Here is a 55,493-nt window from a genome sequence, read left to right as displayed (position 1 = left end):
TGCGGTGGTCGTAGAACCAGCCGGTTTTCTGACCCTGAATGACCGGGGCTTCGAACTTCACGCCGTTCTCTTCCAGCGCCACCCACTCCGGCACCAGGCCGAACACGGTTTCGACGTAGCGGTTGAGGCCTTCGGCATCACGGGCTGCGGAGTCGTTCTTGAACAGGATGCCGCTTGGCTTGAGCACTTGGGTCAGGGCCGCGATCACGTCATCTTTGTGCGCTTCCATGGTCGCCGAGGCGATCTGCACCACAAGAATGTCACCGAAACGGTCAACGACCAGGCCTGGCAACAGGTCGGAGTCGCCGTAGACCAGACGGTAGAACGGTTTGTCGAACAGGCGCTCGCGCAGTGACAGGGCCACGTTCAGACGGTGCACCAGCAGCGATTTGTCCAGCGCAACTTTAATATCGCGCGACAGCAGGCGGGCGCAGATCAGGTTGTTCGGGCTCATCGCCACGATGCCCAACGGCTTGCCGCCAGCGGCTTCGAGGATGGCCTGGTCGCCGGCATTGAAGCCGTGCAGCGGGGTGGCGGCTACATCGATTTCGTTGCTGTAGACCCACAGGTGACCGGCGCGCAGGCGACGGTCGGCGTTGGCTTTGAGGCGCAAGCTAGGCAGGGACATGACGTCGCTCCGGAAAAAAGAGCGGGAGTATAGCGTGTTGCGACTTGTGCCGGGTTTGATGAGCGATGAAACGCTGATGGCCTCTTCGCGAGCAGGCCCGCTCCCACAGGGGATTTGTGACTGACACAAGATCAATGTGGGAGCGACGATTCGACTTGCTTGCGAAGGCAGTTGTGAATGCTACGCAGACAGTGCGTTGATCAACTCCTTGCTGAACGCCGGAATATCATCCGGCTGACGGCTGCTGATCAGGTGACCATCCTTGACCACTTCTTTATCGACCCAGTTGGCCCCGGCATTCACCAGGTCATCCTTGAGTGTCTTGTAGCTGGTCATGGTCTTGCCGTTGACCAGCCCGGCGGAAATCAGCAGCCATCCGCCATGGCAGATCACCGCAATCGGTTTGCCGGCAGAGGCGCCGGTCTTGACCAGATGCTGGGCATCCTGATCGATGCGGATGGTATCGGAGTTCTGTACGCCGCCCGGCAGGACGATCGCGTCGTACTGCTCGCTGCTGGCACCCTGGAAGGTCTGGTCGACCTTGAAGTCATCCGCCGGTTTATCGTGGTTCCAGCCTCTGACCTTGCCGGCCTCGGCGGAAAGGATGTCGACTTGCGCGCCGGCTTGCTCCAGTGCCTGCTTGGGACCGGTCAGTTCGACCTGTTCGAAACCGTCTGTTACCAAAATGGCGACGCGTTTGCCGTTGAGGGAAGTGGCCATCGATAAGCTCCTGAGTCTGTGGGAGTTTGCCGCCGCAATGGGCCGGTGTGACCCGTTGGGCATTACAGATTCCGAAGCCTGGGCGTTAATGAAAGTTCCTGACAATTGCCCACTGGTGTGTCGTCTCGCGGTTTTTAGAGGTTAGAATCGCCGCCTGTCCCAGAGTGTGTACTTATGTCCCAAGAGCTGACCACCGAACAGATTCAACAATCGCTGCAAGGCATCAGCGTGCCGGCGCAACCGCAGATCATGGTGGATCTGCAAATGGAGCAGTACATGCCCGACCCGGACCTGGAGGTGATCGCCAAGCTGATCGCCCAGGATCCTGGCCTGTCCGGCTCGTTGCTGAAGATCGTCAACTCGCCGTATTACGGCCTGAGCAACAAGATCACCTCGATCCAGCGCGCGGTGAACTTGCTGGGTAGCCGCTCGATCATCAACCTGATCAACGCGCAGTCGATCAAGGGCGAGATGAACGACGACACCATCGTCACCCTCAACCGTTTCTGGGACACTGCCCAGGATGTGGCCATGACCTGCCTGACGCTGGCCAAGCGTATCGGCACTCAGGCCGGCGATGAGGCGTATGCCTTGGGTCTGTTCCACGACTGTGGCGTGCCGCTGATGCTGCAGCGCTTTCCTAACTACATGTCGGTGCTGGAAACGGCCTACGCCAATGCCAGCGCCGAATGTCGTGTCGTCGACACCGAGAACAGCGAGTTCAACACCAACCACGCCGTGGTCGGTTACTACACCGCCAAGTCGTGGCGCCTGCCGGAACACGTCAGTGCGGCCATCGCCAATCACCACAACGCCCTGGCGATCTTCAGCGATGAATCGTCGCGCAACAGTCAGCTGAAAAACCTCCTGGCGATCCTGAAGATGGCCGAGCATATTTGTGCGTCATACCGCGTGCTGGGCAACCAGACCGAAGATTCCGAATGGAACGCCGTCGGCCCGCTGGTACTCGATTATGTAGGACTGTCGGATTACGACTTCGAAACTCTCAAACAAACAATCCGCGACCTCGGCGCGCATTGATCCGAGAACGCCATGCCTGAACTGCCAGAAGTCGAAACCACCCGTCGCGGGATTGCCCCGCACCTGGAAGGCCAGCGCGTCAGCCGGGTGATCGTGCGTGACCGGCGGTTGCGCTGGCCGATCCCCGAAGACCTCGATGTGCGCCTGTCGGGGCAGCGCATTGTGCTGGTCGAGCGTCGCGCCAAGTATCTGCTGATCAACGCCGAAGTCGGCACGCTGATCAGCCACTTGGGCATGTCGGGTAATTTGCGTCTGGTTGAAGCCGGATTGCCGGCGCTTAAGCACGAACACGTCGATATCGAGCTGGAGTCGGGGCTGGCGCTGCGCTACACCGATCCGCGCCGGTTCGGCGCGATGTTGTGGAGCAACGACCCGCTCAATCATGAACTGCTGATTCGCTTGGGGCCTGAGCCACTGACCGATCTGTTCGATGGCGAGCGCTTGTTTCAGCTATCACGCGGGCGGTCGATGGCGGTCAAGCCGTTCATCATGGACAACGCAGTGGTGGTCGGGGTCGGCAATATCTACGCGACCGAAGCGCTGTTCGCCGCCGGGATCGATCCGCGCCGCGAGGCCGGAGGCATTTCCCGGGGGCGCTATCTGAAGCTGGCGATCGAGATCAAACGCATTCTGGCCGCTGCCATCGAGCGCGGAGGTACGACGCTGCGCGATTTCATTGGCGGCGACGGCCAACCGGGGTATTTCCAGCAGGAACTGTTTGTCTACGGCCGTGGCGGTGAACACTGCAAGGTCTGCGGTACCGGTTTGCGTGAGGTGAAGCTCGGCCAGCGTGCCAGTGTGTTCTGCCCGCGCTGCCAGACCTGAGGCAACAGGCTGAAAAAGTCCTACGGTCTATAGTGAGTGGTCTCACTGTTTAGCCCGAAGGATCGTGCCATGAAATCCTTGCAAACCCTCGTTATTACGCTGCTGCTGTGTTCCAGTCTGGCGGTTCAGGCCACGGAAAGCGGCAGCGGCGATCCGCGTTACACCATCCAGAATCCACCGGCCTACGCGATGATCGGCGACTTGCTGATTGCCCGACCTTTATTGGTGGTGGCGACGGTGATCGGTGCGGGGGCGTTCGTCGTGTCGTTGCCGTTTACCGCACTGGGCGGCGGGGTGGGCGATGCCGGGCAGGCGCTGGTAGTTGATCCGGCTAAAGCCGCTTTTGTGCGGTGCCTGGGGTGTATCGGGGAGGGTTTTGAGCAGCGCGAGTAAGCTGATCAGGGATTTGCGGAGCAGCTAATGGCCCTTTCGCGAGCAGGCTCGCTCCCACAGGGGATTTGTGAGCGACGCAAATCCAATGTGGGAGCGAGCCTGCTCGCGAAGAGGCCCGAAAGATCGCTATAAAACTATCGAATCAGGCCTTGCCGGTAATCTTGCGGTATTTCTCCATCAACTGTTCTTCAGTCTCCGGATGCGCCTCGTCCAGCGGAATGCAATCCACCGGACAGACCTGCTGGCATTGTGGTTCGTCGTAGTGGCCGACGCACTGGGTGCACAGGTTCGGGTCGATCACGTAGATCTCTTCGCCTTGGGAGATGGCGGCGTTCGGGCACTCGGGTTCGCAGACGTCGCAGTTGATGCAATCGTCGGTGATGATCAGGGACATGCTAACTCCAGCCGGGGCGGCAGGCCCGGGCGCTATAAATCAATGCGCGCAATTGTGCCGCATTGGCGAGCGCAGTGCACGCGGCTGCGATCAAGGGCACGAGACTGCAATCTTTTAAAAGCAAAAGATCACAGCCTTCGGCAGCTCCTACTTCTTGAAGCGTAGGGTCAACGCATCAGCCACGGCCGGGTGGACGAACTTGCTGATATCGCCGCCCAGCGCGGCAATTTCCCGCACGAGCGTCGAGGAAATGAACGAATAACGCTCGGACGGCGTGAGAAACAGGCTCTCCACATCCGGGGCCAACTGACGGTTCATGTTGGCCAGCTGGAATTCGTATTCGAAGTCCGACACCGCACGCAGACCGCGCAGGAACACGTTGGCGTTCTGCTCTTTGGCGAAATGCGCCAGCAGTGTCGAGAAACCGACCACTTCCACGTTCGGCAGGTGTTTGGTGACTTCGCGAGCCAGTTCTACCCGTTGTTCCAGCGGGAACAGCGGGTTTTTCTTCGGGCTGGCAGCGACTGCAATAATCACGTGGTCGAACAGGCGCGAGGCGCGTTCGACCAGATCGCCATGGCCCTTGGTAATAGGGTCGAAGGTACCTGGGTACAACACTCGGTTCATCGCGTCGTCCTGGCGGGAGTCCGTTGGGGAGTCGGATGGTATCGCAGCCGTCCCGGTCGGCCAAGTCGCCTGTTGGGTAAGAAAGCACTATAGACGAGGCAATTAATTGGTTTTTTCACGGATTTCTCAGCCGATCGGCGAGGGAAGTCGCCAGTTGCGCGGTCAGGCCATACACCGATAGCTGCGGGTTGGCGCCGATGCTGGTAGGGAACAGCGAGCCGTCGTGAATCGACAGATTAGCCAGTTGATGATGCCGGCCGAGACTGTCGGTGACTGCGCTTTTCGGCTCTTCGCCCATCGCGCAACCGCCCATGACATGCGCGCTGCCCAGACGCGTGCGGTACAGCTCAAGGCTCAAACCATCGATCAGCGTGCGGGCCTCGGCCAGGGTTTTCACGTAACGGGCGTCGGCGTGCATCGGCATCACCGCATTTGCACCGCCGGCAAACTGGATTTCGGCCATGACGTGAAAGGCCCGGCGCAGGCCTTCCCAGGCGTAAGGTGAAACCTGATAGTCGAGCACCGGCGAACCATCGCCACGCAACTCGACGGTGCCGCCCGTGCTGTCCGGGTGAAAACCGTCACGCAGCAAGGCCAGCATGGCGTGGGTGTGCGGCAGGTCTGCCATATGTTGCGCGCTCTCTGCGCCAAAACCTCCGAGCAAGGTGGCAGCCAAGGCCGGGTGCAACGGCGGCACTTCGAGTTTGAAGGCCATCGGCCCGCTGGTGCCGTCCTTCCACTGGAAATGGTCGGAGTAGATCGACTGCGGTGCCCCGTAAAACGGGTTGATGACTTCGTCGAAGCGCGCTGCGGACATGTTCACCGGGTGCAGGAAGGTACGTTTTCCCAGGGTTTTATGTGGGTCCGCAGCATCCGAACGCAGCAGCAGCGCCGGGCTGTTGATGCCGCCGCCGGCCAGCACGTAATGCCGCGCCTTGACCGTGATTTTGCGTCCGGTCGGCGCGACGCAACGTTCGTCCATCGCCACGCATTGCAGGCCAGTGACCTTGTCGCCGTTGATCAGCAGCTTCTCCGCGCGGGCCAGATAAAGCAGTTCGCCGCCCATTTCCAATGTCGCCGGAATGGTCGTGACCATCATCGATTGTTTGGCATTGGTCGGACAGCCCATGCCGCAATAGCCGAGGTTCCAGCAGCCGCGCACGTTACGTGGGATCACGTGCCAGCTATAGCCCAGTTGCTCGCAGCCTTTACGGATCACGTCGTTGTTGGCGTTGGGTGGCACCATCCACGGGGCGACGCCGAGGCGCTGCTCCATTTTCTCGAACCACGGCGCCATCTCGGCAGGGCTGTGACCTTTGACGTTGTGTTCCTTGGCCCAGTGCTCGAGGGTCGGCTCCGGGGTGCGAAAGCTCGAGGTCCAGTTGATCAGCGTTGTGCCGCCGACAGCGCGGCCCTGAAGAATGGTGATCGCGCCGTCCTTGCTCATGCGCCCGATGCCTTCCTGATAAAGGCTGCTGTAGGCCTTGTCTTCGAGCATTTTGAAGTCGGAGCTGGTTTTCAGCGGGCCTTCTTCGATCAGCAGCACTTTGTAGCCGGCGGCGCTGAGGATTTCTGCCGTGGTGCCGCCACCGGCGCCGCTGCCGATGATAGCGACGTCGGCTTCAAGGGTGAGGTCGTCGGTCAGTTGTGCGCCGTTGTAGGTTTTCCAGCCTCGGGCGAGGCCTTCGCGGAACGGGTCGGGTACGGGCATCGATCAGGTTCTCTTTATTATTTTTGGATGCGGCGGTGTGGCGGCCGCCCCCTGTGGGAGCGAGCCTGCTCGCGAAGGGAGGACACGGTTTCAGACGCTAGGCGGCCCTGGATAACCGCAATGCGCCCACGACTCCGCGCGGGTATACCAGGCCATCATCACCATCTGCTGCAACGAGCTATGCCCCATGCGCAGTAGGTTCAGCGAACTGTTTTCCCAGCGATCAAGGAAATGCCGCATGGCCTCGGCACTGGCGTTCTCCCAACTGCCCCAGATCCCGGTGAGTGGTCCGCGCGTCACGGCCATGCCGAGTACATCGAACAGTTGTCGTGTGAGCTTGAGCATTTCCGGCGACAGGTGGTCGAGGCTGTAGTCCAGCGACTTGAGCGTGCCATCAACCGCGCTCGGCATCTTCTCGGCTGCCACGGCGCCGTCGAGCATCACCGGAATCAGCGCGCGCAGAAAAAGCAGGTCGCCGTCACGCAACGAGACAAAACCGTTGGCCGCGACGCTCGACGAACAGCCGCTGAGGCTGGCGCCGAGTCCGGCGGTGGCGAGAAACACCGTGGCGCCGAGGCTGAATTTCAGCAGGCCACGGCGCGACAGTGCAGGTGTTTCGGTCAGGCTTGGGTGCATTATTTTTATTACCCGGCGGTGACGAAGGTTTAGCGAATGAACAGCTTCTGGATCAGTTTCTGAATCGATTTGCCGTAGGGCGGATAAATTAGCCTGGCCGCGTTGAAGCGCTGTTTAATCAACACGCCTTTGGCTTTGCTGAAGGTCAGGAAGCCTTCGTGACCGTGGTAGTGGCCCATGCCGGAAGCGCCGATGCCGCCGAACGGCATATCGTCCTGAGCCACATGCAGCAGCGTGTCGTTCAGGCACACGCCGCCGGAATGGGTTTCGTGCAGCACCCGGTTCTGTTCGCGTTTGTCGTAGCCAAAGTAGTAAAGAGCCAGAGGACGTGGCCGCTGATTGATGTAAGCAAATGCCTGCTCCAGGTCCTGATACGGCACGATCGGCAGCAGCGGGCCGAAGATTTCGTCCTGCATCACCGTCATCTCATCGCTGACATTCAGCAGCACACTGTGCGGCATGCGTCGGCCCTGGCCCTGCTCGAACAGCGGAATCAACAGCGCGCCCTTGCTGGTGGCGTCGCTTACATAGCCGTTGAGCCGCGCCAGTTGGCGTTCGTTGATGATCGCCGTGTAGTCCGGATTGTCGGTGAGTGTCGGGTAAAAACCCTGCACCGCCTGGCGATAGGCTTCGACAAAAGCACCGACCCGGTCTTCCGGCACCAGCACGTAATCCGGGGCAACGCAGGTCTGGCCGGCGTTGAGGGTTTTGCCGAAGGCGATGCGCTCGGCGGCATCCTTGAGCGGTACGTCGCGGGAGACGATGGCCGGCGATTTGCCGCCCAGTTCCAGTGTCACCGGGGTGAGGTTTTCGGCGGCGGCGCGCATCACGTGTTTGCCGATGCTGGTGGCGCCGGTGAACAGCAAGTGATCGAAGCGCAAACGGGAAAACGCCACGCCGATGTCGGCTTCACCGAGCACCACGCAGACCAGGTCTTCGGGGAAAATTCGCGCCAGCAACTCTTTCATCAGCAAGCCGGTGGCTGGGGTTGATTCACTGAGTTTGAGCATCACCCGGTTACCCGCCGCCAAGGCGCCGACCAGTGGGCCGACGGCCAGATACAACGGGTAGTTCCACGGCACGATGACGCCGACCACGCCCAATGGTTGATAGACCACTTTCGCCGAGGCCGGCTGGAACGCCACACCAACCTTGCGCCGCGAGGCTTTCATCCAGCCCTTGAGGTGGCGGCTGGCGTAATGAATGCCGTGCAGGCTCGGCATCAGTTCGGCGAGCAAGGTTTCGTCGGCACTGCGATGGCTGAAATCGGAGCTGATCGCCTCGATCAAGGCCTTACGCTCGTTGCTGAGCAAATCACTCAGGGCCTTGAGCCATTGCTGGCGCTGGGCGGCGGGCGGCATCGGAGTGGCGGCATACGCAGCCCGCTGCGCCTCGAACAACCGGTCCAGTTCGGCCAGCGGTTGTTGCAGCGTTTGCAGGTAAGCAACGTCGGCAGTCATGGTCTGCTCCGGATTTATTGTAGTAATGAACTTTTTAGAGTCTATGCTCTATAAAGTCAAATGACTTCCTTGCACGGCAGTGTTTTATCCATTTCCGGTTAGGTCGTAAGATGCTCCCCAACGCACTCTGAATTAAAGCTCAAGCCATGGCCCCACGAATAAAAACCAGCGAGCGTATCGTGCTGAACAGCCTTGAACTGTTCAATCAGCAGGGCGAGCGCAGCATCAGCACCAATCATATTGCCGCCCACATGGAGATTTCTCCGGGCAACCTGTACTACCACTTCCCCAACAAGCAGGCGATCATCGCCGTGTTGTTCAGTGAGTACGAAAGCCTCGTGGACAGCTTTCTGCGCCCGCCGCAGGGGCGCGCGGCGACGGTCGAGGACAAGCGTTTCTATCTCAAGGAATTGCTCTCGGCGATGTGGCGCTACCGCTTTCTGCACCGCGATCTGGAGCATCTGCTCGACAGCGATCCGGAACTGGCCGCCCGCTATCGGCGCTTTTCCCAGCGCTGCGTGATTCAAGGCGCGGCGATTTACGAAGGTTTTGTTGCCGCCGGGATCCTTGATATGGATCGCGTGCAGATCGAATCCCTGACCCTCAATGCCTGGATCATCCTGACGTCCTGGGTGCGCTTCCTGTGCACCACCCGCGAAAACTCCAACCACCTCAGTGAGCAAGCCATTAAACGTGGCGTGTATCAGGTGCTGGTGCTGGAAGCCGGGTTTGTCACCGAGCAGGCGCGTGACGAGGTCAATGCGTTGTTCGAGGAGTTCTACGTGCCGCTGGCCCAGGCCCTCGAAGACGTGAAATAAACCGTTCTGTTGAAATCCCCCAGGAGCCTGTTATGCCGATTGCGCAACTGATCAGCCCCGAAGCACTGGATGCCCGCAAGGGGCAGCCAGGGCTGGTGATTCTCGATTGTCGTTTTGCCCTCGAAGACTCGGTCTACGGTCAGCGCAGCTATGCCGAGGGGCACATTGCCGGGGCGAGCTTTGCCGATCTTGAGCGTGACCTCAGCGGTAAAGTGGTCAAAGGCGTGACTGGCCGTCACCCGTTGCCCGAGCCGCCGGCGTTTATCGAGCGGCTGCAGGCTTGGGGCATCAACAACGACAGCGACGTGGTTTTGTACGACGACGGTCCCGGTGCCTACGCGGCGCGGGCGTGGTGGTTGCTGGCGTGGCTGGGCAAGCGCGATGGCGTGTTCATTCTCGATGGTGGGCTCAAGGCGTGGCATGCGGCGGGGCTGCCGCTGAGCCTGGATGCGCCGACGGATACCCGTGGCAATTTCATTGGCCAGCCGGACACCCGCCTGCTGCTCAGCGCCGAGCAACTGCAACAGCGGCTTGGTCAACCGGCGCTGACGTTGATCGATGCCCGGGCTTTGCCGCGTTTCAAAGGTGAGGTCGAGCCGATTGATCCGGTTGCCGGGCATATTCCCGGTGCGCAATGCGCGGTGTTCACCGACAACCTCGGCAGCGATGGGCGATTCCTGCCGGCGGATCAACTCAAGCAGCGTTTTGCCGCGAAGCTGGGTGAGCGTTCGCCAGCGGATCTGGTTGCGTATTGCGGATCCGGCGTGACGGCGTGTCACAACCTGTTTGCGTTGTGTCTGGCGGGTTATCCGTTGGCGGCGTTGTACGCCGGGTCGTGGAGTGAGTGGATCAACGAGCCGGCTCGCGGCATCGCCACCGGAGAATAACCAACACCTGTGGGAGCGAGCTTGCTCGCGAAGGCGTCGGATCAGTCGACATTAATGTTGAATGAACAACCGCTTTCGCGAGCAGGCTCGCTCCCACATTGGTTATTCGTTGTCTGAAGGAAGCTGTCGGGCGCTACGGTAAGCGGCGGGCCCGACACCATAAGCCTGCTTGAACTGCCGGCTCAAATGGCTCTGATCGGCAAATCCCAGTTGCGTGGCGACTTCCACCGGCAAGCAGCCGTGTTGCAGAAGTGCGCGAGCCTGGGCGATGCGTTGCTGCATCAGCCATGTGTGCGGCGGCATGCCGGTGGCGCGACGGAATACTCGGGCGAAATGGAAGGGCGACAGATTCACCGCCGCTGCGAGCTCTTCCAGCGATGGCGGCGCCGCCAGTTGCGCGTGCAGCAGTTCTTTGCCCAACAGCACCGCGCGGTGTTCTTTACCCGCTCGACCGGGCACCGGCACTGCCGCATGGCGCTGCAACAGCCGCAACATCATCTCGCGCCACACCGTCTGCTGTTGCAACGCGGTGGTCGGGCTTTCGAGCAAGCGGTGCAACTGCGCAAAGCCGTTGACCAGATCCGCATCGCGATACAACGTGGCGCCGAACGCCGGCAGGTTGCTGGTGGACAGCTCCAGCTCATCCAGCAGCGAAACGATTTGCGCGGTATCGGGATAAAACGCCCGGTACAGCCAGCCGTCCTCGGTGCCCTTGTGCCCGGTGTGCAGCTCGTCCGGATTGATCAGTACCAGCGTGCCGCTGCCCGCCAGGTGCTCGGCGCCGCGATAGCGATAACGCTGGGCGCCGGCCATGATCATGCCGATCACATAGCCGTCATGCACATGCGGGGCGAAGCGATGCTCGATGTAGCGCGCCGACAGCAACTCGACCCCGGCCAGCGGCGCGGTTTGCCAGAAGCGGATCGACTCGCCCTGATCGCTCATGCGGGCACGCGCGCCAGCCACTGCGGGATGCGTCGTTCCAGGTAGTAACCGGGCTGACGCAGCGAGCCGTCGACAAAGCCGACATGCCCACCACGCGCCTGCAGTTCGAAAGCGGTCGACGGCGACAGCTCATTGACCTGCGGCAAACTGTGGGGGAACACGAACGGATCGTCCGCCGCCTGAATGATCAGGGTCGGCGTGCGAATCTCGCCGAGGAAATAGCGGCTTGAGGCGCGACGATAGTAATCCTCGGCATCCTCGAACCCGTGCAACGGCGCGGTTACCCGGCCATCGAAATCCCAAAAGGTGCGCATGTTTTCCAGCGAGCCGAGGGCGGCCAGCGCGGCGAGTCCTTCTTCACGCCCGTCGTGTTGAAACTGCCGCTGCTTGTTCTTGATGTAGGCGACCATCTCGCGCATGAAGTGCGCCTGATAGACCTTGGAAAATCCCTGGCCGATGCGGTCGGCGCATTGATCGAGGCGAAACGGCACTGATACCGCTACGGCGCCGAGCACGCCGCTGGCGCTGCCGGTTTCCCCGAGGTGTTTGAGCAGCACGTTGCCGCCCAGGGAGTAGCCGACGGCATACAGCGGTGCCAGCGGTCGTTTGGCGCGCAGATGTCTGATGGTTTCGGCGAGGTCTTCGCTGGCGCCGGAGTGATAGCTGCGCGGCAGCAAATTCGGTTCGCCAGAGCAGCCGCGCCAGTTCAACGCAACACTGGCCCAGCCTTGATCAGCCAGTGACTTCTGGATGCCCGCTACATAAGGCGAATTGGAGGACCCGGTCAGACCGTGCAATACCAGCACCAGTGGTGCATCGGCGGTGTGCGGGCCGTGCCAGTCGAGATCGAGAAAGTCGCCATCCTCAAGCCACAGGCGTTCGCGTTCACGCTCGATATGTACGGTTTTGCGCCACAGCGGCCCCCACAAGGTTTGCAGGTGCGGATTGCCGAGGCCGAAGGCGGGGTTGAAGCGTTCTGAAGAGGTGGACACGATGGTTCTCGATGCAGAGCGGCGACCCTGTTGGAAGGGGCGCCGCTTATTCAGACCGGTCGGTTAACCGGCGATCTCTGCCGTACGTTGCCACAGCGCGTAGTAAACCCGGCCGGATTTCTGCTCGCGATGCAGGCGCCAGTTGCCCGGCAGGCCCAGCGTCGATGGCGCCGTTTCGCTTTCAGTGTAGATCCACGAGTCCGGCGCCAGCCACTGGCGCTCTTCGAGCAAGGTGCAGACGGCAGGCAGCAGGTTCTGGTTGAACGGCGGGTCGAGGAATACCAGGTCGAACGGAGTTGCGGTCTGGGTTTCCAGATAACGCAGGGCGTCGGCGGTCTGCACCTGGCCGTTGGTGCAGCGCAGGGTGCCAAGGTGTTCTTTCAGGCTGGACACGGCAATGTTGCTGGCATCCAGCGCCTGACCCATGGCCGCGCCACGGGACAGCGCTTCGAGAAACAGCGCGCCACTGCCGGCGAACGGATCAAGCACCTTGGCCCCTTCAACGTACGGTGCGAGCCAGTTGAACAAGGTTTCACGCACGCGATCCGGCGTCGGGCGCAGGCCCGGTGCGTCGGGGAAGCTCAGCTTGCGGCTGCGCCATTGGCCGCCAATGATGCGCAACTGGTTCACACCGTTATGGACGTTTTGCGCAGGTTTTTTAGGCGATCGGGTAGCCATTAGTGCTCCGGAACCCCGAGCGGTTGCTCGGCAGGTTTATCAGATGGGGCCGGTAACGGCTTTTGCGGCACGGTCGGGCCAGCGGTGACGATGACCATTTTGTCCGTGCTCAGGTGTTTGTTCAGGGCGTCGCGGACTTGTTCCACGGTCAGGCTTTGCGACTGACGCATGAAGTCGTCCAGATAGCTCAGCGGCAGATTATAGAAGCCCATCGCGCCGAGTTGGCCGACGATATCGGCGTTGCTCGCGGTGGACAGCGGGAAACTGCCGGCCAGTTCGCGTTTGGCGTCGTCGAGTTCTTTCTGCGTCGGCCCGGTTTTCAGGTAGTCGGCGAGCACGTCCTGCACCAGTTTCAGGGTGCCTTCACTCATTTCCGCGCGGGTCTGCAGGTTGATCATGAACGGGCCGCGTGCCTGCATCGGGCTGAACGCCGAGTACACGCCGTAGGTTAGGCCGCGCTTCTCGCGCACTTCACTCATCAGGCGCGTGCCGAAACCGCCGCCACCGAGGATCTGGTTGCCCATCGACAGCGCCGCGTAATCGGGGTCGTCACGGTCGATGCCCAACTGCGCGAGCATCAGGTTGGTCTGCTTCGACGGGAACTCGATGTGGTTGATGCTGGCCTTCGGTTCCTGCGGCTGAGCGATTTTCGCCAGCGCTGGGCCTTTGGGCAGGGCAGAGGAGACCTGATTGGCAATCGCCTCGGCATCCGCCCGCGACAGGTCGCCGACCAGCGCGATCACCACGTTGCCAGCGGCGTAGGCCTTGGCGTGGAACTCACGCAACTGCGCGAGGGTGATCTTCGGCACGCTCTGCGGGTTACCGTCACTCGAATGCGCGTACGGGTGATCGCCGTACAAGCGCTTCATCAGCTCAAGGCTGGCGAGTTTGCCGGGGTTCTGTTTCTGGTATTCGAAACCGGCGAGCAGCTGGTTCTTGATGCGTGCGAACGAATCGGCCGGGAAGGTCGGTTTGCCGACCACCTCCGCGAACAGCTTCAGCGCCGGTTCACGCTTGTCGGTGGCACTCAAGCTGCGTAGAGAAGCCAACCCCATGTCCTTGAAAGCACCGTTGCCGAAATCCGCACCGAGGCCTTCGAAGCCTTGCGCGATGGCGCCGACGTCTTTGCCGGCGACACCTTCGTTGAGCATCGCGTTGGTCAGCACTGCCAAGCCCGAAGCGCTGCCGTCCTGGCTGCTGCCAGCGGCGAAGATCAGGCGCATGTCGAACATCGGCAGCTCATGGGCTTCGACGAACAATACTTTGGCGCCTTCGGCGGTGTTCCAGGTTTGCACGTCGAGTTTGCGGCTGGCCGGGGCCTTGCCGTCGAGTTCGGTCAGTGATTGCAGCTTCTGGCTGGTCTTGGCTTTGTCGAGGGCTTCGCTGGCATTGCTGTCAGCGCCAGGCGACAGGTAGAGCGCGGCAGAGCCGATCACCGCCACGGCAATCAGGCCGAGTAGCAGGCGTGGGGATTTGCGCTTACTCATGAGTCGTCTCCAGTGGCAGGACGTGGGCGACGCTGAGACGTTCGCGGGTGAAATACAGCTTGGCGGCGTTCTGAATGTCTTGCGGGGTCACGCTTTCCAGATCGGCCAGTTCGGTGTCCATCAGTTTCCACGACAGACCGACGGTCTCGAGTTGACCGATGGCGGTGGCCTGACTGGTGATCGAGTCACGTTCGAAGACCAGACCGGCAATCACTTGTGCTCGCACGCGCTCCAGTTCTTCAGCGGACGGCGCGGTGGTTTTCAGCTGTTCCAGCAGTTTCCACAGACCGGCCTCGGCTTGCGCGATAGTCTTTTTCTTCTGGGTGTTCGGGGTTGCCGACAGAGTGAACAGACTGTCGCCACGGGTATAGGCGTCGTAGCTCGACGAACCGCCGGAGACCAGCTCTTCGCCGCGCTCCAGTTGCGTCGGGATGCGCCCGCTGTAACCGCCGTCGAGCAACGCCGAGATCAGGCGCAAGGCGTTGACCGAGCGTTTGTCTTCAGCCGTGGCAATGCTTGGTACGTTGAAACCGAGCATCAGGCTAGGCAATTGCGTCTGCACGTGCAGGGTGATCTGGCGTTCGCCGGGTTCGGCCAGCTCCAGCGGTTTTTTCGCGGGCGGCACGTCGCGTTTGGCGATTGGGCCGAAGTAGCGTTGGGCGAGGGTTTTCACTTCGTCCGGGGTCACGTCGCCGACTACGACGAGTGTGGCGTTGTTCGGCACGTACCAGGATTGGTACCAGTGGCGCAGTTCTTCGACTTTCATGCGGTCGAGGTCGGCCATCCAGCCAATGGTTGGCGTGTGGTAGCCGCTGGCCGGGTAAGCCATGGCCTTGTAGCGCTCGTAGGCCTTGGACATCGGCTTGTCATCGGTGCGCAAGCGGCGCTCTTCCTTGATGACTTCGATCTCCTTGGCGAACTCGTCGGCCGGCAGGCGCAGATTGGCCATGCGGTCGGCTTCCAGTTCGAAGGCGACGCCCAGACGGTCGCGGGCCAGTACCTGGTAATAAGCGGTGAAATCGTCGCTGGTGAAGGCGTTCTCTTCGGCGCCGAGGTCACGCAGGATCAGCGACGCTTCGCCGGGACCGACTTTTTCACTGCCCTTGAACATCATGTGCTCAAGCGCGTGGGACAGACCGGTCTGGCCCGGGGTTTCGTAGCTGGAGCCGACCTTGTACCAGACCTGCGACACCACCACCGGTGCGCGATGGTCTTCGCGCACGACGACCTTGAGGCCGTTGTCGAGGGTGAATTCGTGGGTCGGTTGCGGGTCGGCCGCCAGGGCCGAAAGGGGCAGGCAGACTGTGCTGAGCAGCAGGCCTGCAGCGCGGCGGGCTAGAGCATTCATTCGTTTTTTAACCTGTTGGGCTGCCCGCTTGGTCTTAGCGTCGGCGGGCGAGAGGGTGCTAGGATACTGATCCGTTTTACCGGCGACCACGCCTATCAGGTTTTCAGACCTGATCTGGCTGAATGGGTTTGCGGCAGAAAGCTACAGTTTATCGACTAAACTTCGCTTTTTCGCCGAATTTGCCGGTTTAGTCCTTCGTTTATACGATTCTTTGAGGTGCCGCTGGCGCCTCGACAAAATGTTGCGCGTGAACAAGCTGGATGAAACACAGTCTGTTCTGCATCGAATATTTATTTGCCGGGGCGCCCTTATGGCGCGTCGCTACCGTGAGATAGCCGTCCTCCATGTTTGGTTCCAACGACGACAAGAAGACCCCAGCTGCGGCTGGCGAGAAGAAAAGCCTGTTCGGATGGCTGCGTAAGAAACCGCAGGAACCCGTCGTCGAACAGCCGCCGGTGATTCCTGAGCCAGCGCCTGCGCCGGCGCCGGCTCCAGTCATAGAAGAAGAGCCGGCACCGATTGTGCTGCCGATTGCCGAGCCGGTGTTGCAACCGGTTGAGCCTGAGCCAGAGCCTGAAGCGCCTGTGGCGGCTGAACTACCGCTGACTCCTGCGGCTGAACCGTGGCTGACCTTGCCGGTGGCGGAAGAGCCGGTGGCGTTGGTTGAAGAAGCTGCGCCACACATCACCCCGGACATTCCAGCGCCTGCTGCGTTGGTGCCCGAGGTGGCTCGGGCGCCTGTGGTTGAGCCGGTTGTCGAGCCTGCGCCGGTTGTTGCTGAGCCTGTTGCGCCGGCGTTTATCGCTCCTGTCGTTCAACAGCCCGAGCCTGCACCTGCACCTGCACCGGTCGTCGCTGCGCCAGTTGTGCCGGTTGAAGTGGTTACCGAGGCCCCAGTCGAAGCCCCGCGCACCGAAGAAACCAAAGCCGGTTTCTTCGCCCGTCTCAAGCAAGGCCTGTCGAAAACCAGCGCCAGCATCGGCGAGGGCATGGCCAGCTTGTTCCTCGGCCGCAAAACCATTGATGACGACCTGCTCGATGACCTCGAAACCCGTCTGCTCACCGCCGACGTCGGCGTCGAAGCTACCACGCAAATCATCCAGCGCCTGACCCAGAAGGTCGCCCGCAAAGAGCTGGCCGACGCCGACGCGCTGTACAAATCCCTGCAGGCCGAACTGGCAGCGATGCTCAAGCCGGTCGAACAACCGCTGAAAATCGTTTCGCAGAACAAGCCGTTCGTGATTCTGGTGGTTGGCGTCAACGGCGCCGGCAAAACCACCACCATCGGCAAACTGGCGAAGAAGCTGCAACTGGAAGGCAAGAAAGTCATGCTCGCCGCCGGTGACACCTTCCGCGCCGCTGCCGTGGAGCAATTGCAGGTCTGGGGCGAGCGCAACAAGATTCCGGTCATCGCCCAGCACACCGGCGCCGACTCGGCCTCGGTGATTTTCGACGCCGTGCAGGCTGCCAAGGCCCGTGGCATTGACGTATTGATCGCCGACACCGCCGGTCGTCTGCACACCAAAGACAACCTGATGGAAGAACTGAAAAAGGTTCGCCGCGTCATCGGCAAGCTCGACGCCGACGCGCCGCACGAAGTGCTGCTGGTGCTCGACGCCGGTACTGGCCAGAACGCGATCAACCAGGCCAAGCAATTCAACCAGACCGTCGAACTGACCGGTCTGGCGCTGACCAAGCTCGACGGCACTGCCAAGGGCGGCGTGATTTTCGCCCTGGCCAAGCAGTTCGGCTTGCCGATCCGCTACATCGGCGTCGGTGAAGGCATCGACGACTTGCGCACTTTTGAAGCCGAACCCTTTGTCCAGGCACTGTTTGCCGAGCGGGAGCGTTCATGATTCGTTTCGAACAGGTCGGTAAACGCTACCCGAACGGTCACGTCGGCTTGCATGAGCTGAGCTTTCGAGTCCGTCGTGGCGAGTTCTTGTTTGTCACCGGTCACTCCGGCGCCGGTAAATCCACGTTGTTGCGCCTGTTGCTGGCGATGGAGCGTCCGACCAGCGGCAAACTGCTGCTGGCTGGGCAAGACCTGAGCACCATCAGCAACGCGCAGATTCCGTTCCTGCGTCGGCAGATCGGCGTGGTGTTCCAGAACCACCAGTTGCTGTTTGATCGCACGGTGTTCAACAACGTCGCCTTGCCGCTGCAGATTCTTGGCTTGTCCAAGGTCGAAATCGCCAAGCGTGTCGATTCGGCGCTGGAGCGCGTGGCGCTGTCGGATAAAACCGATCTGTATCCGGGCGACCTGTCCACCGGTCAGCAACAGCGTGTCGGCATTGCTCGCGCCATCGTGCACCGTCCGGCCTTGCTGCTGGCGGACGAACCCACCGGTAACCTCGACCCGCGTCTGGCGGCTGAAATCATGGGCGTGTTCGAAGACATCAATCGTCTGGGCACCAGTGTGCTGATCGCCAGTCACGACCTGGCGCTGATCGCGCGCATGCGTCACCGCATGCTGACCCTGCAACGCGGCCGATTGATCGGCGACGGGGAGGCCGGAGAATGAGTGCGACACGCAGTCCGAAGGTTTCCGAACGTGTGGCGCCGAAAGCCGCCGATCCGCAACCACCGAAGAAGAAAAAACACGACGAAGACGATGGCCCGGACTTCGCCACGCTGTTCCGTGCCTGGGTCGAAAGCCATCGCGCCAGTCTGCTCGACAGCCTGCGTCGTCTCGGCAAGCAGCCGATCGGCAGCTTCTTCACCTGCATGGTGATGGCGGTCGCGCTGAGTCTGCCAATGGGCTTGTCCCTGTTGCTCAACAACGTCGAGCGTCTTGGCGGTTCGTGGCAGCGTGCAGCGCAGATTTCGCTGTATCTGCAACTCGACGCCAGTCCGCAGCAGGGCGAGTCGTTGCGCGAGCAGATCAAAGGCATGCCCGGCGTAGCGGATGCTGAATATGTCGGCCGCGATCAGGCGCTGGAAGAGTTTCAGCAGCAATCCGGGTTGGGTGAAGCCCTACGCGAGCTGCCGGAGAACCCGTTGCCGGGCGTGGTGCTGGTCACCCCGAATGAGGTCGACAAGCCGACGCTGGAAGCATTAAGACAAAAACTTTCCGAATTGCCCAAGGTACAACAGGCGCAACTTGATCTAGTCTGGGTCGAGCGTCTGGCCGCCATCCTCAAGCTTGGCGATCGTTTTGTCTTCGGTCTGACGGTGCTTTTGGTTTCTGCATTACTTTTGGTGATAGGCAATACCATTCGTCTTCATATTGAAAACCGCCGCACCGAGATAGAAGTGATTAAACTCGTCGGCGGCACTGACAGTTATGTGCGTCGCCCTTTCCTTTATATGGGGGCGTTGTATGGCTTCGGTGCGGGGCTATTGTCCTGGGGCGTCTTGGCGTTCGGCCTGAACTGGCTGAACGATGCGGTGGTTGGGCTGGCCGGTTTGTACGGCAGTGATTTCGCTCTGGCCGGAGTGCCAGTTGCCGACGGTCTGTCGCTCTTGCTTGGCGCGGTGCTGTTGGGTTATATCGGTGCATGGATTGCAGTCGCACGCCATCTCAGGGAGCTGGCGCCGAAGTAGAATCTTTTTTGCGCGTGATTGACCTCGCGGTTTTTTGGGAACTTGTATTTGAGTTCCCGGTCAATTTTTCGCAGTGCTGAGAAGCACGAGTATGTAAGTGGGAGGTTTTTTCGCATGACCAATTCTTTGCAACCTGCGTATGCGTTGGTTCCGGGTGCGAACCTGGAAGCCTACGTGCACACCGTCAACAGCATTCCATTGCTGACGCCGGAGCAGGAGCGTGAACTGGCCGAGAGTCTCTACTATGAGCAGGATTTGGGGGCGGCTCGGCAGATGGTGCTCGCCCACCTGCGTTTTGTTGTACATATCGCCCGTAGTTATTCCGGCTACGGTCTGGCTCAGGCTGACCTGATTCAGGAAGGTAACGTCGGCCTGATGAAGGCCGTGAAGCGCTTCAACCCGGAAATGGGTGTGCGTCTGGTGTCGTTCGCTGTGCACTGGATCAAGGCGGAAATTCACGAGTTCATCCTGCGCAACTGGCGCATTGTGAAAGTCGCGACCACCAAGGCCCAGCGCAAGCTGTTCTTCAACCTGCGCAGCCAGAAGAAACGTCTGGCGTGGCTGAACAACGAGGAAGTCCACCGTGTGGCGGAAAGCCTCGGCGTTGAACCGCGTGAAGTGCGCGAGATGGAAAGTCGCCTGACCGGCCACGACATGGCCTTCGACCCGGCTGCTGAAGCCGACGATGACAGCGCTTTTCAATCGCCGGCCAACTACCTGGAAGACCACCGGTACGACCCGGCGCGTCAACTGGAAGATGCCGATTGGAGCGACAACTCCAACCACAACCTGCACGAAGCGCTGGAAGTGCTGGACGAACGTAGCCGCGACATCCTCTACCAGCGCTGGCTGGCAGAAGAGAAAGCCACGCTGCATGATCTGGCGCAGAAGTACAACGTGTCGGCCGAGCGGATCCGTCAACTCGAGAAGAGCGCGATGAACAAGCTCAAGTTGTCGATCGCCGCATAACCGGCGAGCAGGCAATAAAAAACGCCCCGATCAGCGATGATCGGGGCGTTTTCATTTCTGGCTTCACACAAAACCAATGTAGGAGTGAGCCTGCTCGCGATAGCGGTGTGACAGTCAGCATTGCCGTCACTGATGTACCGCTATCGCGAGCAGGCTCACTCCTACATTTAGATCCTCGGTGTTATCGCGACCACGGTGCCCGGCGCGAATCGTTGAGCCCCAACAGATAACTATCCCCACCCAACTGACTCATCTGCTGCCGAATCCACCCGGCCCGCCGCGAGACATAAGCGGTCGGATGGCTGGCACTCCAGACACGCGGATTGGGCAGAACAGCCGCCAGATAACTCGCCTGCTGCCGTGACAACGACTTCGCGCTAACACCAAAGTGATGGCGGGCTGCGGCTTCGGCGCCAAACACCCCGTCATCCCACTCGACGCTGTTGAGATACACCTCAAGAATCCGCTGCTTGGGCCAGAACACCTCGATCAGCGCAGTAAACCACGCCTCCAGGCCTTTACGCAGATAGCTGCGACCGGCCCACAGAAACAGGTTTTTCGACACCTGCTGGCTCAAAGTGCTCGCGCCGCGAATCGAGCCGCCAAGCTCGTTGTGGGCCAATGCAGCCTGGATCGCACTGAAATCAAAACCCCAATGCTCGGGAAACTTCTGATCCTCACCGGCCATGACCGCGACTTTGAGGTCGTCGGAGATCTCGTCCCACGGCTTCCACGTGCGTTGCAGGTCAATTGGCTCACCGTCGACCCAGGACTCGATCTTGCGTTCGACCATCAACGCCGTACCCGGCGGCGGCACGAAGCGAAACACCAGCACCAGCAAGACGCTGCCGCCGGCGAACCAGAGCAGGGCCTTCGTGAGACGACGGAAAATAGTACGCAGCATAGAGATGGCTTGGCCGAACCGGTGGAGCGGGCCATTATACAGACCCTGCCGATCACGTCTGACTGGAGTTCCCAATGCTGCGTGGCTTTTTGATGCTGGCCGCTTTTTTCGGTTTCACCGGGGTCGCCTTGGGTGCATTCGCCGCCCATGGCCTGAAAAACCGTCTGACACCCGAGTATCTGGCGATCTTCCATACCGGCGTCACCTATCAATTGGTGCACACCTTGGCGCTGTTTGGTGTGGCGCTGCTGGCCACACAGATTCAGGGTCGACTGGTCACTTGGGCCGGCGTGTCATTCACCATTGGCATCCTGCTGTTCTCCGGCAGCCTGTACGTGCTGACCACCACCGGCATCAGCAAGCTCGGCATCATCACCCCGTTTGGTGGCCTGGCGTTCCTGATTGGCTGGCTATGCCTGGGCCTCGCCGCCTGGCGCTTGCAACCAACCGCTTGACGCTTGGTGCTGACCTTTAGGTCATGATCGGGCTAGAATGCCAGCCCCTAAAAATGATGGTGGCGTTACGCATGCGCATTCAGTTGAACGGTGAATCCCTTGAACTGCCCGACGGTGAAACCGTTGCGGGCCTGATCACCCGTCTGGAACTGACCGGACGCCGGGTGGCAGTCGAACTCAATCTGGATATCGTCCCGCGCAGCCAGCATGCCGACACCACGCTCAACGACGGCGACAACGTTGAAGTGGTGCACGCCATCGGCGGCGGCTGATCGCCCGCCCCGCAAGGGCACAGAATTCTGCAAGACCCTCACTCCTAAAGAGGATTCCCCATGAGCATCGTTCGTAGCGACAAGCCTTTTGTGCTGGCCGGTCGTACTTACCAGTCGCGTTTGCTGGTCGGTACCGGCAAGTACCGTGACATGGAAGAAACCCGTCAGGCCATCGAAGCCTCGGGTGCCGAGATCGTCACCTTCGCCGTGCGCCGCACCAACCTGGGCCAGATCGAAGGCGAGCCGAACCTGCTCGACGTGCTGTCGCCGGAGCGCTACACCTTCCTGCCGAACACCGCCGGTTGTTACGACGCCATCGAAGCTGTGCGCACCTGCCGCCTGGCCCGTGAGCTGCTCGATGGCCACAACCTGGTGAAGCTGGAAGTACTGGCCGACCAGAAGACCCTGTTCCCTAACGTCATCGAAACCCTCAAGGCCGCGGAAACGCTGGTCAAGGAAGGCTTCGACGTGATGGTGTACACCAGCGATGACCCGATCATCGCCCGCCAACTGGCGGAAATCGGCTGCATCGCGGTCATGCCGCTGGCCGGTCTGATCGGTTCCGGTCTGGGGATCTGCAACCCGTACAACCTGCAGATCATCCTCGAAGAAGCCAAAATCCCTGTGCTGGTCGATGCCGGTGTCGGCACTGCGTCCGATGCGACCATCGCCATGGAACTGGGTTGCGATGCGGTGCTGATGAACTCGGCCATCGCCCACGCCCAGCAGCCGGTGATGATGGCTGAAGCCATGAAACACGCCATCGTTGCAGGCCGTCTGGCCTACCTCGCTGGCCGTATGCCGAAAAAACTCTATGCCAGCGCCTCTTCGCCGCTGGATGGTCTGATCAAGTAAGAGCCATTGATGACTGAATCGAACGACACGCCTGTCCAGACGGAAGAGGGCGACGAGCGCCAACACCGCCGCATCAAGAGCTTCGTGATGCGCGCCGGGCGCATGACCGAAGGCCAGCAACGCGGCCTGGATCAGGGCGCGCCGCTTTACGTGCTGCCGCTGGCCGACACCCCGGTGGATTACGATCAAGTGTTCGGCCGTTCGGCACCGCGCTCGCTGGAGATCGGTTTCGGCATGGGCCACTCGCTGCTGGAAATGGCTGCGGCCGCGCCGGATCAGGACTTCATCGGCGTTGAGGTTCACCGTCCGGGTGTTGGCGCGCTGCTCAATGGCGTGCTGACTCAGGGCCTGACCAACCTGCGGGTCTATGATTGCGACGCGATCGAAGTGCTCAACCGCTGCATCGCCGACAACAGTCTCGATCGCCTGATGCTGTTCTTCCCGGATCCGTGGCACAAGAGCCGTCACCACAAGCGCCGTATCGTTCAGGCCTCGTTCGCTGAGCTAGTGCGCAGCAAGTTGAAGGTTGGCGGCATTCTGCACATGGCCACCGACTGGGAACCGTACGCCGAGTACATGCTGGAAGTGATGAACGTCGCCCCGGGCTACCGCAACCTCGCCGAAGACGGCAAGTGCGTACCACGCCCGGCCGAACGCCCGATCACCAAGTTCGAACGCCGCGGCGAACGACTGGGCCATGGCGTGTGGGACCTGAAGTTCGAAAAACTCGCTTAAGCATCACGCAACACCCCTGTAGGAGCTGCGGCACGCTGCGATCTTTGATCTTGATTTTGAAGATCAAAGATCGCAGCGTGCCGCAGCTCAGTTGTTTCTGGAGTTTGCTCAAGTTTGGCTATGATCCGCCGAAAGCTCGAGGCCCCCATTTGTAAAGGAAGACAAATCTTGAAAGCCATTTTTGCCTGCACGCTGGTTCTGGGTCTCATTTGTTGCGCAGCGTGCGAACGGGTAGTCAGTCCCGAGGAATACTTCGCGAGTGCGCAGAGAACGGCGGCAAAGATCGAGCGCGACGCCAATGACCGGATCAAGCGTGAGGCCGCCGGGGAAAGCGTGCAATACACCCCTGAACAGTTGCGCGTTGCCGAAGGTGATCTCGAGGCTCTTGTGGACAACCTCAAGCATGCGTCGGACGGCGGGCACACGCTGGCCACCTATTTTTTGGCCAGCCTGCAGGACAACCCGATGTTTTCCGAGCAGACGCGCTTACAGACCTGTGGTCTTTATCAGCAGGCCATGGATGATGGGGTGTTAGCGGCTGCGGTGGGCTATTACCATTTGTGCGACAAAGCGTATGAACGATTTGATGCGCAAAATCCTGATCATTTGAAATTCTTGCAGTCTCTCGAGCAGTTGCTGCTCAAGCCTGATGCGCATGCTGACGACTATCCGTTGCAGGCCAAACGTTCGCTGTGTTTCGAAGAAAACGGGGCGCCTGCCGGCAAGGTCGGGCCGATGGCCGCCATGCGAGCCCGCGCAGCTGGCTTGGTATTGTCCGAAGACCAGTTTCGGGCTGAGGCCTACTACATACTCGCGTTGACTCGTGTGAACGGCAGCGATATGCGCGACAGCGGCAATATCGAACACTTCGATAAAGCGATAGCGCTGGGCTGCAAGGATTCCGTTGGCCTCAAGGCGATCCTTCAGGCGCAGAGCCGCTTATCGAAGAATCATTGAACCAAGGCCCAATAGTGGGAGCGAGCCTGCTCGCGAAAGCGGTCTGACAATCAACGATGTTGTTGGATGTTAAGACGCCTTCGCGAGCAGGCTCGCTCCCACAGTTGTTTTGGGGCGTTTGCGGAGTCAGCGGCGGTCGGCGACTACGCCGATGAGGACGAGGACTACCAGCAACACAGGCGCCAGGCTGTAGTTGTTGAACTGGCTCAAACCCTTGATCACCCACGGCGTGGCGTAGATCAGCGCGGCGCCGCTGCCGATCACGCACAGTAGGGCCATCAGTGGCACGCGCAGGGCGCCGGCGATGCTGCCCAGGCGTTGTTCGACCCAGCCTTTGAAGTCGGCGCCGAACAGCACCAGCAGGCAGCCCACCAGGGCCAGAGCGATTTCCGAGAGGTTGCTGCGGCTCCAGCGGGAGACGGTGGCGAGCAGGTCGAGTATCAAATCCATGCGTTTTCCCTTAGCACTGAAGTCAGTTCAGAAATTGTTGCAGCAAGTCGTTGAGGAACAACTGTCCGCGCTCGGTGGCCGCCAGACGTGACGGTTCGACCTGCAACAGACCGCTTTGTTCTGCCGCGGCCCGGCCTTCAGCGAGGCTTTCCAGCGACAGCCCGGTGCGCTCAGGATACAGGTGCGATTCGACGCCTGCGGTCAGGCGCAAAGCGTTCATCAGAAACTCGAACGGCATCTCGTCGTTGGTCAGCGCTTTCTCGCCGGCTTGAAAGCTTTTTGCCGGGTTGAGATAGTCCTTCGGCAAACGGGTTTTCCAGGTGCGAACGATGCGTCCGTCCGGGTGGCTGAGCTTGCCATGCGCACCCGCGCCAATGCCGATGAAGTCGCCAAAACTCCAGTAATTGAGGTTGTGCCGCGCCGGCCGGCCCGCCTGGGCATAAGCCGACACTTCGTATTGCGCATAACCGTGTTCCGCCAGCAGCGCTTGCCCGGCCTCTTGAATGTCCCACAGCGTGTCATCTTCCGGCAGCACCGGCGGCTGGTTCCAGAACACGGTGTTCGGTTCCAGCGTCAGTTGATACCAGGAAATGTGCGTCGGATTCAGTGCGATGGCCTGGCGCAGGTCGCTCAAGGCATCGTCCAGCGACTGGTCGGGCAAACCGTGCATCAAGTCGAGATTGAAGTTATCGAACCCGGCCTGACGTGCCATGCCGGCCGCACGCACCGCTTCGTCACCGTTGTGAATCCGCCCCAGCGCCTTGAGCTTTTCTTGCTGGAAGCTCTGGATGCCGATCGACAGGCGATTGATCCCCAGCTTGCGGTAGGCGACGAACTTCTCTTGCTCGAAGGTCCCGGGGTTGGCTTCCAGAGTGATTTCGATGTCGTGGGCAAACGGAATGCGCTGTTCGACGCCTTCCAGCAGCCGCCCGAGGGCTTCGGCGCTGAACAGGCTCGGCGTGCCGCCACCAAAGAAGATCGAACTGATTTCACGACCGTACACGGCGTGCAGGTCCTGATCGAGATCGGCCAACAGCGCATCAACGTATTCCTGCTCCGGCAAAACCGGGCTGGCGGTGTGTGAGTTGAAATCGCAATACGGACATTTGCGCACACACCACGGGATGTGGATGTACAGCGCCAGGGGCGGCAGCGTCGGCAACGGCGCCCGAGGCGAAGAGGCGGGGCCGCCGACAATCAGCGACGACGCAGAAGAATCACCGGTCATTTCAGGCCCAGACGCTGGCGCAGCAGATCCATTGCACGGGCGCGGTGGCTGATCTGGTTCTTGTCGGCCGGACTCAGTTCGGCGCTGGACACATCACGCTCCGGCACCCAGAACAGCGGGTCATAACCGAAACCGTGCTCGCCGCTGGCAGCGCTCAGTATCCGTCCGTGCCACAGGCCTTCGCAGAGAATCGGCAACGGATCGTCAGCGTGACGCACCAGCGCCAGCACGCAAACGAACTGCGCACCGCGCTCGGCTTCCGGCACATCTTTCAGTGCATCGAGCAATTTGGCATTGTTCGCCGCATCGCCCTTGCCGTCGGCATAGCGCGCCGAATAGATGCCTGGCGCACCGCCAAGGAAATCCACCGCCAGACCGGAATCGTCGGCCAGCGCCGGCAACCCGGAAATGCGTGCGGCGTTGCGTGCCTTGAGGATCGCGTTCTCGACGAACGACAGACCGGTTTCTTCCGGCTCGACCTTGCTCCACTCGCCAATCGAGCGCAGTTGCACCGATTCGCCGAGCATGGCCTGGAGTTCTTTGAGTTTGCCGGCGTTATGGCTGGCCAGTACGAGCTGCTTGATGTTCATCATTCGCCGGGAAAGAGTTCTTGGTTGAAATTGATGGTGTTGATCTTGTCGCCGTTCTGCACCTTGATTTCAAAGGTGCGGGTTTCCTGCTGAGGCACCGGGTACTGGGCGATGTAGTAGATCGCACCCTGCTCGGTGACTTGCTTGAAATTCAGCGGCACGCTCTGGCTGGTCAGGTCTTTGACCGTGCCGGTGACATTGGCGACCAGCGGTTTGCCGTCCTTGATCACCGAGACATTGATCACGCCCTGATTTTTGCTGCGAATCAGTTCAGCCGCCTTGGCGATGTCCGGCGTCAGAAACGTCGAGTTGAAAGTGTTGTAGTGCACCGTGACATCGCCGAAGGTTTCCTTGCGTTCGCCCTTGATGACGTCGGCCGCCATGGCGCTGGCGCTCAGGCAGGCAGTCAATAACAACAACGCTAAACGACCCATGATCGTGCTCCTCGAAATGACGGGATTCAGACCGCGACTTTGTGGTCTGCAAGCTGCGGGCTGCTGACGCGGTAGATACCGATCTCACCTAACAGATTAGGCCATAGCTTACTGGCCCACCCGTGGCGGTGCTGTTGATCCACGGCAAGCCGATCAATGACCTTCGCATCACGTTCGCGGCAAAGTTCTTCAAAGTCTTCGAAGGTGCAGAAGTGAATGTTCGGTGTGTTGTACCAGGTGTACGGCAGAAACTCGGACACCGGCATGCGGCCTTTGCTTGCCAGGTACCAGCGGCAGCGCCAGTGCCCGAAGTTCGGGAAGGTGATGATGCACTGACGGCCGACCCGGAGCATTTCGTCGAGGATCTTGTCCGGGTAATGCACGGCTTGCAGGGCCTGGGTCATGACGACGATGTCGAAACTGTTGCTGGCGAAGTTGCCCAGCCCCTTGTCCAGATCCTGTTCGATGACGTTGACGCCTTTGGCCACGCACTGGGCGATGTTGTCGGCGTCGTTTTCCAGGCCATAACCGGTGACGTTCTTGTTGTCGCGCAGCCAGGTCAGCAGCTCGCCGTCACCGCAACCGAGGTCGAGGACGCGGCTGCCGGCGGGGATCCATTCCTGGATGATTTCCAGATCAGCTCTCATGGCTTTCTCACAGCGTGATGCGGTTCATGTAATTGCCGAACGCCTGCAAGTAGCGCGGGATCGGAATCAGGAAGGCGTCGTGGCCCTGCGGTGCGTCGATTTCCAGATAGCTGACGTCTTTGCGCGCCGCCATCAGTGCATCCACCAGTTCCCGCGAGCGGGCAGGGGAGAAGCGCCAGTCGGTGGTGAACGACATCACGCAGAACTTGGCCGTGGCGTTTTCAAAGGTTTTCGCCAGGTTATCGTCGAAGTTCGCTGCCGGATCGAAGTAGTCCAGCGCCTTGGTCATCAACAGATAGGTGTTGGCGTCGAAGCGTCCGGAGAACTCTTCGCCCTGATAACGCAGGTAGCTTTCGACCTGGAACTCGACGCTGTGGAAGTCGTAGTTGAGCTTCTCGCTCTTGAGGCCACGGCCGAATTTCTCGCCCATGGAATCGTCGGACAGATAAGTGATGTGCCCGACCATGCGCGCCAGCATCAAGCCGCGTTTGGGGATCACGCCGGCTTCCTGGAACGAACCGCCGTGGAATTCCGGGTCGGTGAGGATCGCCTGACGCGCAACTTCGTTGAAGGCGATGTTCTGCGCCGACAGTTTTGGCGCCGAGGCGATAGCCAGACAATGGCGCACGCGGTCCGGGTAAGTGATGGTCCATTGCAATGCCTGCATGCCGCCGAGGCTACCGCCGATGACGGCCGCCCACTGGCCGATGCCGAGCAGGTCGGCCAGGCGCGCCTGGCTGTGTACCCAGTCCTCCACGGTCAGCACCGGGAAGTCGGCACCGAATGGCTTGCCGGTCTCCGGGTTAATGCTGCTGGGGCCGGTGGAGCCGTTGCAGCCGCCCAGATTATTCAGACTAACCACGAAGAACTTGCTGGTGTCGATCGGTTTGCCGGGGCCGATGCAGCTGTCCCACCAACCGGGTTTGCGGTCGTCGGGGCTATGGTAGCCGGCGGCGTGGTGATGGCCGGACAAGGCGTGGCAGATCAGCACGGCGTTGCTCGCCTGTGCGTTGAGCGTGCCGTAGGTTTCGTAGATCAGGTCATAAGCGGGCAGCGAACGGCCACAGGCCAAGGCCAGAGGTTCGCTGAAGTGCGCCGTTTGCGGCGTCACCAGACCAACAGAATCGGGGGGAAAGGCAGCTGGCATCGACCCTGCTCTCGTTGAAATGAGGCGTAAGTCTAAAGACCGGGGGGGTTAGCGGCAAGCAACTACCTGCGCTCGTTCCCACGCTCTGCGTGGGAATGCCTCATTGGACGCTCGGCGTCCGCTTCGGCAGGGGACGCGGAGCGTCCCGGGATGCATTCCCACGCGGAGCGTGGGAACGATCAGCGCATTAGGTCAGGCAAATCCGGCAACTTCTTCGGCGAGCAGATCTTCACTCGCTTCTGCCGGTTCAACTCGCCACTGAGCAAACTGACCTGGCTTTTGGACACCCCAAACGCCTTGGCCAGAAAGCCCATCAGATAAGCATTGGCCTTGCCCTCAACCGGCGGTGCAGTCAGACGAATCTTCAGGCGATCCCCATGCAGCCCGGCGAAGTCATCGCTGCGGGCTGCCGGTTGCAGGTGACACTCGAGGATCAAGTCGTCACCGTCCCATCGAAACCAGCTCACATCAGCAGACGGAGGATTTCCGGCATCATCGTCATCGCCGCCAGATTGTTGATCACCAGCATGTCGATCAGCTTCAGCGCGAGGAAGGCGAAGATCGGCGACAGATCCAGACCGCCAAGGTTTGGCAGGATTTTGCGGAACGGCGCCAGTGCCGGCTCGCAGATCTGGTTGACCAGCTCAGCACCCGGATTGTGGCTGCCCGGTGCAACCCACGACAGAATCACGCTGATGATCAGGGCGAAGAAGAAGATCTTCAGGAACAGCGCGGTCACGCCGATCAGCGACCAGATAAACAGTTGCAGCGGGTTACCGGTGGTGCCGTAAGTCAGCAGCAGGGTCAACGCCATCAGCGCCAGTTGCACCAGAATCGCCAGCACCAGCGACGACATGTCCAGACCAAACAGGCTCGGAATGATCCGGCGCAGTGGTTTGAGCAGTGGCTGGGTCGCTTTGACGATGAACTGGCACAGCGGGTTGTAGAAGTTCGCCCGCACCAGTTGCAGTACGAAACGCAGCAGCACGATCAGCAGGTACAGACTGCCGAGGGTTTGCAGCACGTAAACCGCTGCGGTATTCAATCCAATCATGTAAGGCTCCTTATTTGCCCAGTTGTTCGGCCATTTCGGCCGAGCGGTGCGCGGCGGCGCCGAGTGCGGTTTCGACCAGTGCTTCAAAGCCATTGGCCTGGAATGATTTGATTGCAGCTTCCGTGGTGCCGTTTGGCGAAGTCACGCGGCGGCGCAGTTCGGCGGCGTCAACGTCGCTGGAGACGGCCATATGCGCGGCGCCCAGTGCGGTCTGCAGGGTCAGTTGTTCTGCGATGTCTTTCGGCAGGCCGAGTTTGACGCCGGCGGCGGTCATGGCTTCGATCAGCAGGAAGAAATAGGCAGGGCCGGAACCTGACACAGCGGTCACGGCGTCCAGTTGCTGTTCTTCCTTCAGCCACAAGGCGATGCCGACGGCGGACAGCAGCTCTTCGGCTTGCTGGCGTTGCTCGGCGGTCACTTCGCTGGTGGCGTACAAGCCGCTGACGCCCTGACGCAGCAGCGCCGGGGTGTTGGGCATGCAGCGCACGATCGGCTGCTCGCCGAGCCACGCAGTCATGCTGGCGCAGGTGATACCGGCAGCAATCGAAACCACCAATTGATTGGGTTTCAGGCTTGGGCGAATCGCTTCGCACACGGTTTTCATTGCCTGCGGCTTGACCGCCAGTACGATCACATCGACGCCGTCGATGGCCTGAGCGTTATCGGCGAAGGTTTCGATGCCGTGTTCGGCACTGACCTTGGCGCGGGTTTCTTCACCCGGGTCGCTGGCACGGATCTGCCCGGCTTCCAGCCCCTTGGCGCGCAGGCCGCCAATCAGACTGGCCGCCATGTTGCCCGCACCGATAAACGCAATACGTGTGTTGCTCATGTGTGGTCCTTATCTGGAAACGTTCAAGATTGGGAATAGTCGCGGGCGCCAAACAGGGCCGTACCGATACGAACCCAGGTGGCGCCTTGGGCGATGGCCGACTCAAGGTCGTGGCTCATGCCCATGGAAAGTGTGTCGAGCGGCAGATCAAGGCTCGCCTGCAATTTCTGCACGGCGGCGAAGGCCGCGTCTTGCTCGGCGCGGTCGTCGGTCGGCTCGGGAATCGCCATCAGGCCGCGCAGTTTCAGGCGCGGCAGTGCGCTGATCGCGGCGGCCAATGCCGGCAGGTCAGCCGGAGTGCAGCCGGATTTACTGGCTTCGCCGCTGACATTGACCTGAACGCAGATGTTCAGCGGCGGCAGTTCAGCCGGGCGCTGTTCGGACAAGCGTTGAGCGATTTTCAGGCGATCCACGGAATGCACCCAGTCGAAATGCTCGGCGATGGCGCGAGTCTTGTTCGATTGAATGGGGCCGATGAAGTGCCAGATCAAGGGCAGGTCAGCCAGTTCGAGCTGTTTGCCCAAGGCTTCCTGCAGGTAGTTCTCGCCAAAGTCACGCAGGCCGGCGGCATATGCTTCGCGCAGGGCCTGGGCGGGTTTGGTCTTGCTGACCGCGAGCAACTGGACGCTGTTTTCAGCGCGGTTTGCAGCTGTTACCGCTGCCTGGATGCGCGAACTAACCAGTTGGATGTTGTCTGCTATCGTGGACATCAAGAGGCGCCAGCGGTCGGAAGGTTCGCGGCATTCTACTGGAATTGAGGAGCGCTATGGATATCACTGAACTGCTGGCCTTCAGCGCCAAACAAGGCGCTTCCGACCTGCACCTGTCGGCCGGTCTGCCGCCGATGATCCGTGTCGATGGCGATGTGCGGCGGATCAATCTGCCGGCGCTGGATCACAAGCAAGTGCACGAACTGATCTACGACATCATGAACGACACCCAGCGGGTCGACTTCGAGAAACATCTGGAAACCGACTTTTCCTTCGAAGTGCCGGGTGTGGCGCGTTTCCGCGTCAACGCTTTCAACCAGAACCGTGGCGCAGGCGCCGTATTCCGTACCATTCCGTCGAAAGTGCTGAGCATGGAAGACCTCGCCATGGGCGACGTCTTCCGCAAGATTACCGATGCGCCGCGCGGTCTGGTGCTGGTCACCGGGCCGACCGGTTCCGGCAAATCAACCACGCTGGCGGCGATGATCGATTACCTCAATACCCACCGGCATCACCACATCCTGACTATCGAAGATCCGATCGAGTTTGTTCACGAATCGCGCAAATGCCTGATCAATCAGCGTGAAGTCCACCGTGATACCCGCAGTTTCGCCACTGCGTTGCGCTCGGCACTGCGTGAAGACCCGGACGTGATTCTGGTCGGCGAGATGCGTGACCTGGAAACCATCCGCCTGGCGCTGACCGCTGCCGAAACCGGGCACTTGGTATTCGGCACGCTGCACACCACCTCGGCGGCGAAAACCATCGACCGCGTGGTCGACGTGTTCCCCGGTGACGAGAAGTCGATGGTGCGTTCGATGCTGTCCGAGTCGTTGCTGGCGGTGGTCTCGCAGACGTTGATCAAGAAGATCGGCGGCGGGCGGGTGGCGGCGCACGAGATCATGCTGGGCACGTCGGCGATCCGTAACCTGATCCGTGAGGACAAGGTGGCGCAGATGTATTCGGCGATTCAGACGGGTGGGTCGTTGGGCATGCAGACACTGGACATGTGCCTGAAGGATCTGCTGACCAAGGGCTTGATCAGCCGCGAGCATGCGCGGGAGAAGGCGCGGACGCCGGATAATTTCTGAGGGAGTGATCGTTCCCACGCTCTGCGTGGGAATGCAGCCCGGGACGCTCTGCGTCCCTGCCGAAGCGGACGCGGAGCGTCCATTGAGGCATTCCCATGCGGAGCATGGGAACGATCGGTATGGTGTTAGCGCTGAACCACGCGCATCTGGTTTTGCTCTTTCGGCAACACACGCTTGGCAACCACGTAATGCTGCTGCCAGTACGGCTTGTTCAGCGTATCGATGCTCACCGCTTTGCCACGACGTGGCGCGTGGATAAAGCGGTCGTTGCCCAAGTAGATGGCAACATGGTTGACCCGACGGCTCTTGATGTTGAAGAAAATCAGGTCGCCCGGCTTCAGATCCTTGCGCTCGACTTTCTCGCCGTGACCGCTGGCCATGGCGTTGGAGGTGCGTGGTAGGTCGAACGTAGCGTCGTTGAACGCGTATTTCACCAGACCGCTGCAATCAAAACCTTTACTTGGGCTGCTGCCGCCCCAACGATAAGGGGTACCGAGGACGTTCACCGCACGGCTCAGCACATTGCTGCTTTCCTTGCTCGCCATCGGTGGCACCAGCTTGCTGTGGCTCTTGCTGCTCAGCGTGGTGGTTTTGCTTTTGCTGCTTTTGCTCGATGGAGCCGAAGCATGGGATTTAGGGGTAAAGCCGTTAACGTTGGGAAGACGTTGCTCACGATTGGTGGCGTGGGCGGCCAGTGGCATTAATAGGCAGATGGTTAGCCATGTCTTGAAAAATGGTCGCATTAGGCGTGGCTCTTTAGTGATAGCGCGCAACTTTATAACAGAGTTTTTTTTCATTCCGAGTCCGTTGGTCGATTCAGTTGGAGGCCAACGGAACCAAATAAGCGGCAAATGGACGCAATTGTCGGACAGAAGTCAGGTGCTATAAGGCTTTGACGGTAGCAACGGTAACATTTGCCGTACGTCGGCTACCTGTAAAAAAGTCACAAAGAATTCAAGAATATTTATCTATCGTGTGAATCGAGGTCTTCATGAACCCCTATCAACAATTTGTTCAGCAGCAAGATACGCACAGCAAAATCATCGGTTATCTGCTGTGGATTTTCGGTTTTACCGGTGCTCACCGCTTCTATTACGGCAAGCCGGTGACCGGGACGATCTGGTTTTTCACCTTCGGTTTGCTGGGTATTGGCTGGCTGATCGATCTGTTCTTGATCCCGGCAATGGATCGCGAGGCGGATCTGCGTTTTACCGCAGGGCCGATCGAGTACAACGTGGCGTGGATTCTGCTGACGTTCCTTGGCGCGCTGGGCGTGCACCGGATGTATCAGGGCAAGTGGATCAGTGGACTGATCTATCTGCTGACAGGCGGGTTGTTCTTTCTGGGGGTGCTGTATGACTTCTGGACGCTGAATGATCAGGTATCCGTACGCAACGCCGAAGGCAGAGGCGCCTTCCAGTAAGCCATCGCTGGCAAGCCAGCTCCCACAGGTTTTTGCGCTAACCCAAAGATAGCGCAAGACCTTGTGGGAGCTGGCTTGCCAGCGATTGGGGGCAACCCGGTATCAAGCCTGGTGGCTGATCCGCCCATCCACCAAGGTGTAACGAACCACACCCGGCAAAGTGTGCCCAATGAACGGGCAGTTCTCACCCTTCGACAACCAGTTCTCACCGGCCACCGTCGAAGCCTGCGGATCGAACAACACGATATCCGCCGCACCACCTACCGCCAGTTTGCCGGCCGGCAGACGCAACGCTTCAGCCGGGCCTGCACTCAGACGCGCCAGCAAGGTCGGCAGATCCAGCAACCCATCCTCAACCAGCGTCATCGCCAGCGGCAGCAACAGTTCAACACTGCTGATGCCCGGCTCGGTCGCGCCGAACGGCGCCAGTTTGGCGTCGCGTTCGTGCGGCTGGTGATGGCTGGAAATCGCCGAGACCACACCGGACTTCACCGCTGCACGCAGGCCATCACGGTCAGCACGCGTACGCAGCGGCGGTTGCACGTGGTACAGGCTGCTGAAGTCGATCAGCGCTTCATCAGTCAGAATCAACTGATACAGCGCGACATCCGCCGTCACCTTCAAACCACGGGCCTGAGCCTGAGCAATCAGGGCAACACCGCGAGCACTGGTCAACTGACTGAAATGCGCACGTACACCGGTCTGCTCAACCAGCAGCAGGTCACGGGCAAGGGCCACGGTTTCAGCGGTTTCTGGAATCCCCGGTAAGCCGAGGAAACTGGCGACAGCGCCTTCGTGAGCCAAGCCACCTTCAGCCAAGTCGTGATCCTGCGAATTGAAGATCACCGTCAGGTCGAAGGTCGCCGCGTATTCCAGTGCCCGGCACAGAGTGCGGGTGTTGCGGAAGCTCTCCAGACCGTTGCCGAACGCCACGCAACCAGCGTCGCGCAGCGCCACCAGTTCGGCCAGTTGCTCGCCGTCCAGGCCTTTGCTCAGCGCGCCGATCGGGAACACCTTGGTGTTGCCGGCCTCGCGAGCGCGATCGAGGATCAGCTCGGCCACGGCCGAGGTGTCGAGCACCGGTTTGGTCTTTGGCGGGCAGCACAGGCTGGTCACGCCACCGGCCGCAGCAGCGCGGGTTTCGCTGATGATCGAACCTTTGCGGCTGTAGCCCGGCTCGCGCAGGGCAACGTTGAGGTCGACGAGGCCTGGAGCGGCGACGAGGCCTTGGGCGTCGATGGTTTCTACTGCGCTGAAACCGGCCGGGGCCGCGCCGAGGGCGACGATCTTGCAGGCTTCAACGTGAATGTCGGTGATTTGATCCAGGCCGCTGCTTGGATCGATGACGCGTGCGCCGAGAATGCTGAGCTTCACTGGGCGTTCTCCTGCTCGAATTGACGCTGCGCGGTTTGCCCGCTCATGGCCATGGACAACACAGCCATACGAATTGCGATGCCGTAGGTCACCTGATTGAGGATCACCGAGTGCGGGCCGTCGGCCACTGCGGACTCGATTTCCACCCCCCGGTTGATCGGCCCCGGGTGCATGACGATGCAATCGGGTTTGGCCCCGGCCAGACGCGCGGTGGTCAGGCCGAACAGTCGGTAGAACTCACCTTCGCTCGGCAACAGGCCGCCGGTCATGCGTTCACGCTGCAGGCGCAACATGATCACCACGTCGACGTCTTTCAGGCCTTCGGTCATGTCGGTGTAGACCTTCACGCCGTATTGCTCGATGCCGATCGGCAGCAGGGTCTTCGGCGCAATCACGCGGATGTCCGGGCAGCCGAGGGTCTTCAGCGCGAGCATGTTCGAGCGCGCAACCCGCGAGTGCAGGATGTCGCCAACGATGGCCACCGAGAGGTTTTCGAAACCGCCCTTGTGCCGACGGATGGTGAGCATGTCGAGCATGCCCTGCGTCGGGTGGGCGTGACGGCCGTCGCCGCCGTTGATGATTGCCACTTGCGGGCATACATGTTCGGCGATGAAGTGCGCGGCGCCGGAATCACCGTGGCGTACGACGAACATGTCGGCGGCCATGGCTTCGAGGTTGCGCAGGGTGTCGAGTAGGGTTTCACCTTTACTCGCCGACGAGGTCGACACGTTCAGGGTAATTACGTCTGCCGACAGCCGCTGGGCCGCCAGTTCGAAGGTGGTGCGGGTGCGCGTGGAGTTTTCGAAGAACACGTTGCACACGGTTTTGCCGCGCAGCAACGGGACTTTCTTCACCGCCCGGGCACCGACTTCGAGGAACGAGTCGGCAGTGTCGAGGATTTCCGTCAGCAACTCGCGGCGCAGGCCGTCGAGCGAGAGGAAGTGGCGCAGCTGGCCCTGATCATTGAGCTGCAGCGGGCGCTTGGTATCTAGAGGCGTCATCGCGAAGGGGACTCTCAATAGGGCGGATTAAAGGTTGAAGTCTTGCAGTTCGAGCGTCAGCGGCTCGGGGCCGGACAGCTTCACCCGTTCATGTGCGGCCAGCGACAGCGTCGCGCCAACCACGTTCGGGCGGATCGGCAGCTCGCCGGCGTCGAGGTCCAGCAGGCAGACCAGGGTCACGCTGGCCGGGCGGCCGTAGTCGAACAATTCGTTCATGGCGGCGCGGATGGTGCGGCCGCTCATCAATACGTCGTCGATCAGCACCAGATGCTGGCCTTCGATCTCGAAGGGCAGGGCGGACGGGCGCACTTGCGGGTGCAGGCCGTTCTGGCTGAAGTCGTCGCGGTAGAAGGAAACATCCAGCGTGCCCAGTGGCGCATCGCTGCCCAGTTCCTTGAGCAAGGCCTGCGCGACCCAGATGCCGCCAGTGCGAATGCCGATGTAACGCGGTTCAGTGATTTCACGCTGGGCAAGGTGCGCCTTGAGGCGGGTCGCCATCTGGCTGATCAGATCGGCGGGATTTGGCAGGCTCATGGTTGCTCCTTGTTGGGGGCGAGTCGGATCCTTGGACACGACTCGGTTTTTCACTCAAAAGAAAAGCGCCGAAGCGCTTGTCAGGATTCAAACAATGCAGTGTTTTCATCGAGCCAGCCCTGCAACAGCAGAGCGGCGGCGATGGCGTCCACCGGGTTGTCGCGGTAACTGCCTTTCTGACCGCCACGGGCCAGTCGCTCGCCTTTGGCTTCAAACGTGGTCAGGCGTTCGTCGTGGGTATAGAAGGGCAGATTGAAGCGGCCATTGAGGCGGCGGGCAAACTTTTCCGCGCGTACGCACATGTCGCTCGGGGTGCCGTCCATGTTCAGCGGCAGTCCGACAACAACGGCATCGGGTTTCCATTCTTTTATAAGGGCTTCGACCTGGTTCCAGTCCGGCACGCCGTTCTGTGCCTTCAAGGTGCACAGCTCACGAGCCTGGCCGGTAATCACCTGGCCGACCGCGACGCCGATCTGTTTGGTGCCGTAGTCGAAGCCGAGAATCAGGCGCAGGGCCATCAGGCGTGACCTGCCTGGCTGGTCAGCAGGCTGAGGTTGATCCCCAGGTGCCGGGCCGCTGCTTCCAGACGCAATTCGCTGCTGGTGTTGAACAGGATGTCGGCGTCATACGGGCAGTTCAGCCAGGCGTTGTCGGCGAGTTCCGCTTCCAGTTGCCCGGCTTCCCAACCGGCGTAACCGAGGGCAATCAGGCTTTTTGCTGGGCCGACGCCGTCAGCGATGGCGAACAGCACGTCCTGCGAGGTCGAGAGGGCCAGATCACCCTCCAATTGCGCGGTGGCCAGAAAGGTCTTGCCCGCCGGGTGCAGAACAAAACCGCGATCGGTCTGCACCGGGCCGCCAATGAAGATCGGCACATGCTGGCAGAGTGCTGGCGGGTCAATGTCCGGACGTAATTGCTCAAGGATGTCGGCCAGATTCAGCTCTTGCGGCCGGTTGACCACAATCCCCATAGCGCCATTGGCCGTGTGCTCGACGATGTAGGTCAAGGTGTGGGCAAAGTTCGGGTCGGCCATGTGTGGCATGGCGATCAGGAATTGATGCTTGAGGTAGCTGGGGCTGACGTTTTTCATGTGCGCTAGTGTGGCGTTCGGGGGGCAAACTGACAAGCTGGAGATGCTGACAGCAACACAGATCCATTGTAGGAGTGAGCCTGCTCGCGATAGCGGTGTGCCAGAATCGAAATTGTTGACTGATACACCGCTATCGCGAGCAGGCTCACTCCTACAAGGGGTTGCGGTGTGTCAGTTGCTTGAGAGCTTGTCGCCCCGGGCAAATTTCCAGGTACGAATGATTTCCAGACGGTCGATGTCCGACAAGTCCCCGGTAAACGGCGCAAACGGTGCCGCCAGTCGGACAATGCGCTGCGCCGCCTGATCCAGCAGCGGCTGGCCGGAGGATTCCAGCACCAGCACTTCATACAGCGAACCGTCGCGGTTGATCGAGACCATCAGGCGCAAATTGCCGTAGATCTGCTTGCGCCGTGCTTCTTCGGGGTAATTGAGGTTGCCGATGCGCTCGACCTTCTTGCGCCAGTCATCCTTGTACCAGGCACCCTTGTCGCGCATGGTCGACGCCGCGCTCAAACGGTGGATGCGCGGGCGCTTGGCGTACAGCTGTTGTTCCTTGGCCAGTTCGGCTTCAAGACTGGCGATGTCGCTGGACAGCTGTGAGCTGTCGAACTCCGGCGCGTCGACTGTCGGTTTGACTTCGGTTTTGGCTTCTTCTTTCTTGGTCGGCGCTTTTTTAGGTTTCGGCGCGACGGTGGTCACCGCAGCTTTGGGTGCGGCTTCCTGTACTTGCGGTTTGGCGGCCGGTGGCGGGGTGACTTTTTTGACCTGATTGTCTTGGAACGGCGCCACCTCAGTGGTCTTCGGAATCGCCTTCTTGTCCAGCGTGCCGCTGCCTTCCTGATGCTGTTGAGCAAGAAAGTCAGCCTTCTCCGGCTTCTTTTCGCTCTTGAAGGTGGCGAGGGTGATTTCCAGGGTTTTGCTGATTTGCTTGGGCTCGACCATCGTGAAGCCGACGCCGAGCAGCAGCGCCAAATGGATCAGCGCCGCGAGAAACAGGGTAAAACCGAGGCGATCGGCCGGGCGCACGCCACGGTGGGCGAGTTCTGCGGGCAGATCGGACGGGAGGGTCATGACAAGAAAACCAACATCGCGTTTTTCAGAGGCTGCGCATGATAACGCAATGTTGGTTTCACGCCTTGGGCTTCACGCTTCAAGCGACAGACTGCATGTGACGTGCATCAAGCTTGTGGCTTTTTGCCGGCGGCTTGCAGCTTCTTGGCGATGGCGTCCATCAGCATGCCGCCGATATCAGTGCCAAACGCATTGTCGATTTCACGGATGCAGGTCGGGCTGGTGACGTTGATTTCGGTGAGGCTTTCGCCGATCACATCGAGGCCAACGAACAGCAGGCCTTTCTCACGCAACGTCGGGCCGACCTGCGCGGCGATCCAGCGATCCTTGTCGGTCAGCGGGCGCGCTTCACCACGGCCACCGGCAGCCAGGTTGCCACGGGTTTCGCCCTGCGCCGGAATCCGTGCCAGGCAGTAATCCACCGGCTCGCCGTCGATCATCAGGATGCGTTTGTCACCGTCCTTGATCGCCGGCAGGTAGGCCTGGCCCATGATCTGCTGGCCACCGAGGGCGGTCAGGGTTTCCAGAATCACCGACAGGTTCGGGTCACCGGCACGGTGACGGAAAATCGAAGTACCGCCCATGCCGTCCAGCGGCTTGAGGATCACGTCACCGTGTTTCGCGGCGAATTCACGCAACACGTCAGCGCGGCGGCTGACGATGGTTGGCGGCGTGCACTGCGGGAACAGCGTGGCGAACAGTTTTTCATTGCAGTCGCGCAGGCTCTGCGGTTTGTTCACCACCAGCACGCCAGCGGTTTCGGCCTGTTCGAGCAGGTAGGTGGAGTAGACGAACTCCATGTCGAACGGCGGATCCTTGCGCATCAGGATCACGTCCAGATCGCTCAGCAGGTTGTCCTGTTCGGCGTCCAGTTCGAACCATTTTTCCGGGTTGGCAAAGACTTTCAGCGGCTTCATGCGCGCCCGGGCCTGACCTTCGCCCTGATACAGGTCGCGCTGCTCCATATAGAACAGTTCCCAGCCACGCTTCTGCGCGGCCAGCAGCATGGCCAGCGAGCTATCCTTTTTATAGGAGATGCTGGCGATAGGGTCCATGACAATCCCGACGCGAACGCTCATTGGGTTTTCCTCGAAAATTGGCTACCGGATCGGTATTGAAAAAGTGCCGCCAGAGTGGCGCCGGGCGGGTTTTCGGTCAAGGAAAAACCCGTCGATAGATTGCATCTGGAGACTGTGCTAAAAAGGCTGGCGTAGCGTGCTGGCCCTTGAGCATCAAGGGTTTCGAGCCATTGATAACCGCAAAACGGACAAATTGATTCGCAAAGGCGACGGTAGAGCCCTCTTATGGAACAGCAGTCCAGCGCCTTGAAGGTCATGGTGATCGACGACTCGAAAACGATTCGTCGCACCGCCGAAACATTGTTGAAGAATGTCGGTTGCGAAGTGATCACGGCGATCGACGGTTTCGACGCTCTGGCGAAGATCGCCGACAACCATCCCGGGATCATTTTTGTCGACATCATGATGCCGCGTCTGGATGGTTATCAGACCTGCGCTTTAATCAAGAACAACAGCGCGTTCAAGGCCACACCGGTGATCATGCTGTCATCGCGTGACGGGCTGTTCGACAAGGCCAAGGGGCGGATTGTCGGTTCTGATCAATTTTTGACCAAGCCTTTCAGCAAGGAAGAACTGCTCAACGCGATTCAGGCCCATGTTCCGGGCTTCGCCGCCGTTTTGCCGCAGTAAGACACGTACAGAGATACGCGGCCAGCGGGCCGCGCGTCGACAAGAAAATGGGGAAAACCATGGCACGTATCCTGATCGTCGATGATTCGCCGACTGAAATGTACAAACTCACCGGCATGCTCGAAAAGCACGGCCATGAAGTGTTGAAGGCCGAAAACGGCGCCGACGGCGTGGCTCTGGCTCGGCAGGAAAAACCCGACGCGGTACTGATGGACATCGTCATGCCCGGCCTCAATGGTTTCCAGGCGACCCGTCAGCTGACCAAAGACCCGGAAACCGGACATATCCCGGTGATCATCATTACCACCAAGGATCAGGAAACCGACAAGGTCTGGGGCACCCGCCAGGGCGCCAAGGATTACCTGACCAAACCGGTCGACGAAGACACCCTGATCAAGACCCTGAACAACGTGCTCAAAGGCTGATCGCGCAACCATGAGCGAATCGCTGACCGCGTTCGAACTGCTCTGGCAGATCGACCAGCGCTGCCGCTTGCTGGCGGCGGACCTGCCGTCGCAACCGGCGCGCCAGGATCGCTGGAGCGGCATCGGCTTTCGCCTCGGCGAGCATTGGTATGTGGCGCCGATGGGCGAAGTCAGCGAAGTGCTGCATGAACCGCGATTTACCCAGTTACCCGGGGTCAAGCCGTGGGTCAAAGGCGTGGCTAACCTGCGCGGGCGGTTGCTGCCGATCATGGATCTGTGCGGTTTCTTCGGCCATGAACTGTCGCCGTTGCGTAAACAGCGGCGGGTATTGGTGGTCGAGCATGGCGATGTGTTTGCCGGGCTGATGGTCGATGAAGTCATCGGCCTGCAGCACTTTGAGCAGAACAGCTTTGAACCGCTATCGATCAGCAAACGCCAGGGCTCGAAGGCCGAGTTCGTCAAAGGCTATTTCCGGCGCGAGCAGAACTGGCGGGTGTTCAGCCTGTTTGCGCTGGCCAAATCCCCGGTGTTCATGAGCGTTGCGATATAACAGATTCAACACCGTCCCCTGTGGGAGCGAGCCTGCTCGCGAAGAGGGCGTGTCAGGCAAGATAAATATTGGCTGACCCAGCGCTTTCGCGAGCAGGCTCGCTCCCACAGGGATTGCAGCAGGCCTCAAAGGTGTGGGTTAAGGGCGAGGACCGATGACAAAAGCAAAAACAGGCAAGCCGGCGGAAGGATCGCGCAGTCGCTCGCAGATCATCGTGCTGTTCATCGCACTGATCGTGTTCATCATGCTGCTGTTCGCCAACTTCGCGTACCTCAACACCCAAGCGAACTACGACAAACAGTACATCGGCCACGCCGGTGAGCTGCGCGTGCTCTCGCAACGCATTGCCAAGAACGCCACCGAAGCCGCCGCTGGCAAGGCTGCCGCGTTCAAGTTGCTCAGCGATGCGCGCAACGATTTCGCCCAGCGCTGGGGTTACCTGAAAAAGGGCGACCCGGCCACCGGCCTGCCTCCCGCCCCGGCCACCGTACGCCCGGAAATGCGCGCTGTGCAGCTGGATTGGGAGCGCCTGCTGAAAAACACCGACGCGATTCTTTCCAGCGAGCAGACCGTGCTGTCGCTGCATCAGGTCGCCGCGACCCTGGCCGAAACCGTGCCGCAGTTGCAGATCGAATACGAAAAAGTCGTCGAAATCCTCCTCCAGCGTGGCGCCCCAGCCACGCAAGTGGCGATGGCCCAGCGTCAATCGCTGCTCGCCGAACGTATCCTCGGCGCGGTCAACACCGTGCTCGCCGGCGACGAAAACTCCCAGCAAGCCGCCGATGCCTTCGGCCGCGACGCCACCCGTTTCGGCCAAGTGCTCAACGGCATGCTGCAAGGCAACCCGGCGTTGAAAATCAGCCAGGTCGAAGACCGCGACGCCCGTGCGCGTTTGAGCGAAATCTCCGAGCTGTTCCAATTCGTTTCCGGCTCGGTGGATGAAATCCTCGAAACATCGCCGGAGCTGTTCAAGGTTCGTGAATCGGCGAGCAATATCTTCAGCCTCTCGCAAACCCTGCTCGACGAAGCCTCGCACTTGGCCACTCGCTTCGAGAACCTTGCCGGTGGGCGCAACACTGACACCATCGGCGGTTACGTCCTCGGTTTGCTGGCGCTGGCCTCAATCATCCTCATCGGTCTGGTCATGGTTCGCGAAACAAATCGCCAGTTGCGCGAAACCGCCGAGAAGAACGAGCGCAACCAGAACGCGATCATGCGTCTGCTCGATGAAATCGAAGACCTCGCCGACGGCGACCTCACCGTGACCGCTTCGGTGACGGAAGACTTCACCGGCACCATCGCCGACTCGATCAACTATTCCGTCGATCAGTTGCGCGATCTGGTCGCCACCATCAACCTTACCGCCGGCCAGGTCGCCGCAGCGGTGCAGGAAACCCAGGCCACCGCCATGCATCTGGCCCAGGCTTCGGAGCATCAGGCCCAGCAGATTTCCGAAGCCTCGACCGCGATCAGCGACATGGCCGAATCCATCGATCAGGTCTCGGCCAACGCCGCCGAGTCTTCTGCGGTAGCGGAGCGTTCGGTGGAAATCGCCAACAAGGGCAACGAGGTGGTGCACAACACCATCCACGGCATGGACAACATTCGCGAACAGATTCAGGACACCGCCAAACGCATCAAGCGTCTCGGCGAGTCGTCGCAGGAAATCGGTGACATCGTCAGCCTGATCGACGACATCGCCGACCAGACCAACATCCTCGCCCTCAACGCGGCGATTCAGGCGTCGATGGCCGGTGATGCCGGGCGCGGTTTCGCCGTGGTCGCCGATGAAGTGCAGCGGCTGGCCGAACGCTCGTCCGCCGCCACACGGCAGATCGAAACCCTGGTGCGGGCGATTCAGACCGACACCAACGAAGCGGTCATCTCGATGGAACAAACCACTACCGAGGTGGTGCGTGGCGCGCGACTGGCGCAGGATGCCGGTGTGGCCCTGGAAGAAATCGAAGGCGTGTCGAAGACCCTCGCGGCGCTGATTCAAAGCATCTCCAACGCAGCGCAGCAGCAGACGACTTCGGCCGGGCAGATCTCGCTGACGATGAACGTGATCCAGCAGATCACCTCGCAGACCTCGTCCGGCTCCACGGCCACCGCCGAGAGCATCGGCAACCTGACGAAAATGGCCAGTCAGCTACGGCGTTCGGTGTCCGGTTTCACCTTGCCGGCGGCGACAGATAAAGCGTGAGTGGAGTGGTTATGGGTGATCGGCACGACTATGTGGCCCTCGAATGGGTCAAAGGCGAAATTGCCGAAACGCTGAAACAGGCGCATCAAGCAATTGAAGCCGTGCTCGACGACCCGCAAGCCTTTCCCGGGCTGGACGAGTGCCTGGATTACATCCATCAGGTCCACGGCAGTTTGCAGATGGTCGAGTTCTACGGCGCAGCCTTGCTCGCCGAAGAAATGGAACATCTGGTCGAAGCCTTGCAGCACGAGCGCGTCAGCCATCGCGACGAAGCCCTGCACCTGTTGCTGCAAGCCCTTGGGCAATTGCCGATTTACCTCGACCGCGTGCAGAGCGCCCGGAGAGATTTGCCGTTGGTGGTGCTGCCGCTGATCAACGATCTGCGCAGCGCCCGTGGCGAAAGCCTGCTCTCGGAAACCAGCCTGTTCAGCCCGCAATTGCCCGAACTGGCACCGCTAAACGCAGAAGCGTTGGCACTGCTGGAGCCGGCAGAACTGCCGAACGTACTGCGCAAATTACGCCAGATGCTGCAAATGGCTTTGGTCGGTTTGCTGCGTGAACAGGATGACCAGACCCACCTCGGTTATCTGGCCAAAGTCTTCACCCGCCTCGAAGCGCTGAGCGGTGATTCGCCGCTGAGCCCGCTGTGGCAAGTCGCCTCGGCGCTGGTCGAAGGCATGCGCGAGGGCGTGATCGCCAACAGCCCGGCGCTGCGCAGCCTGTTCAAGGACGCCGACAAAGAACTCAAACGCCTGCTCGATCAGGGCATGGCTGGCCTCAATCAGCCGGCGCCTGCCGAGCTGCTGAAAAGCCTGTTGTTCTATATTGCCAAAGCCGAACATCCCACCGGGCAGATGCTGACCATGAAAGATCGCTACTCCCTGGACGACGCGTTGCCCGACAGCGCGATGGTCGACGAAGAACGCGCGCGCCTGGCCGGCCCCGACCGCGATGCGATGCGCTCGGTGCTGTCGGCGTTGTGTGAAGAACTGGTGCGGGTCAAGGAGCGCCTCGACCTGTTCGTGCGTAGCGACCGTCAGCACACCTCGGATCTGGAAAGCCTGCTCGCACCGCTGCGACAGATTGCCGACACCCTCGCGGTGCTCGGTTTCGGCCAGCCGCGCAAAGTGATCATCGATCAATTAGCTGTCGTGCTCAGCCTCGCCCAGGGCCAGCGCGAACCGAATGACGCGATCCTCATGGACGTTGCCGGTGCGCTGCTTTACGTCGAAGCGACGCTGGCCGGGATGGTCGGCACCGTCGAGCCGGAAAGCCCGGAAGATTCGCGCCTGCCGACCACCGACCTGACGCAGATCCATCAGATCGTGATCAAGGAAGCGCGCATCTGCCTGCAACAGGCCAAGGACATGATCGTCGACTACATCGACGCCGATTGGGATCGCCAGCACCTGCAACCGTTGCCGGCGCTGCTGACCCAGGTGCGCGGGGCACTGGCGATGATTCCGTTGAGCCGCGCGGCAAGTCTGGTCGAGGCGTGCAACGGGTTTATCCGTGAGCATCTGTTGCTTGATCCGCACGAACCGGGTTGGGAAGAACTGGATCATCTGGCCGATGTCATCAGCAGCCTCGAGTATTACCTCGAACGTCTGAGCGACGATCCGCAGGCGCCGAGCGAGCAGTTGCTGGATGTCGCGCAGAAGTCCCTTGCGAGTCTGGGTTTCATTCCAAATGAGCCGCATGTGCCCGTGCTCGAAGACGTGCTCAGCCCCAGCGAAGCGCTGGTGATGCAGGACATGCAAGCGCTCGATGACCCGGAAACCGTGCAGTCGCTGGCCGATGTTCTGGCCAGCCCGGTTTCGGCGCTCAACCCGCCAGCGCTGATCACCCCCGGCAGCCTGATGCCGCCGCCGGCCGATGAAGAACCGGTCGACGATGAGCTGCGCGAGGTGTTCCTCGAAGAGACCGACGAGGTCCTCGAAGTTCTCCACGAATACCTGCCGCGCTGGTCGGCCAATCCGCAGGATCGTGATGCGCTGACCGAACTGCGCCGCGCCTTCCACACCTTGAAAGGCAGCGGGCGCATGGTCCGCGCGCTGATCCTCGGTGAACTGGCCTGGGCGGTGGAAAACCTGCTCAACCGTGTGCTCGAACAAAGTGTCGAACCGGGCTCAGTGGTGCAGCAAGTGCTGACCGACACCGTGCTGTTGCTGCCCGAGTTGATCAGCGAATTCGCCACTAGTAACCAGCGCCAGCGCGGCGATGTCGATCAGCTCGCGGCCCGTGCTCACGCCTTGGCCAAAGGTGACGAGCCATTGGCCGCCGAAGACGTGGACGATGTCGCGGCGCTCGATCCGCTGTTGCTGGAAATCTTCCGCAAAGAAGCCGAGACCCACCTCGCCAGCCTCAACCGCTTTCTCGATCAGGCCGCCGAGCATGTGCCGCTGCAGGCCAGCGACGAACTGCAGCGCGCTTTGCACACGCTCAAGGGCAGTGCGTCGATGGCCGGCGTATTGCCGATTGCCGAACTCGCTGCACCGCTCGATCAACTGGCCCGCGAGTTCAAGGCGCACCAGTTGCCGCTGGACCTCGACGAAGTGGAGTTGCTACTTGAAGCCGAGGGCCTGTTCCGTGTCGGCCTGCGTCAGCTCAAGCATGATCCGCTGGCGCCGATTGTCGGTGCGCAGTCGCTGATCAAGCGCTCGGAAACCCTGCTCGCCGAGCGTCTGGCCTCGATCCTCGATGCGCCCAATACCGGCCTGCGGATCAAGCGCGATCCGCAACTGATCAATAACTTCCTCGCTCAAGGCATGGACATCCTGCTGGATGCTGAGAGCCTGCTACAGCGCTGGCAGCAACACCCCGGCGAGCGTCAGGAACTCAGCGCCTTGCTGGATGAACTGACCACCCTTGGCGAAGGCGCGCATTTGGCGGATTTGCTGCCGGTGGATGTGTTGTGCGAAGCCTTGCTCGATCTCTACGGCGCCGTGGAAGAAAGCAGCCTGGCGGTCAGCGAGCAGTTTTTCCAGGAAGCGCAGAACGCCCACGAAGCGCTGATCAACATGCTCGACGAACTGGCCGCCGGGCAGGAAGTCACGCCGCAGCCAGAGCGGATTCGGGCGTTGCATGATCTGCTCGATCAGAGCCTCGACCCATCGTCCATGGGCCTGATTCGCAGCGATGGCAGCCGCACCCTGAGCATCCGTGAACTGGGCAGCGCCACCGCTGAGTTGCAGCAAAAGGCAACGGCGCTTGAACACGATGACGAGATTGTCGGGATCTTCCTTGAAGAAGCGGTCGATATTCTCGACAGCTCAGGCCAGGCCTTGCAGCGCTGGTTGAGCGACCCGGACAATGCCGCGCCGCTGTCCTCGTTGCAGCGCGATTTGCACACCCTCAAGGGCGGCGCGCGGATGGCCGAAGTCGAGGCCATTGGCGATCTGGCTCAGGAGCTGGAAAGCTTTTACGAAGGCTTGGTGGATCGTCGCTACAACTACAGCGAAAGCTTGGGGCGCTTGTTGCTCAAGAGTCATGAGCGTTTGGCGCTGCTGCTTGAACAACTGCAACAGCATCAGCCACTGACCCCGGCACAGGATCTGATCGACGTTATCCGTCAGGTCCGCCAAGGCCAGAATGTTGCCGAAACTCCGCCAGCAACAGCCGGGCACGACAGCGCTGGCCACGATCCCGAGTTGCTGGAAATCTTCCTCGAAGAAGGTTTCGACATCATCGAAAACTCCGGCGCCGCGCTGCTGCGCTGGCAGGCCGAGCCGGGCAATCGTCAGGAAGTGGAAACCCTGCTGCGCGATCTGCACACCCTCAAGGGTGGCGCGCGGATGGTCGAGATCGGCCCGATCGGCGACCTCGCGCATGAGCTGGAATACCTTTACGAAAGTCTTTCCAGCGGCGCTTTGCAGCCGTCGGCGGAGCTGTTTGCGCTGGTGCAGCGCGGGCATGATCGCTTGGCGCAAATGCTCGATGGCGTGCGCGCCGGGCAACCGTGTCCGCCGGCTGATCGGCTGATCAATGCGATCCAGAATTTCAGCCATCCGGTGACGGTAGAAACGCCGCCAGTGCTACCTGTGCCGGTCAAGACTGACGTTGCGCCGCCAGCTGCCGACGCTGGCGCGGACATGGTCAAAGTCTCCGCCGAACTGCTCGATGAGTTGGTCAATCTGGCCGGGGAAACCTCGATCTTCCGTGGCCGTATCGAACAGCAGGTCAACGACGCGCAGATCGCGCTGAACGAGATGGAAACCACCATCGAACGGATGCGCGATCAGTTGCGCCGCCTCGACACTGAAACTCAGGGGCGGATTCTCAGCCGCCAGCAAGTCGATGCCGAACGTCTCGGCTATGAAGAATTCGATCCGCTGGAAATGGACCGCCATTCGCAGTTGCAGCAACTGTCGCGGGCGCTGTTCGAATCCGCCTCTGACTTGCTCGACCTCAAGGAAACCCTCGACCGCCGTAATCACGACGCCGAGAACCTGTTGCAGCAACAGGGCCGCATCAACACCGAATTGCAGGAAGGCCTGATGCGTACGCGCATGGTGCCGTTCGAGCGCATGTTGCCGCGCCTGAAACGCATCGTCCGCCAGGTCGCTGAAGAGCTGAACAAAGACGTCGCGTTTGTCGTCGGCAACGCCGAAGGCGAGATGGATCGCAATGTGCTGGAGCGCATGGCTGCGCCGCTGGAACACATGCTGCGCAATGCCGTCGATCATGGTCTGGAGTCCGCCGAGGTGCGGCTGGCGGCGGGCAAACCGGCGCAGGGCACGATAAGCCTGGACCTGTCCCGCGAGGGCGGCGACATCGTTTTCGACATTCGCGATGACGGCGCCGGGGTGCCACTGGAAGCGGTGCGGCGCAAGGCGATCAAGCGCGGCATGCTCGCGCCGGATGCCGAGATCAGCGACCGCGACGTGTTGCAGTTCATCCTTCAGCCGGGGTTTTCCACAGCGGAAAAGATCACGCAGATTTCCGGACGTGGCGTCGGCATGGACGTGGTGCACGAAGAAGTGCGGCAACTCGGCGGCAGCATGAGCATCGACTCGGTGCCGGGGCAGGGCGTGCATTTCCGCATTCGGCTGCCGTTCACCGTGTCGGTCAACCGCGCGTTGATGGTGCAGTGTGGCGAGGATCAATACGCGATTCCGCTGAACACCATCGAAGGCATCGTCCGCGTGTTGCCGAATGATCTGGAAGCTCACTTCCGGGTTGATCCGCCGCGCTATCAGTACGGCGGCCAGACCTACGAACTGTGCTATCTCGGCGAACTGCTGAAAACCACGCCACGGCCGAAACTGCTCGGCCAGAATCTGCCATTGCCGGTGCTGCTGGTGCACTACAACGACCGGCGCATCGCGGTGCTGGTCGATACCATGGCCGGCACCCGCGAGATTGTGGTCAAGAGTCTTGGCGCGCAATTCGCGGCGGTGCAGGGCGTGTCCGGGGCGACGATTCTGGGCGATGGCCGGGTGGTGCTGATTCTCGATTTGCTCGCACCGATTCGGGCGATGCAAGCGCGGGTTGCGCAGACACCGACGGTGCCGGAGATCGACAGCGAACCGCAGAAACCGCTGCTGGTGATGGTGGTCGACGACTCGGTCACCGTACGCAAGGTCACCAGCCGTTTGCTCGAACGTCACGGCATGAACGTGCTCACGGCCAAGGACGGTGTCGACGCCATGCTGCTGCTCGAAGAACACATGCCCGACCTGATGCTGCTCGACATCGAAATGCCGCGCATGGACGGCTTCGAAGTCGCCACCCAAGTGCGCAACGACGAACGCCTGCAACACCTGCCGATCATCATGATCACCTCACGTACCGGGCAGAAACACCGCGACCGCGCCATGGCGATTGGCGTCAACGACTACCTCGGCAAGCCGTATCAAGAGTCGGTGCTGCTTGAAAGCATTGCCCACTGGAGCAAGAAACATGCATGAGCGCCGGCATAATCAGCGCAGCAGCCAACTCACTGGTCTGTTGTTGCCGTTGGCGGATCGCAATTTGATCCTGCCTAACGTCGCTGTCGCTGAGTTGATCGATTACCAGGCCAGTGCCTTCGATCTGGACACGCCGCCGTGGTACCTCGGCAAGGTTACGTGGCGTGAGCGGCATATTCCGTTGCTGAGTTTTGAATCGGCGTGCGGGCAGAAAATCGTCATTGGCGAGCGGGCGCGAATCGTGATTTTGAATGCCCTCGGTGGGTTGCCGGAGTTGAAGTTCATTGCCCTGCTGGTGCAGGGGATTCCGCGGTCGTACAAGCTTGATAGTCAGTTGAGTTATGTCGATGTGCCGTTGTGTGGGCTGGAGCAGGCGGCGGTGCAGGTCGGGGAGCAGGTGGCGAAGGTGCCGGATTTGTTGGGGTTGGAGAAGTTGTTGGTGGATGCTGGGCTGGTTCACTGATCCAGAATTCGTGTCGCTCTGACTGGCCTCATCGCTGGCAAGCCAGCTCCCACAGGTTTTTGTGTGGTTCACAGAATTCGAATACAACTCGGACACTGTGGGAGCTGGCTTGCCAGCGATGGGGCCAGTAGCACCAGCAAATTCTTACAGGCAAATCCTCAATTTCTGCAGTGCAATAGACACCCTTTAACCCCGTTGTTTAAAGACACTCTGTGTTACGGCTCCCTAGCCTACAAATCCTTGCGCCGCTGCCTACGCATGCACCAGAATCCGCCGGCTTGTGCGCCTTTGGCATGCTGCGTAACTTGATTCCGTCACTGATTTCCAGTGATCGGGTTTAGCAGCCCGTGGTTAATCTAAGGGTGCACGTGCATCATCGTCAGGCTCAGCGCCTGCATTCGATGGCGGCTGTGCGCAGGGCGCTTCGGCGCGCCGGCTTCCTTAGGTTCCCCGGTCTGCTAACCTGCGTTCAGCTGCCACCCCTTCTTTTAGCAGAGAAGCGGTTCCAGCTTTATCTCGGAACCTGAAGATGATTAAACCAACGCCTAACCCCCCGCTCGCAGACCCGGCATCCCCCTACGAATCCCCCGACTCCAGGAAATTCCACGAAGCCGCCGAGCGCGCCCTCGACCATTACCTTGGCCCTACCAACGCCGACCTCATGGCCACGCCTTACACCCCGAACACGCTGTACATGGCCAACCCGAATGCCGACACGGAATCCCTGCTGGCTGACGCCAGTGAAACCCTCGGCTCGGCCACGGTCATGCTCAACAATCACGCGGCAACGGTGGACGGCACGCACCGCAAGACTGTGCAGGGTATTGCGCAGGTGGTGATGGTGGCGGAGATGGCTGTTAACCGTTTGTTGGATAGGTTGGTGCCGACGGAGTGACTTAAAAGCTGACCCTCACCCCAGCCCTCTCCCGGAGGGAGAGGGGGCCGACCGTGGGATGCTCACAAGTTACGCCGACCTGAAAATACTGCTGTGAATCCATAATCGACTCGGTGGGGCTGGTCGATGTATGGCGCCAGACACCTCGGTCGGTCCCCTCTCCCTCCGGGAGAGGGCTAGGGTGAGGGCGCTCTTGATCATTACGCTCAGCGTAATGATTCACCACCGCGCTTGATTGATGCCCCCATCCCACACGCCTACCTTAGCTCCACGACAGCGAACCCGTGGAGTGAGCATGACAACAACAATTTCCCCCGACTCGCGCTGGACGCGGCGGCGCGATGAGAAGCAGCGCCGGCTCGACAAGGTGCGCGGGCTGGCCGACGGTGTGGTGTTGCCCACCGACAAGATCGTCGCCGCGCTCGAAGCGCTGATTCATCCCGGCGACCGTGTGGTGCTGGAGGGCAACAACCAGAAGCAGGCGGACTTCCTCTCGCGCTCGCTAGCCAAAGCCGACCCGGAAAAGCTCCACGACCTGCACATGATCATGCCCAGCGTCGGTCGCTCCGAGCACCTCGACCTGTTCGAACGCGGCATCGCCCGCAAGCTAGATTTCTCCTTCGCCGGCACCCAGAGCCTGCGCATCAGCCAGTTGCTTGAAGACGGCTTGCTCGAAGTCGGCGCGATCCACACCTACATCGAACTCTACGCCCGACTGGTGGTGGACCTGATCCCCAATGTCGTGCTCTCCGCCGGGTTCATGGCCGACCGCGCCGGCAATATCTATACCGGCCCGAGCACCGAAGACACGCCGGCACTGATCGAACCGGCGGCGTTCAGCGACGGCATCGTCATCGTCCAGGTCAACCAATTGGTCGACGACGTCAGCGAACTGCCGCGCGTCGACATCCCGGCGTCGTGGGTCGATTTCGTCGTGGTGGCGGACAAGCCGTTCTACATCGAACCGTTGTTCACCCGTGACCCGCGCCATATCAAGCCTGTGCACGTGTTGATGGCGATGATGGCGATCCGTGGGATCTACGAAAAACACAACGTGCAGTCGCTCAACCACGGCATCGGTTTCAACACCGCCGCCATCGAATTGATCCTGCCGACTTACGGCGAGTCTCTTGGCTTGAAGGGCAAAATCTGCCGCAACTGGACGCTCAACCCGCACCCGACGTTGATCCCGGCGATCGAGAGCGGCTGGGTCGAAAGCGTGCATTGCTTCGGCACCGAACTCGGCATGGAAAACTACATCGCCGCGCGTCCGGACGTGTTCTTCACCGGCCGCGACGGCTCGTTGCGTTCCAACCGGATGTTCTGCCAACTCGCCGGGCAGTACGCGGTGGATCTGTTTATCGGCGCGACGTTGCAGGTCGATGGCGATGGCCATTCCTCGACCGTCACCCGTGGCCGTCTCGCCGGTTTCGGTGGCGCGCCGAATATGGGCCACGACCCGCGCGGTCGGCGTCACGGCACCCCGGCGTGGCTGGACATGCGCCACGACGATTCGCAGCAACCGATGCTCGAACGCGGCAAGAAACTCGTGGTGCAAATGGTCGAGACCTTCCAGGAAGGCGGCAAACCGACCTTCGTCGAAACCCTCGACGCGGTCGAAGTGGCGAAGAAAAGTGGCATGCCGCTGGCGCCGATCATGATCTACGGCGACGACGTCACCCACTTGCTCACCGAAGAAGGCATCGCCTACCTGTACAAGGCGCGCTCGCTGGAAGAGCGCCAGGCAATGATCGCCGCGGTCGCCGGCGTTACCGCCATCGGCCTGCGCTACAACCCGAAAGACACCGAATGCATGCGCCGCGAAGGCCTGATCGCTTTGCCCGAAGACCTCGGCATCCGCCGCACCGACGCCACCCGCGAACTGCTCGCAGCAAAAAGCGTGGCCGATCTGGTCGAGTGGTCCGGCGGCCTGTACAACCCGCCCGCCAAATTCAGGAGCTGGTAATGCACGCACTTAACCTGCAAGCGCAACCGCTGTCTCTGGCTGATCGATTGGCCGATCTGGCGGTGGACGCCTTGATCGACGAAGCCGATCTGTCGCCGAAACCGGCGCTGGTCGACCGTCGCGGCAATGGCGCGCACACCGATTTGCACCTGGGCCTGATGCACGCTTCGGCGCTGTCGTTGTGGCCGGCGTTCAAGGAAATGGCCGAAGCGGCGGTTGCAATCGGCGAAGTCGATTCAACGTTGCGCGAAGCGATTGGCCGCATCGGTCGAGAAGGCGAGCAAGCGATGCTCACGACCACCAACGGCGTGAACACGCATCGCGGCGCCATTTGGGCGCTGGGATTATTGGTGACGGCTGCTGCGCTGGAGCCGCAATCCTCCAGCGCTAACGCCGTGACCCTCCGCGCCGCACGTCTGGCCTTACTGGAGGACCGCTACGCACCCAAACCATTGAGCCACGGCGCCCAGGTCGCCCTGCGTTACGGCGCACGCGGCGCGCGTGAAGAAGCGCAACTCGGCTTCCCCTCGGTGCTGCAACGCGGCCTGCCGCAACTCAAGCGCAGCCGCGCCAACGGCCATGGCGAGCAGAACGCTCGGCTCGACGCCTTGCTCGCAATCATGACGAATCTGGCCGACACCTGCGTGCTCTACCGCGCTGGTGAAGAGGGCCTGCACGCCATGCAGTCCGGCGCGCAAGCGGTGCTCGATGCCGGTGGCAGCGCCAGCCTCAGCGGTCGCCGTCGCTTGCACGAACTCGATCAACAACTCATCGCATTGAATGCCTCGCCCGGTGGCGCCGCCGACTTGCTCGCCGCCACGCTGCTGCTCGACCGTATCGAGCGCGACGGCATCCTTCAGGGAGCGTTTTGATGGAAACCCTATCGTTTGAATTCCCCGCCGGGCAGCCGCCACGCGGTCGTGCGCTGGTCGGTTGTGTCGGCTCGGGTGATCTGGAAGTGCTGATCGAACCGGGTCTGGCCGGCAAGCTGACGATCAATGTGCAGACCTCGGTGAACGGCGCGCAACTGCGCTGGCAGCACCTGTTTGCGCGGATGTTCGACGGCACCACGCCGCCGGCGATGGCTATTGATATCCACGACTTCGGCGCGACGCCGGGGGTGGTGCGTTTGCGTCTGGAACAAGGTTTCGAGGAGATCGGCCATGACTGACAGCGCAGCGTTGCTCAACAAACACAGCTTCGTCGAACTCGGCGCGCGGCAACGGGCGCAAGCCCTGCTCGATGCCGGCAGCTTTCGCGAATTGCTCGATCCGTTTCAACGGGTAATGTCGCCATGGCTCGAACGTCAGGGCGTGGTACCGCAAGCCGATGACGGCGTGGTGATTGCCAAGGGCAGCCTCGACGGGTTGCCGGTGGTGATTGCCGCGATTGAAGGCGCGTTTCAGGGCGGCAGCCTTGGCGAAGTCGGCGGGGCGAAGATTGCCGGCGCGCTGGAGCTGGCGGCTGAAGACAACCGCAAGGGCATCCCGACGCGCGCGGTGTTGTTGCTGGAAACCGGTGGTGTGCGTTTGCAGGAAGCCAATCTTGGGTTGGCGGCGATTGCTGATATTCATGCGGCGATTGTCGATTTGCAGCAGTACCAACCGGTGGTTGGGGTGGTGGCGGGCAGCGTTGGTTGTTTCGGCGGTATGTCGATTGCGGCGGCGCTGTGCAGCTATTTGCTGGTGACTCAGGAAGCACGCCTCGGTTTGAACGGCCCGCAAGTGATCGAGCAAGAGGCCGGGATCGAAGAATACGACTCCCGCGACCGGCCGTTCATTTGGAGCCTGACCGGTGGCGAGCAGCGTTTCGCCAGTGGTCTGGTGGATCGGTATGTCGCCGATGATGTGGCGAGGATTCGTCAGCAGGTCGGCGAGTTGCTGCAGCAAGGTTTGCCGAAGCAACCTCGCAGCCAGCGCGCCGAATGGTTCCTGCAACGCCTGAGCAGTCTGAACACTGACCCGCAAATCGAACCGTCGGTGGTTCGCGATCTGTATCAAGGAGAGCGCTCATGAGCGGTTATTCGCTGCGCGGTTTGAACTGGTTCAACGCCTTGAGCGCGGGCGCTGTGGTGGTTGAAGGTCTGCCGGCCTCGTTGAAGGTTGCTGACGGTGATCTGGGGCGTTTTATCGCTGTGGTCGCTGACCCGGACAATCGTTTTCCACGTGCTCGCAATGGCGAAGTCGGCTTGCTTGAAGGCTGGGGGCTGGCCAAGGCTGTGGATGACGCGATCACGGCTGACCGCGACAAAGCGCAGAAACGCCCGATCATCGCCATCGTCGATGTGCCGAGCCAGGCTTATGGTCGGCGCGAAGAAGCGCTTGGCATTCATCAGGCGCTGGCCGGTGCGGCGGACAGTTATGCCCGCGCACGTTTGGCCGGGCATCCGGTGATTGCATTGCTGGTGGGCAAGGCGA

General features: G+C 60.8%; 59 protein-coding genes (2 of these 59 only partly in view). 28 read left to right on the top strand and 31 right to left on the bottom strand.

The window, feature by feature from the left end; genetic code table 11:
- Positions 1-628: the 5' portion of a class I SAM-dependent rRNA methyltransferase gene (locus tag J0G10_RS29125; RefSeq protein ID WP_093429813.1), read on the bottom strand. 569 nt of this gene lie to the left of the window's left edge; only the first 628 of its 1,197 coding nucleotides appear in the window; it begins with the start codon at positions 626-628; its stop codon lies beyond the left edge, outside the window.
- 180 nt (positions 629-808) lie between these two features.
- Positions 809-1,348 (bottom strand): type 1 glutamine amidotransferase domain-containing protein, encoded by a 540-nt coding sequence (locus tag J0G10_RS29120; RefSeq protein ID WP_095049442.1) that lies wholly within the window; start codon positions 1,346-1,348, stop codon positions 809-811.
- A 228-nt stretch (positions 1,349-1,576) separates the two neighbouring features.
- On the opposite strand from J0G10_RS29120, the gene J0G10_RS29115 reads away from it, so the two are divergent.
- From J0G10_RS29115 to J0G10_RS29105, 3 genes are all read left to right on the top strand, one after another.
- A complete protein-coding gene (locus J0G10_RS29115) occupies positions 1,577-2,389 on the top strand; it encodes an HDOD domain-containing protein (RefSeq protein ID WP_220558898.1) in 813 nt (270 codons plus the stop codon).
- 12 nt (positions 2,390-2,401) lie between these two features.
- Entirely contained in the window at positions 2,402-3,214 is an 813-nt protein-coding gene (mutM, locus tag J0G10_RS29110) for a bifunctional DNA-formamidopyrimidine glycosylase/DNA-(apurinic or apyrimidinic site) lyase (protein WP_095125836.1), read from the top strand.
- A 69-nt stretch (positions 3,215-3,283) separates the two neighbouring features.
- The gene (locus tag J0G10_RS29105; protein ID WP_220557129.1) at positions 3,284-3,607 is read left to right on the top strand and encodes a multidrug transporter; all 324 of its coding nucleotides are present in this window, start codon (positions 3,284-3,286) and stop codon (positions 3,605-3,607) included.
- A gap of 142 nt (positions 3,608-3,749) precedes the next feature.
- Here J0G10_RS29105 and J0G10_RS29100 read toward each other — a convergent pair whose 3' ends face one another.
- The 5 genes from J0G10_RS29100 to J0G10_RS29080 form a co-directional block, all read right to left on the bottom strand.
- Positions 3,750-4,001: a YfhL family 4Fe-4S dicluster ferredoxin gene (locus J0G10_RS29100; RefSeq protein WP_003195146.1), complete on the bottom strand. Its 252-nt coding sequence runs from the start codon at positions 3,999-4,001 to the stop codon at positions 3,750-3,752.
- Positions 4,002-4,148: 147 nt separating this feature from the next.
- Positions 4,149-4,628, bottom strand: a complete 480-nt coding sequence (gene coaD, locus J0G10_RS29095; RefSeq protein WP_003229157.1) for a pantetheine-phosphate adenylyltransferase — start codon at positions 4,626-4,628, stop codon at positions 4,149-4,151.
- Positions 4,629-4,743: 115 nt separating this feature from the next.
- Positions 4,744-6,339, bottom strand: coding sequence for a GMC family oxidoreductase (locus J0G10_RS29090; RefSeq protein WP_095049444.1), 1,596 nt, complete (start codon positions 6,337-6,339; stop codon positions 4,744-4,746).
- A gap of 90 nt (positions 6,340-6,429) precedes the next feature.
- On the bottom strand, positions 6,430-6,975 hold the full coding sequence (locus tag J0G10_RS29085; protein ID WP_220557128.1) for a twin-arginine translocation pathway signal protein: 546 nt from the start codon (positions 6,973-6,975) through the stop codon (positions 6,430-6,432).
- 29 nt (positions 6,976-7,004) lie between these two features.
- Entirely contained in the window at positions 7,005-8,435 is a 1,431-nt protein-coding gene (locus tag J0G10_RS29080; protein WP_095125837.1) for a coniferyl aldehyde dehydrogenase, read from the bottom strand.
- A 146-nt stretch (positions 8,436-8,581) separates the two neighbouring features.
- Between J0G10_RS29080 and J0G10_RS29075 the strand changes: the two genes are divergently transcribed.
- Positions 8,582-9,253 (top strand): TetR/AcrR family transcriptional regulator, encoded by a 672-nt coding sequence (locus tag J0G10_RS29075; protein ID WP_007913599.1) that lies wholly within the window; start codon positions 8,582-8,584, stop codon positions 9,251-9,253.
- 32 nt (positions 9,254-9,285) lie between these two features.
- Positions 9,286-10,140 (top strand): sulfurtransferase, encoded by an 855-nt coding sequence (locus J0G10_RS29070; protein WP_220557127.1) that lies wholly within the window; start codon positions 9,286-9,288, stop codon positions 10,138-10,140.
- A gap of 102 nt (positions 10,141-10,242) precedes the next feature.
- Here J0G10_RS29070 and J0G10_RS29065 read toward each other — a convergent pair whose 3' ends face one another.
- The 5 genes from J0G10_RS29065 to J0G10_RS29045 all read right to left on the bottom strand — a co-directional run bounded on the left by J0G10_RS29065 (position 10,243) and on the right by J0G10_RS29045 (position 15,590).
- Complete coding sequence (locus J0G10_RS29065; RefSeq protein WP_220557126.1) at positions 10,243-11,085, bottom strand: AraC family transcriptional regulator; 843 nt, start codon at positions 11,083-11,085, stop codon at positions 10,243-10,245.
- On the bottom strand, positions 11,082-12,077 hold the full coding sequence (locus J0G10_RS29060) for a hydrolase (RefSeq protein ID WP_220557125.1): 996 nt from the start codon (positions 12,075-12,077) through the stop codon (positions 11,082-11,084). Before J0G10_RS29060 ends, J0G10_RS29065 begins: the two co-directional genes overlap by 4 nt.
- Before the next feature lie 63 nt (positions 12,078-12,140).
- Entirely contained in the window at positions 12,141-12,755 is a 615-nt protein-coding gene (gene rsmD / locus J0G10_RS29055) for a 16S rRNA (guanine(966)-N(2))-methyltransferase RsmD (RefSeq protein ID WP_038358861.1), read from the bottom strand.
- Positions 12,755-14,242 (bottom strand): M16 family metallopeptidase, encoded by a 1,488-nt coding sequence (locus J0G10_RS29050; RefSeq protein ID WP_220557124.1) that lies wholly within the window; start codon positions 14,240-14,242, stop codon positions 12,755-12,757. Before J0G10_RS29050 ends, rsmD begins: the two co-directional genes overlap by 1 nt.
- Positions 14,235-15,590 carry a M16 family metallopeptidase gene (locus J0G10_RS29045; RefSeq protein WP_007913612.1) on the bottom strand — a complete coding sequence of 452 codons (1,356 nt, stop codon included), beginning with the start codon at positions 15,588-15,590 and terminating at the stop codon, positions 14,235-14,237. The genes J0G10_RS29050 and J0G10_RS29045 overlap by 8 nt, the downstream gene beginning before the upstream one ends.
- 344 nt (positions 15,591-15,934) lie before the next feature.
- Here J0G10_RS29045 and ftsY point away from each other — a divergent pair, with 344 nt between their 5' ends.
- From ftsY to rpoH, 4 genes are all read left to right on the top strand, one after another.
- Complete coding sequence (gene ftsY / locus J0G10_RS29040) at positions 15,935-17,446, top strand: signal recognition particle-docking protein FtsY (RefSeq protein WP_220557123.1); 1,512 nt, start codon at positions 15,935-15,937, stop codon at positions 17,444-17,446.
- Positions 17,443-18,114, top strand: a complete 672-nt coding sequence (gene ftsE / locus J0G10_RS29035) for a cell division ATP-binding protein FtsE (RefSeq protein ID WP_220557122.1) — start codon at positions 17,443-17,445, stop codon at positions 18,112-18,114. Before ftsY ends, ftsE begins: the two co-directional genes overlap by 4 nt.
- A complete protein-coding gene (ftsX, locus tag J0G10_RS29030; RefSeq protein WP_095049452.1) occupies positions 18,111-19,136 on the top strand; it encodes a permease-like cell division protein FtsX in 1,026 nt (341 codons plus the stop codon). Before ftsE ends, ftsX begins: the two co-directional genes overlap by 4 nt.
- 114 nt (positions 19,137-19,250) lie before the next feature.
- Positions 19,251-20,105: an RNA polymerase sigma factor RpoH gene (gene rpoH, locus J0G10_RS29025; protein WP_003229146.1), complete on the top strand. Its 855-nt coding sequence runs from the start codon at positions 19,251-19,253 to the stop codon at positions 20,103-20,105.
- A gap of 181 nt (positions 20,106-20,286) precedes the next feature.
- On the opposite strand, the gene mtgA is transcribed toward rpoH, so the two are convergent.
- Entirely contained in the window at positions 20,287-21,009 is a 723-nt protein-coding gene (gene mtgA / locus J0G10_RS29020) for a monofunctional biosynthetic peptidoglycan transglycosylase (protein WP_095049453.1), read from the bottom strand.
- A gap of 74 nt (positions 21,010-21,083) precedes the next feature.
- On the opposite strand from mtgA, the gene J0G10_RS29015 reads away from it, so the two are divergent.
- The 5 genes from J0G10_RS29015 to J0G10_RS28995 all read left to right on the top strand — a co-directional run bounded on the left by J0G10_RS29015 (position 21,084) and on the right by J0G10_RS28995 (position 24,283).
- A complete protein-coding gene (locus J0G10_RS29015) occupies positions 21,084-21,464 on the top strand; it encodes a DUF423 domain-containing protein (protein WP_095049454.1) in 381 nt (126 codons plus the stop codon).
- Positions 21,465-21,535: 71 nt separating this feature from the next.
- Complete coding sequence (thiS, locus tag J0G10_RS29010; protein ID WP_167359915.1) at positions 21,536-21,736, top strand: sulfur carrier protein ThiS; 201 nt, start codon at positions 21,536-21,538, stop codon at positions 21,734-21,736.
- A 60-nt stretch (positions 21,737-21,796) separates the two neighbouring features.
- Positions 21,797-22,591, top strand: a complete 795-nt coding sequence (locus J0G10_RS29005; protein WP_007913621.1) for a thiazole synthase — start codon at positions 21,797-21,799, stop codon at positions 22,589-22,591.
- Positions 22,592-22,600: 9 nt separating this feature from the next.
- Positions 22,601-23,326 carry a tRNA (guanosine(46)-N7)-methyltransferase TrmB gene (gene trmB / locus J0G10_RS29000; RefSeq protein ID WP_095049455.1) on the top strand — a complete coding sequence of 242 codons (726 nt, stop codon included), beginning with the start codon at positions 22,601-22,603 and terminating at the stop codon, positions 23,324-23,326.
- A gap of 168 nt (positions 23,327-23,494) precedes the next feature.
- Entirely contained in the window at positions 23,495-24,283 is a 789-nt protein-coding gene (locus tag J0G10_RS28995) for a hypothetical protein (protein WP_095049456.1), read from the top strand.
- Positions 24,284-24,409: 126 nt separating this feature from the next.
- On the opposite strand, the gene J0G10_RS28990 is transcribed toward J0G10_RS28995, so the two are convergent.
- The 10 genes from J0G10_RS28990 to J0G10_RS28945 all read right to left on the bottom strand — a co-directional run bounded on the left by J0G10_RS28990 (position 24,410) and on the right by J0G10_RS28945 (position 31,372).
- A complete protein-coding gene (locus J0G10_RS28990) occupies positions 24,410-24,733 on the bottom strand; it encodes a DUF3392 domain-containing protein (RefSeq protein ID WP_007913629.1) in 324 nt (107 codons plus the stop codon).
- 22 nt (positions 24,734-24,755) lie between these two features.
- Positions 24,756-25,961, bottom strand: a complete 1,206-nt coding sequence (gene hemW, locus J0G10_RS28985; protein WP_245398007.1) for a radical SAM family heme chaperone HemW — start codon at positions 25,959-25,961, stop codon at positions 24,756-24,758.
- The gene (gene rdgB, locus J0G10_RS28980) at positions 25,958-26,554 is read right to left on the bottom strand and encodes an RdgB/HAM1 family non-canonical purine NTP pyrophosphatase (RefSeq protein WP_095125841.1); all 597 of its coding nucleotides are present in this window, start codon (positions 26,552-26,554) and stop codon (positions 25,958-25,960) included. Before rdgB ends, hemW begins: the two co-directional genes overlap by 4 nt.
- A complete protein-coding gene (locus J0G10_RS28975) occupies positions 26,551-26,985 on the bottom strand; it encodes a DUF4426 domain-containing protein (RefSeq protein WP_095049459.1) in 435 nt (144 codons plus the stop codon). The genes rdgB and J0G10_RS28975 overlap by 4 nt, the downstream gene beginning before the upstream one ends.
- 26 nt (positions 26,986-27,011) lie before the next feature.
- Positions 27,012-27,632 (bottom strand): methionine biosynthesis protein MetW, encoded by a 621-nt coding sequence (metW, locus tag J0G10_RS28970; protein ID WP_007913638.1) that lies wholly within the window; start codon positions 27,630-27,632, stop codon positions 27,012-27,014.
- A 7-nt stretch (positions 27,633-27,639) separates the two neighbouring features.
- Complete coding sequence (metX, locus tag J0G10_RS28965; RefSeq protein WP_095049460.1) at positions 27,640-28,779, bottom strand: homoserine O-succinyltransferase MetX; 1,140 nt, start codon at positions 28,777-28,779, stop codon at positions 27,640-27,642.
- A 179-nt stretch (positions 28,780-28,958) separates the two neighbouring features.
- Complete coding sequence (locus tag J0G10_RS28960; protein WP_095049461.1) at positions 28,959-29,246, bottom strand: DUF167 domain-containing protein; 288 nt, start codon at positions 29,244-29,246, stop codon at positions 28,959-28,961.
- On the bottom strand, positions 29,243-29,833 hold the full coding sequence (locus J0G10_RS28955; protein WP_095049462.1) for a YggT family protein: 591 nt from the start codon (positions 29,831-29,833) through the stop codon (positions 29,243-29,245). The genes J0G10_RS28960 and J0G10_RS28955 overlap by 4 nt, the downstream gene beginning before the upstream one ends.
- Before the next feature lie 10 nt (positions 29,834-29,843).
- Positions 29,844-30,662, bottom strand: coding sequence for a pyrroline-5-carboxylate reductase (gene proC / locus J0G10_RS28950; protein WP_095125842.1), 819 nt, complete (start codon positions 30,660-30,662; stop codon positions 29,844-29,846).
- A 23-nt stretch (positions 30,663-30,685) separates the two neighbouring features.
- Positions 30,686-31,372 (bottom strand): YggS family pyridoxal phosphate-dependent enzyme, encoded by a 687-nt coding sequence (locus tag J0G10_RS28945; RefSeq protein WP_095125843.1) that lies wholly within the window; start codon positions 31,370-31,372, stop codon positions 30,686-30,688.
- A 56-nt stretch (positions 31,373-31,428) separates the two neighbouring features.
- Here J0G10_RS28945 and J0G10_RS28940 point away from each other — a divergent pair, with 56 nt between their 5' ends.
- The gene (locus J0G10_RS28940; RefSeq protein WP_095049465.1) at positions 31,429-32,463 is read left to right on the top strand and encodes a type IV pilus twitching motility protein PilT; all 1,035 of its coding nucleotides are present in this window, start codon (positions 31,429-31,431) and stop codon (positions 32,461-32,463) included.
- 125 nt (positions 32,464-32,588) lie between these two features.
- Here J0G10_RS28940 and J0G10_RS28935 read toward each other — a convergent pair whose 3' ends face one another.
- A complete protein-coding gene (locus tag J0G10_RS28935) occupies positions 32,589-33,206 on the bottom strand; it encodes a C40 family peptidase (RefSeq protein ID WP_095049466.1) in 618 nt (205 codons plus the stop codon).
- 248 nt (positions 33,207-33,454) lie between these two features.
- Between J0G10_RS28935 and J0G10_RS28930 the strand changes: the two genes are divergently transcribed.
- Positions 33,455-33,886, top strand: coding sequence for an NINE protein (locus J0G10_RS28930; protein WP_007913651.1), 432 nt, complete (start codon positions 33,455-33,457; stop codon positions 33,884-33,886).
- A gap of 102 nt (positions 33,887-33,988) precedes the next feature.
- Here J0G10_RS28930 and J0G10_RS28925 read toward each other — a convergent pair whose 3' ends face one another.
- The 7 genes from J0G10_RS28925 to gshB form a co-directional block, all read right to left on the bottom strand.
- Complete coding sequence (locus J0G10_RS28925) at positions 33,989-35,260, bottom strand: dihydroorotase (protein ID WP_095125844.1); 1,272 nt, start codon at positions 35,258-35,260, stop codon at positions 33,989-33,991.
- Positions 35,257-36,261, bottom strand: coding sequence for an aspartate carbamoyltransferase catalytic subunit (locus J0G10_RS28920; protein WP_007913665.1), 1,005 nt, complete (start codon positions 36,259-36,261; stop codon positions 35,257-35,259). The genes J0G10_RS28925 and J0G10_RS28920 overlap by 4 nt, the downstream gene beginning before the upstream one ends.
- Before the next feature lie 27 nt (positions 36,262-36,288).
- Positions 36,289-36,795 carry a bifunctional pyr operon transcriptional regulator/uracil phosphoribosyltransferase PyrR gene (gene pyrR, locus J0G10_RS28915; protein ID WP_034153653.1) on the bottom strand — a complete coding sequence of 169 codons (507 nt, stop codon included), beginning with the start codon at positions 36,793-36,795 and terminating at the stop codon, positions 36,289-36,291.
- An 80-nt stretch (positions 36,796-36,875) separates the two neighbouring features.
- The gene (ruvX, locus tag J0G10_RS28910) at positions 36,876-37,313 is read right to left on the bottom strand and encodes a Holliday junction resolvase RuvX (protein WP_064589634.1); all 438 of its coding nucleotides are present in this window, start codon (positions 37,311-37,313) and stop codon (positions 36,876-36,878) included.
- A complete protein-coding gene (locus J0G10_RS28905; protein WP_095049468.1) occupies positions 37,313-37,885 on the bottom strand; it encodes a YqgE/AlgH family protein in 573 nt (190 codons plus the stop codon). Before J0G10_RS28905 ends, ruvX begins: the two co-directional genes overlap by 1 nt.
- 171 nt (positions 37,886-38,056) lie before the next feature.
- On the bottom strand, positions 38,057-38,956 hold the full coding sequence (locus J0G10_RS28900) for an energy transducer TonB (protein ID WP_093429840.1): 900 nt from the start codon (positions 38,954-38,956) through the stop codon (positions 38,057-38,059).
- A gap of 107 nt (positions 38,957-39,063) precedes the next feature.
- Complete coding sequence (gshB, locus tag J0G10_RS28895) at positions 39,064-40,035, bottom strand: glutathione synthase (protein ID WP_007913671.1); 972 nt, start codon at positions 40,033-40,035, stop codon at positions 39,064-39,066.
- Between the two features lie 225 nt (positions 40,036-40,260).
- On the opposite strand from gshB, the gene pilG reads away from it, so the two are divergent.
- The 12 genes from pilG to mdcE form a co-directional block, all read left to right on the top strand.
- Entirely contained in the window at positions 40,261-40,665 is a 405-nt protein-coding gene (pilG, locus tag J0G10_RS28890) for a twitching motility response regulator PilG (RefSeq protein ID WP_007913673.1), read from the top strand.
- 59 nt (positions 40,666-40,724) lie between these two features.
- Positions 40,725-41,090 (top strand): twitching motility response regulator PilH, encoded by a 366-nt coding sequence (gene pilH, locus J0G10_RS28885; protein WP_026000666.1) that lies wholly within the window; start codon positions 40,725-40,727, stop codon positions 41,088-41,090.
- 10 nt (positions 41,091-41,100) lie between these two features.
- Positions 41,101-41,640, top strand: coding sequence for a chemotaxis protein CheW (locus tag J0G10_RS28880; RefSeq protein ID WP_095049470.1), 540 nt, complete (start codon positions 41,101-41,103; stop codon positions 41,638-41,640).
- A 154-nt stretch (positions 41,641-41,794) separates the two neighbouring features.
- Positions 41,795-43,843, top strand: coding sequence for a methyl-accepting chemotaxis protein (locus J0G10_RS28875; protein ID WP_095049471.1), 2,049 nt, complete (start codon positions 41,795-41,797; stop codon positions 43,841-43,843).
- An 11-nt stretch (positions 43,844-43,854) separates the two neighbouring features.
- The gene (locus J0G10_RS28870) at positions 43,855-49,752 is read left to right on the top strand and encodes an Hpt domain-containing protein (protein WP_220557121.1); all 5,898 of its coding nucleotides are present in this window, start codon (positions 43,855-43,857) and stop codon (positions 49,750-49,752) included.
- A complete protein-coding gene (locus J0G10_RS28865; RefSeq protein WP_220557120.1) occupies positions 49,745-50,215 on the top strand; it encodes a chemotaxis protein CheW in 471 nt (156 codons plus the stop codon). The genes J0G10_RS28870 and J0G10_RS28865 overlap by 8 nt, the downstream gene beginning before the upstream one ends.
- A gap of 529 nt (positions 50,216-50,744) precedes the next feature.
- A complete protein-coding gene (locus J0G10_RS28860) occupies positions 50,745-51,110 on the top strand; it encodes a DUF6124 family protein (protein WP_220557119.1) in 366 nt (121 codons plus the stop codon).
- A gap of 295 nt (positions 51,111-51,405) precedes the next feature.
- Positions 51,406-53,076, top strand: coding sequence for a malonate decarboxylase subunit alpha (gene mdcA, locus J0G10_RS28855; RefSeq protein ID WP_220557118.1), 1,671 nt, complete (start codon positions 51,406-51,408; stop codon positions 53,074-53,076).
- Positions 53,076-53,948 (top strand): triphosphoribosyl-dephospho-CoA synthase, encoded by an 873-nt coding sequence (locus J0G10_RS28850; RefSeq protein ID WP_220557117.1) that lies wholly within the window; start codon positions 53,076-53,078, stop codon positions 53,946-53,948. The genes mdcA and J0G10_RS28850 overlap by 1 nt, the downstream gene beginning before the upstream one ends.
- A complete protein-coding gene (locus J0G10_RS28845; RefSeq protein WP_007913697.1) occupies positions 53,948-54,247 on the top strand; it encodes a malonate decarboxylase subunit delta in 300 nt (99 codons plus the stop codon). The genes J0G10_RS28850 and J0G10_RS28845 overlap by 1 nt, the downstream gene beginning before the upstream one ends.
- Complete coding sequence (locus J0G10_RS28840; protein WP_220557116.1) at positions 54,240-55,091, top strand: biotin-independent malonate decarboxylase subunit beta; 852 nt, start codon at positions 54,240-54,242, stop codon at positions 55,089-55,091. The genes J0G10_RS28845 and J0G10_RS28840 overlap by 8 nt, the downstream gene beginning before the upstream one ends.
- A protein-coding gene (gene mdcE, locus J0G10_RS28835; RefSeq protein WP_220557115.1) for a biotin-independent malonate decarboxylase subunit gamma crosses the window boundary here: on the top strand, positions 55,088-55,493 show its 5' portion. It continues 380 nt past the right edge of the window; only the first 406 of its 786 coding nucleotides appear in the window; its start codon is at positions 55,088-55,090; its stop codon lies beyond the right edge, outside the window. Before J0G10_RS28840 ends, mdcE begins: the two co-directional genes overlap by 4 nt.

The organism is Pseudomonas germanica (assembly GCF_019614655.1).
GTDB classification, from domain to species: domain Bacteria; phylum Pseudomonadota; class Gammaproteobacteria; order Pseudomonadales; family Pseudomonadaceae; genus Aquipseudomonas; species Aquipseudomonas neuropathica.
This window is presented reverse-complemented; position numbering and strand designations above follow the sequence as displayed.

Excerpts from the sequence above, each read along its gene's own strand:
- pilH (WP_026000666.1), top strand. The coding sequence starts at position 40,725 with ATGGCACGTATCCTGATCGTCGATGATTCGCCGACTGAAATGTACAAA.
- proC (WP_095125842.1), bottom strand. The coding sequence starts at position 30,662 with ATGAGCAACACACGTATTGCGTTTATCGGTGCGGGCAACATGGCGGCC.
- J0G10_RS29075 (WP_007913599.1), top strand. The coding sequence starts at position 8,582 with ATGGCCCCACGAATAAAAACCAGCGAGCGTATCGTGCTGAACAGCCTT.
- mtgA (WP_095049453.1), bottom strand. The coding sequence starts at position 21,009 with ATGCTGCGTACTATTTTCCGTCGTCTCACGAAGGCCCTGCTCTGGTTC.
- J0G10_RS29070 (WP_220557127.1), top strand. The coding sequence starts at position 9,286 with ATGCCGATTGCGCAACTGATCAGCCCCGAAGCACTGGATGCCCGCAAG.
- J0G10_RS29050 (WP_220557124.1), bottom strand. The coding sequence starts at position 14,242 with ATGAGTAAGCGCAAATCCCCACGCCTGCTACTCGGCCTGATTGCCGTG.
- J0G10_RS29100 (WP_003195146.1), bottom strand. The coding sequence starts at position 4,001 with ATGTCCCTGATCATCACCGACGATTGCATCAACTGCGACGTCTGCGAA.
- hemW (WP_245398007.1), bottom strand. The coding sequence starts at position 25,961 with ATGACCGGTGATTCTTCTGCGTCGTCGCTGATTGTCGGCGGCCCCGCC.
- J0G10_RS28850 (WP_220557117.1), top strand. The coding sequence starts at position 53,076 with ATGCACGCACTTAACCTGCAAGCGCAACCGCTGTCTCTGGCTGATCGA.
- ftsY (WP_220557123.1), top strand. The coding sequence starts at position 15,935 with ATGTTTGGTTCCAACGACGACAAGAAGACCCCAGCTGCGGCTGGCGAG.
- J0G10_RS28935 (WP_095049466.1), bottom strand. The coding sequence starts at position 33,206 with ATGCGACCATTTTTCAAGACATGGCTAACCATCTGCCTATTAATGCCA.
- J0G10_RS28900 (WP_093429840.1), bottom strand. The coding sequence starts at position 38,956 with ATGACCCTCCCGTCCGATCTGCCCGCAGAACTCGCCCACCGTGGCGTG.
- rdgB (WP_095125841.1), bottom strand. The coding sequence starts at position 26,554 with ATGATGAACATCAAGCAGCTCGTACTGGCCAGCCATAACGCCGGCAAA.
- J0G10_RS29005 (WP_007913621.1), top strand. The coding sequence starts at position 21,797 with ATGAGCATCGTTCGTAGCGACAAGCCTTTTGTGCTGGCCGGTCGTACT.
- J0G10_RS29085 (WP_220557128.1), bottom strand. The coding sequence starts at position 6,975 with ATGCACCCAAGCCTGACCGAAACACCTGCACTGTCGCGCCGTGGCCTG.
- J0G10_RS29045 (WP_007913612.1), bottom strand. The coding sequence starts at position 15,590 with ATGAATGCTCTAGCCCGCCGCGCTGCAGGCCTGCTGCTCAGCACAGTC.
- trmB (WP_095049455.1), top strand. The coding sequence starts at position 22,601 with ATGACTGAATCGAACGACACGCCTGTCCAGACGGAAGAGGGCGACGAG.
- pyrR (WP_034153653.1), bottom strand. The coding sequence starts at position 36,795 with ATGAGCCTGCCAAATCCCGCCGATCTGATCAGCCAGATGGCGACCCGC.
- metX (WP_095049460.1), bottom strand. The coding sequence starts at position 28,779 with ATGCCAGCTGCCTTTCCCCCCGATTCTGTTGGTCTGGTGACGCCGCAA.
- ftsE (WP_220557122.1), top strand. The coding sequence starts at position 17,443 with ATGATTCGTTTCGAACAGGTCGGTAAACGCTACCCGAACGGTCACGTC.
- thiS (WP_167359915.1), top strand. The coding sequence starts at position 21,536 with ATGCGCATTCAGTTGAACGGTGAATCCCTTGAACTGCCCGACGGTGAA.
- J0G10_RS28875 (WP_095049471.1), top strand. The coding sequence starts at position 41,795 with ATGACAAAAGCAAAAACAGGCAAGCCGGCGGAAGGATCGCGCAGTCGC.
- gshB (WP_007913671.1), bottom strand. The coding sequence starts at position 40,035 with ATGAGCGTTCGCGTCGGGATTGTCATGGACCCTATCGCCAGCATCTCC.
- J0G10_RS28930 (WP_007913651.1), top strand. The coding sequence starts at position 33,455 with ATGAACCCCTATCAACAATTTGTTCAGCAGCAAGATACGCACAGCAAA.
- J0G10_RS29105 (WP_220557129.1), top strand. The coding sequence starts at position 3,284 with ATGAAATCCTTGCAAACCCTCGTTATTACGCTGCTGCTGTGTTCCAGT.
- J0G10_RS29015 (WP_095049454.1), top strand. The coding sequence starts at position 21,084 with ATGCTGCGTGGCTTTTTGATGCTGGCCGCTTTTTTCGGTTTCACCGGG.
- rpoH (WP_003229146.1), top strand. The coding sequence starts at position 19,251 with ATGACCAATTCTTTGCAACCTGCGTATGCGTTGGTTCCGGGTGCGAAC.
- J0G10_RS28865 (WP_220557120.1), top strand. The coding sequence starts at position 49,745 with ATGCATGAGCGCCGGCATAATCAGCGCAGCAGCCAACTCACTGGTCTG.
- J0G10_RS28940 (WP_095049465.1), top strand. The coding sequence starts at position 31,429 with ATGGATATCACTGAACTGCTGGCCTTCAGCGCCAAACAAGGCGCTTCC.
- J0G10_RS28955 (WP_095049462.1), bottom strand. The coding sequence starts at position 29,833 with ATGATTGGATTGAATACCGCAGCGGTTTACGTGCTGCAAACCCTCGGC.
- J0G10_RS28920 (WP_007913665.1), bottom strand. The coding sequence starts at position 36,261 with ATGACGCCTCTAGATACCAAGCGCCCGCTGCAGCTCAATGATCAGGGC.
- metW (WP_007913638.1), bottom strand. The coding sequence starts at position 27,632 with ATGAGAGCTGATCTGGAAATCATCCAGGAATGGATCCCCGCCGGCAGC.
- J0G10_RS28870 (WP_220557121.1), top strand. The coding sequence starts at position 43,855 with ATGGGTGATCGGCACGACTATGTGGCCCTCGAATGGGTCAAAGGCGAA.
- J0G10_RS28945 (WP_095125843.1), bottom strand. The coding sequence starts at position 31,372 with ATGTCCACGATAGCAGACAACATCCAACTGGTTAGTTCGCGCATCCAG.
- J0G10_RS28845 (WP_007913697.1), top strand. The coding sequence starts at position 53,948 with ATGGAAACCCTATCGTTTGAATTCCCCGCCGGGCAGCCGCCACGCGGT.
- J0G10_RS29120 (WP_095049442.1), bottom strand. The coding sequence starts at position 1,348 with ATGGCCACTTCCCTCAACGGCAAACGCGTCGCCATTTTGGTAACAGAC.
- ftsX (WP_095049452.1), top strand. The coding sequence starts at position 18,111 with ATGAGTGCGACACGCAGTCCGAAGGTTTCCGAACGTGTGGCGCCGAAA.
- J0G10_RS28880 (WP_095049470.1), top strand. The coding sequence starts at position 41,101 with ATGAGCGAATCGCTGACCGCGTTCGAACTGCTCTGGCAGATCGACCAG.
- J0G10_RS28860 (WP_220557119.1), top strand. The coding sequence starts at position 50,745 with ATGATTAAACCAACGCCTAACCCCCCGCTCGCAGACCCGGCATCCCCC.
- coaD (WP_003229157.1), bottom strand. The coding sequence starts at position 4,628 with ATGAACCGAGTGTTGTACCCAGGTACCTTCGACCCTATTACCAAGGGC.
- J0G10_RS29065 (WP_220557126.1), bottom strand. The coding sequence starts at position 11,085 with ATGAGCGATCAGGGCGAGTCGATCCGCTTCTGGCAAACCGCGCCGCTG.
- rsmD (WP_038358861.1), bottom strand. The coding sequence starts at position 12,755 with ATGGCTACCCGATCGCCTAAAAAACCTGCGCAAAACGTCCATAACGGT.
- pilG (WP_007913673.1), top strand. The coding sequence starts at position 40,261 with ATGGAACAGCAGTCCAGCGCCTTGAAGGTCATGGTGATCGACGACTCG.
- J0G10_RS28840 (WP_220557116.1), top strand. The coding sequence starts at position 54,240 with ATGACTGACAGCGCAGCGTTGCTCAACAAACACAGCTTCGTCGAACTC.
- J0G10_RS28905 (WP_095049468.1), bottom strand. The coding sequence starts at position 37,885 with ATGAAAAACGTCAGCCCCAGCTACCTCAAGCATCAATTCCTGATCGCC.
- J0G10_RS29080 (WP_095125837.1), bottom strand. The coding sequence starts at position 8,435 with ATGACTGCCGACGTTGCTTACCTGCAAACGCTGCAACAACCGCTGGCC.
- J0G10_RS29090 (WP_095049444.1), bottom strand. The coding sequence starts at position 6,339 with ATGCCCGTACCCGACCCGTTCCGCGAAGGCCTCGCCCGAGGCTGGAAA.
- J0G10_RS28990 (WP_007913629.1), bottom strand. The coding sequence starts at position 24,733 with ATGGATTTGATACTCGACCTGCTCGCCACCGTCTCCCGCTGGAGCCGC.
- J0G10_RS28975 (WP_095049459.1), bottom strand. The coding sequence starts at position 26,985 with ATGGGTCGTTTAGCGTTGTTGTTATTGACTGCCTGCCTGAGCGCCAGC.
- mutM (WP_095125836.1), top strand. The coding sequence starts at position 2,402 with ATGCCTGAACTGCCAGAAGTCGAAACCACCCGTCGCGGGATTGCCCCG.
- ruvX (WP_064589634.1), bottom strand. The coding sequence starts at position 37,313 with ATGGCCCTGCGCCTGATTCTCGGCTTCGACTACGGCACCAAACAGATC.
- mdcA (WP_220557118.1), top strand. The coding sequence starts at position 51,406 with ATGACAACAACAATTTCCCCCGACTCGCGCTGGACGCGGCGGCGCGAT.